The 57,671-nt window shown below is 67.7% G+C and carries 52 protein-coding genes and 1 tRNA gene; 18 read left to right on the forward strand and 35 right to left on the reverse strand.

Features of this window, described 5'->3' with window-relative positions; translation table 11 throughout:
* The 6 genes from A5744_RS00015 to A5744_RS00040 form a co-directional block, all read right to left on the reverse strand.
* Positions 1-491, reverse strand: a 491-nt coding sequence (locus tag A5744_RS00015; protein WP_139329645.1) for a glycosyltransferase, incomplete at its 3' end; no start/stop codon positions are given.
* 57 nt (positions 492-548) lie between these two features.
* The gene (locus tag A5744_RS00020; RefSeq protein ID WP_076057560.1) at positions 549-2,045 is read right to left on the reverse strand and encodes an O-antigen ligase family protein; all 1,497 of its coding nucleotides are present in this window, start codon (positions 2,043-2,045) and stop codon (positions 549-551) included.
* Entirely contained in the window at positions 2,042-3,496 is a 1,455-nt protein-coding gene (locus A5744_RS00025; protein ID WP_076057561.1) for a polysaccharide biosynthesis tyrosine autokinase, read from the reverse strand. The genes A5744_RS00020 and A5744_RS00025 overlap by 4 nt, the downstream gene beginning before the upstream one ends.
* Before the next feature lie 144 nt (positions 3,497-3,640).
* A complete protein-coding gene (locus A5744_RS00030) occupies positions 3,641-5,314 on the reverse strand; it encodes a hypothetical protein (RefSeq protein WP_240562915.1) in 1,674 nt (557 codons plus the stop codon).
* A gap of 29 nt (positions 5,315-5,343) precedes the next feature.
* Positions 5,344-7,011 carry a hypothetical protein gene (locus A5744_RS00035; protein ID WP_076057562.1) on the reverse strand — a complete coding sequence of 556 codons (1,668 nt, stop codon included), beginning with the start codon at positions 7,009-7,011 and terminating at the stop codon, positions 5,344-5,346.
* Positions 7,012-7,018: 7 nt separating this feature from the next.
* On the reverse strand, positions 7,019-8,884 hold the full coding sequence (locus tag A5744_RS00040) for an EAL domain-containing protein (protein ID WP_076057563.1): 1,866 nt from the start codon (positions 8,882-8,884) through the stop codon (positions 7,019-7,021).
* A gap of 227 nt (positions 8,885-9,111) precedes the next feature.
* Here A5744_RS00040 and A5744_RS00045 point away from each other — a divergent pair, with 227 nt between their 5' ends.
* From A5744_RS00045 to A5744_RS00055, 3 genes are read left to right on the forward strand one after another with little or no spacing between them, the layout of a single operon-like run.
* Entirely contained in the window at positions 9,112-10,299 is a 1,188-nt protein-coding gene (locus A5744_RS00045) for an FAD-dependent oxidoreductase (RefSeq protein WP_076057564.1), read from the forward strand.
* A complete protein-coding gene (locus tag A5744_RS00050) occupies positions 10,296-11,201 on the forward strand; it encodes an RNA polymerase sigma-70 factor (RefSeq protein WP_076057565.1) in 906 nt (301 codons plus the stop codon). Before A5744_RS00045 ends, A5744_RS00050 begins: the two co-directional genes overlap by 4 nt.
* A 48-nt stretch (positions 11,202-11,249) precedes the next feature.
* Positions 11,250-12,512, forward strand: coding sequence for an aminodeoxychorismate synthase component I (locus A5744_RS00055; protein WP_076057566.1), 1,263 nt, complete (start codon positions 11,250-11,252; stop codon positions 12,510-12,512).
* Here A5744_RS00055 and rsmI read toward each other — a convergent pair.
* Positions 12,479-13,315: a 16S rRNA (cytidine(1402)-2'-O)-methyltransferase gene (rsmI, locus tag A5744_RS00060; protein ID WP_076057567.1), complete on the reverse strand. Its 837-nt coding sequence runs from the start codon at positions 13,313-13,315 to the stop codon at positions 12,479-12,481. The genes A5744_RS00055 and rsmI overlap by 34 nt on opposite strands.
* 25 nt (positions 13,316-13,340) lie before the next feature.
* Between rsmI and A5744_RS00065 the strand changes: the two genes are divergently transcribed.
* Both A5744_RS00065 and A5744_RS00070 read left to right on the forward strand, forming a co-directional pair.
* Complete coding sequence (locus A5744_RS00065) at positions 13,341-14,909, forward strand: dolichyl-phosphate-mannose--protein mannosyltransferase (RefSeq protein WP_076057568.1); 1,569 nt, start codon at positions 13,341-13,343, stop codon at positions 14,907-14,909.
* Between the two features lie 107 nt (positions 14,910-15,016).
* Entirely contained in the window at positions 15,017-15,874 is an 858-nt protein-coding gene (locus A5744_RS00070; protein ID WP_076057569.1) for a DUF559 domain-containing protein, read from the forward strand.
* A 45-nt stretch (positions 15,875-15,919) separates the two neighbouring features.
* Here A5744_RS00070 and arcA read toward each other — a convergent pair whose 3' ends face one another.
* Positions 15,920-17,128, reverse strand: coding sequence for an arginine deiminase (gene arcA, locus A5744_RS00075; RefSeq protein WP_076057570.1), 1,209 nt, complete (start codon positions 17,126-17,128; stop codon positions 15,920-15,922).
* Between the two features lie 70 nt (positions 17,129-17,198).
* Here arcA and A5744_RS00080 point away from each other — a divergent pair, with 70 nt between their 5' ends.
* Positions 17,199-17,795, forward strand: coding sequence for an alpha-ketoglutarate-dependent dioxygenase AlkB (locus A5744_RS00080; RefSeq protein WP_205866270.1), 597 nt, complete (start codon positions 17,199-17,201; stop codon positions 17,793-17,795).
* 7 nt (positions 17,796-17,802) lie between these two features.
* On the opposite strand, the gene A5744_RS00085 is transcribed toward A5744_RS00080, so the two are convergent.
* The 3 genes from A5744_RS00085 to A5744_RS00095 are packed head-to-tail and all read right to left on the reverse strand — an operon-like array spanning position 17,803 to position 20,114.
* Positions 17,803-18,459 carry a DUF5642 family protein gene (locus A5744_RS00085; protein WP_076057572.1) on the reverse strand — a complete coding sequence of 219 codons (657 nt, stop codon included), beginning with the start codon at positions 18,457-18,459 and terminating at the stop codon, positions 17,803-17,805.
* 27 nt (positions 18,460-18,486) lie between these two features.
* Positions 18,487-19,158 (reverse strand): DUF5642 family protein, encoded by a 672-nt coding sequence (locus A5744_RS00090; RefSeq protein ID WP_076057573.1) that lies wholly within the window; start codon positions 19,156-19,158, stop codon positions 18,487-18,489.
* A gap of 5 nt (positions 19,159-19,163) precedes the next feature.
* Positions 19,164-20,114 carry a GNAT family N-acetyltransferase gene (locus tag A5744_RS00095; RefSeq protein WP_139331177.1) on the reverse strand — a complete coding sequence of 317 codons (951 nt, stop codon included), beginning with the start codon at positions 20,112-20,114 and terminating at the stop codon, positions 19,164-19,166.
* Positions 20,115-20,278: 164 nt separating this feature from the next.
* Here A5744_RS00095 and A5744_RS00100 point away from each other — a divergent pair, with 164 nt between their 5' ends.
* The gene (locus A5744_RS00100) at positions 20,279-21,046 is read left to right on the forward strand and encodes a WecB/TagA/CpsF family glycosyltransferase (RefSeq protein ID WP_076057575.1); all 768 of its coding nucleotides are present in this window, start codon (positions 20,279-20,281) and stop codon (positions 21,044-21,046) included.
* On the opposite strand, the gene A5744_RS00105 is transcribed toward A5744_RS00100, so the two are convergent.
* The 5 genes from A5744_RS00105 to A5744_RS00125 all read right to left on the reverse strand — a co-directional run bounded on the left by A5744_RS00105 (position 21,033) and on the right by A5744_RS00125 (position 25,089).
* Positions 21,033-21,563: an HAD-IIIA family hydrolase gene (locus A5744_RS00105; RefSeq protein ID WP_240562916.1), complete on the reverse strand. Its 531-nt coding sequence runs from the start codon at positions 21,561-21,563 to the stop codon at positions 21,033-21,035. The two genes, A5744_RS00100 and A5744_RS00105, sit on opposite strands and share 14 nt — an antisense overlap.
* Before the next feature lie 13 nt (positions 21,564-21,576).
* A complete protein-coding gene (locus tag A5744_RS00110; RefSeq protein ID WP_139331171.1) occupies positions 21,577-22,194 on the reverse strand; it encodes an SIS domain-containing protein in 618 nt (205 codons plus the stop codon).
* Positions 22,182-23,198, reverse strand: coding sequence for a GHMP kinase (locus tag A5744_RS00115; protein ID WP_076057628.1), 1,017 nt, complete (start codon positions 23,196-23,198; stop codon positions 22,182-22,184). The genes A5744_RS00110 and A5744_RS00115 overlap by 13 nt, the downstream gene beginning before the upstream one ends.
* A gap of 188 nt (positions 23,199-23,386) precedes the next feature.
* Positions 23,387-24,103, reverse strand: coding sequence for a TIGR03943 family protein (locus tag A5744_RS00120; RefSeq protein WP_076057578.1), 717 nt, complete (start codon positions 24,101-24,103; stop codon positions 23,387-23,389).
* Positions 24,100-25,089, reverse strand: a complete 990-nt coding sequence (locus tag A5744_RS00125) for a permease (protein ID WP_076057629.1) — start codon at positions 25,087-25,089, stop codon at positions 24,100-24,102. Before A5744_RS00125 ends, A5744_RS00120 begins: the two co-directional genes overlap by 4 nt.
* Before the next feature lie 124 nt (positions 25,090-25,213).
* Here A5744_RS00125 and A5744_RS00130 point away from each other — a divergent pair, with 124 nt between their 5' ends.
* Positions 25,214-25,954 (forward strand): methyltransferase domain-containing protein, encoded by a 741-nt coding sequence (locus A5744_RS00130; protein ID WP_076057579.1) that lies wholly within the window; start codon positions 25,214-25,216, stop codon positions 25,952-25,954.
* A 62-nt stretch (positions 25,955-26,016) separates the two neighbouring features.
* Here the strand turns inward: A5744_RS00130 and A5744_RS00135 are convergent, their stop codons facing one another.
* From A5744_RS00135 to A5744_RS00165, 7 genes are all read right to left on the reverse strand, one after another.
* Positions 26,017-27,549 carry a reverse transcriptase domain-containing protein gene (locus A5744_RS00135; protein WP_076057580.1) on the reverse strand — a complete coding sequence of 511 codons (1,533 nt, stop codon included), beginning with the start codon at positions 27,547-27,549 and terminating at the stop codon, positions 26,017-26,019.
* A 296-nt stretch (positions 27,550-27,845) separates the two neighbouring features.
* Positions 27,846-28,505 carry a hypothetical protein gene (locus A5744_RS24760; protein ID WP_139331172.1) on the reverse strand — a complete coding sequence of 220 codons (660 nt, stop codon included), beginning with the start codon at positions 28,503-28,505 and terminating at the stop codon, positions 27,846-27,848.
* A 157-nt stretch (positions 28,506-28,662) separates the two neighbouring features.
* Positions 28,663-28,735, reverse strand: a tRNA-Ala gene (locus A5744_RS00145).
* Positions 28,736-28,785: 50 nt separating this feature from the next.
* Positions 28,786-29,781, reverse strand: a complete 996-nt coding sequence (gene glpR, locus A5744_RS00150) for a gephyrin-like molybdotransferase receptor GlpR (RefSeq protein ID WP_139331173.1) — start codon at positions 29,779-29,781, stop codon at positions 28,786-28,788.
* Between the two features lie 156 nt (positions 29,782-29,937).
* A complete protein-coding gene (locus A5744_RS00155) occupies positions 29,938-30,591 on the reverse strand; it encodes a GNAT family protein (protein WP_076057631.1) in 654 nt (217 codons plus the stop codon).
* Between the two features lie 21 nt (positions 30,592-30,612).
* Positions 30,613-31,899, reverse strand: coding sequence for a gephyrin-like molybdotransferase Glp (gene glp / locus A5744_RS00160; protein ID WP_076057582.1), 1,287 nt, complete (start codon positions 31,897-31,899; stop codon positions 30,613-30,615).
* Between the two features lie 52 nt (positions 31,900-31,951).
* Entirely contained in the window at positions 31,952-32,860 is a 909-nt protein-coding gene (locus A5744_RS00165; RefSeq protein WP_076057583.1) for a UTP--glucose-1-phosphate uridylyltransferase, read from the reverse strand.
* A gap of 76 nt (positions 32,861-32,936) precedes the next feature.
* On the opposite strand from A5744_RS00165, the gene A5744_RS00170 reads away from it, so the two are divergent.
* From A5744_RS00170 to A5744_RS00180, 3 genes are all read left to right on the forward strand, one after another.
* Positions 32,937-33,533 carry a 5-formyltetrahydrofolate cyclo-ligase gene (locus A5744_RS00170; protein WP_076057584.1) on the forward strand — a complete coding sequence of 199 codons (597 nt, stop codon included), beginning with the start codon at positions 32,937-32,939 and terminating at the stop codon, positions 33,531-33,533.
* Positions 33,534-33,606: 73 nt separating this feature from the next.
* Positions 33,607-33,954 (forward strand): FmdB family zinc ribbon protein, encoded by a 348-nt coding sequence (locus A5744_RS00175; RefSeq protein ID WP_076057585.1) that lies wholly within the window; start codon positions 33,607-33,609, stop codon positions 33,952-33,954.
* Positions 33,955-34,020: 66 nt separating this feature from the next.
* Positions 34,021-34,689: an SAF domain-containing protein gene (locus A5744_RS00180; protein WP_076057586.1), complete on the forward strand. Its 669-nt coding sequence runs from the start codon at positions 34,021-34,023 to the stop codon at positions 34,687-34,689.
* Between the two features lie 12 nt (positions 34,690-34,701).
* Here A5744_RS00180 and A5744_RS00185 read toward each other — a convergent pair whose 3' ends face one another.
* From A5744_RS00185 to rpmF, 6 genes are all read right to left on the reverse strand, one after another.
* Positions 34,702-35,127, reverse strand: coding sequence for an MscL family protein (locus A5744_RS00185; protein ID WP_076057632.1), 426 nt, complete (start codon positions 35,125-35,127; stop codon positions 34,702-34,704).
* Positions 35,128-35,456: 329 nt separating this feature from the next.
* Entirely contained in the window at positions 35,457-36,002 is a 546-nt protein-coding gene (locus tag A5744_RS00190; RefSeq protein ID WP_076057587.1) for a MogA/MoaB family molybdenum cofactor biosynthesis protein, read from the reverse strand.
* Positions 36,002-37,462 (reverse strand): trypsin-like peptidase domain-containing protein, encoded by a 1,461-nt coding sequence (locus tag A5744_RS00195; protein ID WP_076057588.1) that lies wholly within the window; start codon positions 37,460-37,462, stop codon positions 36,002-36,004. Before A5744_RS00195 ends, A5744_RS00190 begins: the two co-directional genes overlap by 1 nt.
* Before the next feature lie 73 nt (positions 37,463-37,535).
* Entirely contained in the window at positions 37,536-39,071 is a 1,536-nt protein-coding gene (locus A5744_RS00200) for a HAMP domain-containing sensor histidine kinase (RefSeq protein ID WP_076057589.1), read from the reverse strand.
* Positions 39,071-39,757: a two-component system response regulator MprA gene (gene mprA, locus A5744_RS00205; RefSeq protein ID WP_076057590.1), complete on the reverse strand. Its 687-nt coding sequence runs from the start codon at positions 39,755-39,757 to the stop codon at positions 39,071-39,073. Before mprA ends, A5744_RS00200 begins: the two co-directional genes overlap by 1 nt.
* A gap of 240 nt (positions 39,758-39,997) precedes the next feature.
* On the reverse strand, positions 39,998-40,171 hold the full coding sequence (rpmF, locus tag A5744_RS00210) for a 50S ribosomal protein L32 (protein WP_076057591.1): 174 nt from the start codon (positions 40,169-40,171) through the stop codon (positions 39,998-40,000).
* A 227-nt stretch (positions 40,172-40,398) separates the two neighbouring features.
* On the opposite strand from rpmF, the gene A5744_RS00215 reads away from it, so the two are divergent.
* The 7 genes from A5744_RS00215 to A5744_RS00245 all read left to right on the forward strand — a co-directional run bounded on the left by A5744_RS00215 (position 40,399) and on the right by A5744_RS00245 (position 49,478).
* The gene (locus A5744_RS00215; RefSeq protein ID WP_076057634.1) at positions 40,399-42,102 is read left to right on the forward strand and encodes an acyclic terpene utilization AtuA family protein; all 1,704 of its coding nucleotides are present in this window, start codon (positions 40,399-40,401) and stop codon (positions 42,100-42,102) included.
* A complete protein-coding gene (locus tag A5744_RS00220) occupies positions 42,099-43,247 on the forward strand; it encodes an acyl-CoA dehydrogenase family protein (RefSeq protein WP_076057592.1) in 1,149 nt (382 codons plus the stop codon). The genes A5744_RS00215 and A5744_RS00220 overlap by 4 nt, the downstream gene beginning before the upstream one ends.
* Positions 43,248-43,249: 2 nt before the next feature.
* Positions 43,250-44,839, forward strand: a complete 1,590-nt coding sequence (locus tag A5744_RS00225) for an acyl-CoA carboxylase subunit beta (protein ID WP_139331178.1) — start codon at positions 43,250-43,252, stop codon at positions 44,837-44,839.
* A gap of 5 nt (positions 44,840-44,844) precedes the next feature.
* Positions 44,845-46,830 (forward strand): biotin carboxylase N-terminal domain-containing protein, encoded by a 1,986-nt coding sequence (locus A5744_RS00230; RefSeq protein ID WP_076057633.1) that lies wholly within the window; start codon positions 44,845-44,847, stop codon positions 46,828-46,830.
* Positions 46,827-47,993: an acyl-CoA dehydrogenase family protein gene (locus tag A5744_RS00235; protein ID WP_076057594.1), complete on the forward strand. Its 1,167-nt coding sequence runs from the start codon at positions 46,827-46,829 to the stop codon at positions 47,991-47,993. Before A5744_RS00230 ends, A5744_RS00235 begins: the two co-directional genes overlap by 4 nt.
* Positions 47,993-48,763 (forward strand): enoyl-CoA hydratase family protein, encoded by a 771-nt coding sequence (locus tag A5744_RS00240; RefSeq protein WP_076057595.1) that lies wholly within the window; start codon positions 47,993-47,995, stop codon positions 48,761-48,763. The genes A5744_RS00235 and A5744_RS00240 overlap by 1 nt, the downstream gene beginning before the upstream one ends.
* 112 nt (positions 48,764-48,875) lie before the next feature.
* Positions 48,876-49,478, forward strand: a complete 603-nt coding sequence (locus A5744_RS00245) for a DUF1707 domain-containing protein (RefSeq protein WP_170874387.1) — start codon at positions 48,876-48,878, stop codon at positions 49,476-49,478.
* 12 nt (positions 49,479-49,490) lie between these two features.
* Here A5744_RS00245 and A5744_RS00250 read toward each other — a convergent pair whose 3' ends face one another.
* The 6 genes from A5744_RS00250 to A5744_RS00275 all read right to left on the reverse strand — a co-directional run bounded on the left by A5744_RS00250 (position 49,491) and on the right by A5744_RS00275 (position 57,469).
* The gene (locus tag A5744_RS00250) at positions 49,491-51,476 is read right to left on the reverse strand and encodes a VWA domain-containing protein (protein ID WP_076057596.1); all 1,986 of its coding nucleotides are present in this window, start codon (positions 51,474-51,476) and stop codon (positions 49,491-49,493) included.
* Positions 51,469-52,851 carry a sigma 54-interacting transcriptional regulator gene (locus A5744_RS00255; protein ID WP_076057597.1) on the reverse strand — a complete coding sequence of 461 codons (1,383 nt, stop codon included), beginning with the start codon at positions 52,849-52,851 and terminating at the stop codon, positions 51,469-51,471. Before A5744_RS00255 ends, A5744_RS00250 begins: the two co-directional genes overlap by 8 nt.
* Before the next feature lie 44 nt (positions 52,852-52,895).
* On the reverse strand, positions 52,896-54,476 hold the full coding sequence (purH, locus tag A5744_RS00260; protein WP_076057598.1) for a bifunctional phosphoribosylaminoimidazolecarboxamide formyltransferase/IMP cyclohydrolase: 1,581 nt from the start codon (positions 54,474-54,476) through the stop codon (positions 52,896-52,898).
* Entirely contained in the window at positions 54,473-55,102 is a 630-nt protein-coding gene (gene purN / locus A5744_RS00265; RefSeq protein ID WP_076057599.1) for a phosphoribosylglycinamide formyltransferase, read from the reverse strand. The genes purH and purN overlap by 4 nt, the downstream gene beginning before the upstream one ends.
* A 99-nt stretch (positions 55,103-55,201) precedes the next feature.
* Positions 55,202-56,551 (reverse strand): DUF6350 family protein, encoded by a 1,350-nt coding sequence (locus A5744_RS00270; protein WP_076057600.1) that lies wholly within the window; start codon positions 56,549-56,551, stop codon positions 55,202-55,204.
* 48 nt (positions 56,552-56,599) lie between these two features.
* On the reverse strand, positions 56,600-57,469 hold the full coding sequence (locus tag A5744_RS00275) for a DUF5336 domain-containing protein (protein ID WP_076057601.1): 870 nt from the start codon (positions 57,467-57,469) through the stop codon (positions 56,600-56,602).
* Positions 57,470-57,671 lie beyond the last annotated feature (202 nt).

A 57,671-nucleotide genomic window follows, 5' to 3' on the forward strand; every position in this document is an offset into this window, starting at 1 on the left:
GTCGTGCTGGCGCCGGGCGAATCCCGATCGATCACAATCGGATTCGCCACCACCGAGGTTGGCACCGTCGGCGCCACCTCCAGCGCCGCGGCACGCGCTTCTTCCGACAACAGGATCACGTGGTCCGCGCGGTTCAGCGTGGCGCCGACGAAGCGAGGGTGCGAGCGGGCGAACTCGGGAAAATCGGAGCCGTGGATGGTGATGATCACCCGGAAACCCCGGGCCCTCGCCAGCCGGATCAACGATCCTTCGCGCAACCACGCTCCGCCGTTCGAGATGTGGAAGTGCACGAGGGCCGCGCGGGGGGCCCGGGCCAGTGCCAACCCGGCACGCGCCGTGAGAACGAGGCTCTTCGAGTGGCGCCGCCCGTTCCACGTCGACAGGACGCGGATGTCGTCCGCGCCGATGTTGTTGTCGCGGATGACCCGGATGACCGACTGCGTCCCACCGAAGCTGTACATGTCCGGCCCCACGTGAATGACCGCGATCATCGTCGCCCGGCTAGGTCCCACAGCAAATCGACCACACGGTCAACATAGATCAGCTTGTCAGCCGCGGTCGGCCGAAACGGTGGCAAACTCACCGCTTTTAACCGGCCCGTGACCGAAATCGGGCTGGCCCTCGTCCTGGCCCCTGTCTCGCAGGCCGGCAAAGGCCATCGCCGCGCCCAGGGCGAGACCGAGGGCCAGGGCGTCCATCGGCATCTCCGGCAACGGCCACACCGCGGAGATCGCGAGCAGGCCGGCGCCGACCGCCGCGCTGATCTTGCCCGGCACCGACGCACAGCGGAACGCCCGGACGACCGGCGTGAGCGCGAACCACGCGAACACCGCCATGCCCACCGCCCCGGCTTTGGCCAGCCACCACTGGTAGAAGAGGTGCGAGTAGGTGGGGCCCAGCTTCCAGGCGAAGGCATTGGGGTCGTTCCCGGACGGCAATTGGTAGGCGTAGCCCAGACCGTGGCCGAACACCGGCGCCTGCGCGATGGCCTGGTTGAGCCGGGCGACTTCCCTCAGCCGGTCCAGCGTCGACTCGTCCACGGCGAGAGCACTTTTCGTAACCCCGCCAAGCACCCGCTGGTTGAACGCGGTGAACTGATCGCTGAGCCACGCGCCGGCCTCCGAATGCTGCAGCAGGAACAGCGATCCGGGCACCGTCACCGCGAAGATCGCCGCACTGACCGCGGCGACGGTCGCCGTCCGGCGCAGTGCCGCCCAGCCGAAGCTGGCGAGGAACGCGACGGCGGCGGCCACCGCGACGGCGATCAGCGTGTTGCGGGCGAAGGACAGCAGCGAAATCACCAACGCGGGCGGCCCCAGCGCGAAGAACATGGCGGGCCGCACCCGGCCGATGATCGCCGCGGCGATCAGGGCGCTCAGCACCGCGGTGGCCGGCGTCTGGGTGGACAGCACGATGCGCAGCGCCTGCCCGGCGCCCGTCGTCCCCTCCAGGCTTTCCGCCCGGCCGGCCAGCCGGATGGCATGCAACGAACTCACGATGGCCATGCCGGCCGAAAACCAGAGGATCACGATTATGACGCGGATCGTCCATTTGAGGTAGCCGCCGTAGACGATCAACAACGCCAGCACGAACCCGACGACCATTTCGAGCAGGGTCGTCGATTCGCGCACCACCATTTCGGCGTCATGTCTCATCTCGAATCCGACGGCGGTGAAGATGAGCACGGCCGTGGTGAATATCAGCGGCAGCCGAAAATCGGCGAACCGCAGCCGCACGATCGGGAGCAGGTAGCAGATCGCGAGCACCGCGGTCACCTGGTACGCGTAGATCGCCACCGGCCCGATCACCTTGCCGACGTGCAACCCTTCGGGCAGCGCCGCGAACGCCCCGAAGAGCGTGACCCCCACCATCCCTTCCGGCTTCACCCAGTACACGACCAGACAGAACAACGCGGCGATCAGCAGCACGCCCTCGGTGGTTCGGCGCACCGAGAGTACGCCGAAGACAAAGCAGCCAAACACGAACAGCGCCAGCAGAATTCCGTCGATCACCAGGCGAGGCCGGCCCGGCAGGTAGGGGATCACGCCGGCCTGCTGACCTTTGCCCGGTAGCTGCGGGCGGCGGCCCTGCTGTGCACGGATGGCCGGGCGTCGGTCAGCACGGTGCCGACGATCTGGGCGCCGGCCGCGCGCAAGGCGGTTAACGCGTCTTTGAGTTCGTCGAAGGTGGTTCGCTTTGCCCGGACGACCAAGACCGTGGCCTGAACGGCGCCGGCCAGTAGAGCGGTGTCGGCCGTCGCCAGCACGGGCGGCCCGTCGACCACCGTCAGGTCGAAACGTGACGACAGGTTCTTCAGCACGTTGTCGATCACTTCCGGCGGGTAGGCGCTGCAGGGCGAGGTCTCGCGGCGCTGCGACCGCGATCCGAGCAGGAATAGCCTCGAAATCGGGGTCGGCTTCACGGCTTCCGCGGCGATTTCCGGGCTGGCCAGGGCGTGGCTCAGGCCCTCGCCCGATTCGACTTTCAGCAACCCGGCAATCACGGGGCGGCGGGTGTCGCCTTCGACGATGAGTATGTCCTGCCCGAGTTCGGCCAGTGCCCGCGACAGGTTGAGCACCGTGGTCGTGGTTCCCTCGCCGCCGAACGGCGCGGCCACCAGCACGCGGCGGGCCTCGGGTCCCATCGCCCTGCGCAGCCTTGCGATGAAGCCGCGCACGGCGTCGTCGAATGCGATGTCGGTGCCGAACCGCGGTGCGCTGCCACGCTTTCCGGGCAGTTCGGCCAGGGTCGGCAGGCCCGAAAGTTCTTCGAGCTTTTCGCGGGTGCGCACGGTGCGATCGCTGGCCTCGCGGGTCAGCGCTACCGCGATGGCCAGGAGCAGCCCGGCGGTGAACCCCATCACCGTGTTGCGCACCGGCGACGGCGTGATCGGACCGTCGGGCACCCGTGGCGCCTCCACCACCCTCGCCCTTGCCACCGGCGTTCCTTTGGCCATCGGCTGTTGCGGCGCAGGCACTTCCGTCGGCTGGCCCGGAGCCGGGGTGGGCTCGCCCGCCTCGGGTCGCGTGCCGACGGCTACCGGCCCGCTCGGGCCCGGATTCACGCCGAGCGTCCCGACGATCGCGGCGAATTGATCGGCCATCGCGCCCGCCAGCGCCGCGGAACGCGTCGCATCGGTGTCTTTGACGCTGATCGTGAACAGCATCGATTTCGCGGTGTATTTCACCTGGGTTTGGTTCACCAGTGCATCGGGGCTGATGGGGACCTGGAGCTGAGCCACCGCGCGCTCCGCCACCGTTCGTCCGCCCGCGATCTGGGCGTACGACGACAGCCGTTCCTGAGCCGTCAGCGTGCCGTTGTACAACTCGGTCAGGTCGGTAGCGCCGGAAAACGAGATGAGGACCGTGGCCGACGACTGATAGTGCTTGGTCTGAAACGCCGTCAGGGCCGCAGCGCCGATCGTGCACGCCAGCAGCGCGCCCACGAACAGTTTCCAGTGCGCGAACATGACCCGGATAAAGGTGCGGAAATCCATCCACTAAACCTCTCTGAGCCGACGCCACGCGAATAGCATCGATTCCGTTTACTGCTCACCCGCCGCGCAAAGTTTCGCACATTATGCAGCATCGTCATGCGGCATCGTCAGAATCGCTATTAGCGGTGTCCAGCCTCCTTTGTTTCAGCGTTCGGGCGTGACCGCATCGCGCGGTATGTCGAGCGTCGCGATCGGATACCAGCCCGATTCGTCCCGGTCGTCGCGGGCCATCCGCATCGGCGCGTAGTTCACCACGTGCGACGCGAGCGGCTTGTGCTGCTGCCATTCCGCGGCGGCACGCAGCGTGTAGCGCCCCGGCGCCAGGCCGGACATGTCGATGCGAACGGCCTCGGTTGACGACGCCGGCACCGGTTCCTTGCCGGGGTTGTCGCCGGTCTGCCCCTGGCCAAGAGCCTTGAGGTTCACCGTTGCCGGCAGGGTCCGAACGACCGCCCCCGAGAAATCCACCAGCCGGTAGCCGGGCACCCAGTTCTCGGTCGCGGCCGCCGAGCCATAGTTGGTCCACACCGCCGAGACGGTCGCCACCTTGCCCTGCGTCGATTGCGAGCCTGGCCGCGCCTCGACCGAATACCGGTAGCCGGCGGCCACGTTCGCCTGGGCCCACAGCAGGTACAGCGCCGGGTTCATCGAGGTGCTGGAGTCCCGATCCGGGAAGTTGAAACTCGACGTCATCGACACGCGATAGCGGACGACGTCGTGCAGGCCCTTCTCGTAGTAGGACCGCGGATCGGTGCCGGCCGGCAGCTGGCACCACTCGGTGATTACCAGCGCCGAGGCCAGCCGGTCCTTGATTGCGCCGACGAGCGGATCCTTCGACTCCACGTAATGCGACTTGTCCGACTCGGCCCACACCGGCAACGGCGCGAACACGCCCAGGCAATCCGAGCGGATGCCCACCGGCGCCGACAGTTTCTTGGTGACGTCGTCGGCGAGTAACTGGCGCACGATTTCCGGGTTGAGCGCGGTCGTGACCAGTTGCGTGCGGGGGAACGCGGCGACGTTCGCCGCGACGAGCTGTCCGATGGCCGCTTTCGTAATGCTCTGGTCGCGAAACTGGCTGTAATAGCCCAGCCGCGCCTCGCTGTCTTCGGGGGACGCACCGGGTGCGCCCAGCTTGTCTCGCAGATACGCGATGTGGTTCTCGCTGAAATCCCCGTAGCCGGAGAACTCGAAAACGCTGAGCCGCTCGTCGCCGTCGTAGCGCCGGCCCAGCGCGGCCAGCAGCTGGCCGAACGCCTCCAGGTAGTTCGGGTCGTTCCAGTTGGGCACGACCTGTGTCACCCCGGGCGTCCACCAATAACGTTCGGGCCCCGTATAGCTGGTGGTCGCCGATCGCATCCAGTCGGGCACCGCGATGTTGGTGTTGTTCGGATAGGTGGCGTCGCAACAGGAGTTGTAGGCGTACACGCGCAGCGTCAGCCGCATGTTGCGGCCGGCCAGCTTCGCCAGCGCGTCGTCGATCGCGCTGAAATCGAACTTGCGATCGTCCGGCGCGTCGGGGGGCAGCGTGCGCGGATCGGTGGGTTGCAACTGCCGCCACGACACCCGCTGACTCGCGTCATACGACGCGGGCCACGCCGGATAGTGCTGCGCCGTATTGCTTTGCGGGAAAAGCGGCATCAAGAGGTCCTCGTACTGACCGCGCAGCGGGTTGGGGATCTCCTGCTCGGTCAACGGGATGGCCGGACTGGCGATCGGGATCAGCGGCTCGGGGTTACTGCGGCTGCTACACCCGCTGAGGGCCAGTGCCGCGCACACGGCGATGGCCGCCGTGCGCTTCCCCAGTATTCGGATCATCGTTGCGATGCTAGATCGCGCCCGGCGAATCATTGGCCATTCGTTGAAGAGTCGCGCGGAATATCTAGTGTCGCAATCGGATACATGCCCGATCCGTCGCGGCCGTCGCGGGCCAGCGCCATGGGGGCGTAGTTCACCACGTGTGAGGCGCCCGGCTTGTGCTGTTGCCAGTCAACGGATGCGCGCAGCGTGTAATGTCCCGGCGCCAAGCCCGTCAGGTCGACGTGAACCGACTCGGTCGCCGGGGCGGGGACCGGCTCCTCGCGCGATTGGCTGGAGTCGTCGTGAGCCAGCGTCTTGAGGTTCACCGTCGCCGGCACGGTCCGGACCACAGCTCCCGAGAAATCGACCAGCTTGTAGCCGGGCGTCCACTGTTCGGTCGCGGCCGCTGAGCCGTAGTTGGTCCAGACGACGGAAATGCTCGCCACCTTGCCCTGGATCGACTGCGAGCCCGGGCGCGCCTCGACCGAATACTGATAGCCGGCCGACGCATTGGCCTTGGCCCAGAGCACATACAAGTTCGCGTCCATCGCCGAAGTCGCGTCCCGGTCCGGGAATTTGGCGCTCGACGTCATCGACACGTGGTAGCGGATGACGTCGTGCAGTCCCTTCTCGTAGTAGGCCCGCGGGTCGGCGCCGCTCGGTAGCTGGCACCATTCGCTGATCACCAGCGCCGAGGTCAGCCGCTGCTTGATCGCGTTGACCACCGCATCGTTGGTGCGCACATAGTGAGAGTCGTTGGACTCGGCCCAGGCCGGCAGCGGGTCCTGGACGCCGAGGCAATCCGAACGGATGCCCACCGGCGCGGACAGTTTCTTGGTGACGTCGTAGGCGAGCAGCTCGCGAACGATCTCCGGGTTCTGCGGGGTGACGACCAACTGCGTGTGGGGGAACGCGTCGACGTTCGCCGCCACGAGCCGCCGAATCGATGCGTTGGTGATGCTCTGATCACGAAACTGGCTGTAGTACCCCAGCATCGCCACGCTGTCGTCGGGCGACGGGCCTGGAGCTCCCAGCGCGTCGCGCAGATAGGCGACGTCGTTGCCGCTGGAATCCCCGTAGCCGGAAAACTCGAAAACGCTGAGCCTTTCGTCGCCGTCGTAGCGCCGGCCCAGCGCGGCCAGCAGTTGGGAGAAGCCGTCGAGGTAATCGGGGTTGTTCCAGTTCGGCACCACCTGCGTCACCCCCGCCGCGGAACCGTTCGGCGGCCCGGAATAGGCGGTGGCCGCCGGGCGCATCCAGTCGGGAATCGCGATGTTGGGGTTGCCCGAGTCGTTGCAGCACGAGTTGTACGCGTACACGCGCAGAGTCATCCGCATGTTTCGGCTGGCCAGCTTCGTCAGCGCGTCGTCGATCGCGCTGAAATCGAACTTGCGATCGTCGGGCGCGTCGGGGGGCAGGGTGTGCGGATCGGTGGGCTGCAATTGCCGCCACGACACCCGCAGGCTCGCGTCATACGACGCGGGCCACGCCGGATAGCGCTGCTGGGCCGGATTACCCTGCGGGAAAAGGGGATTCAGGAGATCCTCGTACTGCCCGCGCAGCGGGTTGGAGATCTCTTGGACGGTCGGCGGTATGGCCGGGCTGACCATCGCGGAAAGCGGTCCGGGGTCGTTGTGCCCGCCGCATCCGTCCAGCACCAGTGCGATTGTGCAGACGACAGCGGCCAGCACGCTTTTCTTCGATGGACGAAACATCGGAATGTCAGATCACGCCCAACGACAACGAATCGCGGTCGGCGAGGAACGGCATCGGCAACCAGCGCGCGGACAGCAACGCTTCCATCGCGTCACCCGGCACGGGCCGCGACAACAAGAATCCCTGGGCGCGGTGGCATCCGTGCTGCATCAATGTCAGTGCGGCGGCGGGTGTCTCGACTCCCTCGGCGACGACCTGCAGGCCGAAGGCCTCGGCCAGCCCGATGATCGCCCGAACGATGGCGAGGTCACCGGCGTTGGTGCCCAACTCGCGGACGAACGCGGTATCGATCTTGAGGATGTCGACCGGTAGCGACTTCAGGTGCGAGAGAACGGCATAGCCGGTCCCGAAGTCGTCGATGGCGATCTGGACCCCGACCTCCTTGAGCTGCGTCAGCGTCTTGCGAGTGGTCTCGATGTCGTGCACCACGGCCCGCTCGGTGATCTCCAGGCAGAGCGATCCGCCGTCGATGCCGAACTCCTCGATGGTGTCGGCGACGCTGCGGACGAAACCGCGGGTGATCAGTTGAACGGGTGACACGTTGATGCGCAGCACGGCGCTCTGCCCGACACCGTTGGCGCGCCAGCGGCTGAATTCCGCGCAGGCGCTTCGCATTACCCACTGGCCCAGCTCGGCCGCGAGATTCGTCGTCTCCGCCACCCCGATGAACGAGTCCGGCAGCAGCAACCCCCAGATCGGGTGGCGCCAGCGGACCAGCGCCTCGGCGGCCACGATGGCCCCCGTCCACAGGTCGACCTCGGGCAGGTAGTGCAGCAGCAGCGCCTCGCTGTCGATGTCCCCGCGCAGGTGTAGCTCGATGTCGTTGCGGAAGGCGCTTTTCAGCGACATGTCATCCGTCGACACCGCGACCTGGTTACCGCCCGCGCGCTTGGCGGTCAGCACGGCCTCGTCGGCGCGGCGCAGCAGGTCGGCGCTGTTATCGCGGCCCGGCATGCCCACCGCCAGCCCGATGCTGACCGTGCGGGTGATCATGTATCCCCCCACGGCCATGCGTTCGTGCAGCATCGCGCCGATGCGACGCGCGAACGACTCCGCGGTCCCGGTCGACATCGGCTGGTCGGGGATGACGACGAACTCGTCGCCGCCCAACCGGGCGATCAGGCTCTGACTTCCCGCGCATACCCGGATGCGTTGCGCGAAGACCTTGATGAACCAGTCGCCCGCGGCGTGGCCCAGGTAGTCGTTGATCGGCTTCAACCGGTCGAGGTCGAAATACAAGACGGCCACGGGCCCCGGACTGCCCGCGGCCAGCCTCTCCGACAGATGCGCCACCAGCGCCCGGCGGTTGTACAGGCCGGTCAGGTCGTCGTGCTCCGCGAGGTAGCGCAGCTTTTCTTCGGCCGCGATGCGGGCCTGAAGCTGCGCAAAGAGCGCGGCGACGGCCTCGAGCGTGTTGAGCTCCTCCGGCCTCCACTTCCGGCTGCCGTATTTGACGAAGCCGAGCACGCCGGTGACCGCATCGCCCGAGACGAGCGGGGCCGCCGCCACCGAGGGCGAGGGGCGTCCCTTGGCTCCGCCGAGCCAGCGGTGCAGGGAATGGCCGCTCTGATCGTCCGGTATCACCACCGGTTTCCTGCTGCGCTCGCATTCCGCGAGCACCGGGTCGGCGCTGGTGAAGTGGACAACGGCCATCGGATCCGGGTGCGGAACGTCGGTGCGCGGCGGCCATTCCGCCACCAGGACCGAGGCCCGGACGTCCTGGTCGTGGTGGCGCAGGAAACTGCTGTCCATGTCGAACTGCTCGACGAGCTGCGCAAGTATCTGTTCGCTGATTTGAGTCGCGGTGGAACTCGTGGCCTGCATCAGCTGGGTGGCTACGGAAGTGACGACGAGATCGAGACTGCGCGGCACGGGCTCCTCCGACGTCGGGCAAATGTCCCGTCTGGGCGGCTGGCCCAATCAGTATCGCGAAGCGTAACACGGGCCGCACCGACCGAGCGGGGCTTGCGATGGGCCTGTACCTGGAGTTTTCGGTTCGATCCGGCGAGTGAAACAGCTCACAGTCCGGCCCGATCTGTCACACCCGGACCGGCCGCGGTGTCTCAAGGGCACGCGTCCCGTGAGAATAGGAGACAGAAATGAGCGAGGTCGCCGCCCCAAGAACCCATGTCGTCGTCGTCGGCGGCGGGTACGCCGGAACCGTGGCCGCCAACCGCCTGCGGCAGCGTCCGGACATCGATATCACCCTGGTCAACTCCCGTCCCGTCTTCGTCGAGCGGATTCGCTTGCACCAGTTGGTCGCCGACACCGGCGCCGCGACGGCAGAGTACGGCGAGCTGCTGGGCGACTCCATCCGCCTGGTCGTCGACACCGTCGACCGCATCGCGTTCGCCGACCGGCGGGTGCTGCTCGCCTCGGGCGCCGAGCTGACCTACGACTACCTGATCTATGCCGTCGGCAGTACCGGCACTGTGCCATCGACGGTGCCCGGCGCCGCCGAATTCGCCTACGCCATCGCCGACCTGGAAAGCGCGCAGCGGCTGCGCTACGCCCTCGCCGACCTGCCGCCGGACGCCCCGGTCACCGTGATCGGCGCCGGATTGACCGGCATCGAGACGGCCTCCGAGCTGGGCGCGCGGGGGCGCCCGGTGACCCTGGTCTGCGGTGGGGCGCTCGGACCGTCGCTGAGCGAGCGGGGTCGGCGTTCGGTGGCCAAGCGACTGCGCAAGCTCGGCGTAAACGTCCTGGAATTCGTCGCCGCGACCCAGGTCCGTTGGGACGCGGTGGTGCTGAGCGACGGCGCCGTGCTGCCCAGCGCCGCGACGGTGTGGACGGCCGGGTTCGCCGTGCCGGATCTGGCCGCGCGGAGCGGCTTGAGCACCGACGCGACCGGCCGGCTGCTCACCGACGAGACGCTGACCAGCGTCGACGACGATCGCATCGTCGCCGCCGGTGACGCCGCCGCGCCGTCGGGTCAGCCGCTGCGGATGAGCTGCCAGGCCGCCGGGCCGTTGGGCGCCCAGGCCGCCGACACCGTGCTCAGCCGCATCGCCGGGCGGACGCCCGCGGCGCTCAACCAGGCGTTCGTCGGCCAGTGCGTCAGCCTCGGCCGCGCCCACGCCACCTTCCAGCTCGCACGCACCGACGACACCCCGGTGAACGCGGTGCTGGCCGGCCGGACCGCCGCGTCCCTCAAGGAGGCGATCTGCAAGGGCACGCTGTGGGCCATCCGCCACGAGGCCGCCAAGCCCGGCTCGTACTACTGGCTCAAGGGCGGCAACCGCGCAGCGCGGCTGCAGGCCGACGAGCGGGTCCCGCTGCCATGATCGCCCCCGGTGAGCACGCCGAACGGTTCACGCTGCTGCGGCCGTTGTTGTTCACCATCGCCTACGAAATCCTGGGCTCGGCGACCGAGGCCGACGACGTGTTGCAGGACAGCTATCTGCGGTGGGCCGACGTCGACCTCGCGACCGTGCGCGACACCAAGTCCTACCTGGCCCAGCTGGTCACCCGTCAGGCGCTCAACGCGCTGCGGGCGGGCGCGCGTCGCCGCGAGGAGTACGTGGGGCCGTGGCTGCCCGAGCCGCTGCTCACCGACGACCAGGACCCGTCGGCCGATGTCGTTCTGGCGGAATCGGTTTCGATGGCGATGCTGGTGCTACTGGAAACGCTGAGCCCCGACGAACGGGCCGTGTTCGTGCTGCGTGAGGTGTTCGGGTTCGACTACGCCGACATCGCCGAGGCGGTCGGCAAGCCCGCGCCGACCGTGCGGCAGGTGGCCCACCGGGCCCGCGAGCACGTGCGGGCGCGGCGCAAGCGCTTCGACACGGTGGACGCGCACCGCAACGCGGAGATCACCGCGCAATTCCTGGCGACCGCGGCCAACGGCGACGTGGACGCGCTGATCGCAATGCTCGCCCCGGATGCGACCTGGATGGCCGACAGCGGGGGCAAGGTGTCCGCCGCGCGGCGGCCGGTGGTCGGTGCCGAACGGGTGGCCAGGGCCATCGCCGGGCTGATGCGCAAGATGAGCAAATTGTGGGCCGCGGTGCGCATCGAGATGGTGACCTGCAACAGCGCCCCGGCGGTCCTGGTCTACCAGGACGAACACCTCGAGATGGTGATCACGCTGGAGATCGCCGGCGACAAGATCACCAACTTCTACGTGATGCGCAACCCCGACAAGCTGGCCGCGCTGGCGACGGCCCGCGACATCAGCCGCGCCTGAACCCCCGCTGCGGGGTGCGGCTGTCCGTCGTTCTGTCAAGCTAGATCGGTGCGAATCGACCACCTCGGCGACCTTGGCGACGCGCCCCGCGTGCTGCGCGCCGTCGGCGACGCCACCGGACGGCTCGGTTTGCCGCCGCCGGCCGCGCTGACCGGCGACTGGTTCGGCGCGCAGGCCGTCATCGCACCGAGCGTGTCGGCGCAACAAGTCGACGCCCACGACGCGTTCGCGGTCGGGTTGGGCGCGCGGACGCCGGATTCCGCGGCCGTGGGCGGCGGCTGGGTCGGCTACCTGTCCTATCCCGACGCCGGCGCCGATGGGCGTCCGAACCGGATCCCCGAGGCCGCCGGGGGGTGGACCGACTGCGTGCTGCGCCGCGACCGGGACGGGCAGTGGTGGTACGAAAGTCTTTCCGGGGCGCCGATGCCGGAGTGGCTGGCGGCGGCACTGGCCGCGACACCGGCGCCCGGACGCGAATGCCGGATCGACTGGGATGCGGCCGACCGGGCGGAGCACCGCGGCGGCGTGCTCGCCTGCCTGGAGGCGATCCGCGCCGGCGAGGTCTACCAGGCGTGCGTGTGCACGCAGTTCACCGGACGCGTCACCGGGGCGCCGCTGGATTTCTTCGTCGACGGCGTCGCGCGTACCGCTCCAGCGAGGGCGGCCTACGTCGCCGGACCGTGGGGCGCGGTGGCGTCGCTGTCTCCGGAGCTGTTCCTGCGGCGCCGCGGTTGCGTCGTGACATCCAGCCCGATCAAGGGCACCCTGCCGCTGGATGCCTGGCCATCGGAGTTACGGGCCTCGGCCAAAGAGGTCGCCGAGAACATCATGATCGTGGACCTGGTCCGCAACGACCTTGGCCGGGTGGCGATCACCGGCACGGTGACCGTGCCCGAGCTGCTGGTGGTGCGCCGTGCGCCCGGCGTGTGGCACCTGGTGTCCACGGTGGCGGCGCGGGTACCGACGGAACTGCCGACCACCGCGCTGCTGGACGCGGCCTTCCCGCCCGCCTCGGTCACGGGCACCCCCAAACACCGTGCCCGCCAATTGATTTCACAATGGGAGCAGCGCCGCCGCGGAATATATTGCGGCACAGTCGGTTTGGCATCGCCGATCGCCGGGTGTGAGCTCAACGTCGCGATCCGCACCGTCGAGTTCGACGCGGTGGGCGGCGCGGTGCTCGGCGTGGGCGGCGGGATCACCGCCGACTCGGACCCCGACGCCGAATGGGAAGAATGTCTGCACAAGGCGGCCGGTGTCGGGCTCACATCCCCGACTCACTCGCGGCGTGACCGCAAGACCGCGTCGTAGAGCTGGCGCGAACGCACTCCCGGATGCGCGGCGGCCACCTCGCCGCACGCGTCCTTGACGCGGGCACCCCCCGCGACGAGCTGCTCCACGTCCGCCACCAGCGACGGCAGGTCGGCGCGCGAGACTCCGCCGGCAAGGACGACGGTGATCTCGCCGAGCACGCCGTCGGCCGCCCACGTCGCCAGCTCGGCGAGCGATCCGCGCACCACTTCCTCGTGCACCTTGGTCAGCTCCCGGCAGACCGCCGCCGCGCGTTCACCGCCGAGCTCCTCGACCGCGTCGCGCAGGCACGCCGCCAGCCGGCGCGGCGATTCGAAGAACACGATGGTGCGCCGCTCGTCGGCCAATCCGCCCAGCCACGTTTTGCGGGCCGCGCTCTTGCGCGGGGCGAAGCCCTCGAAGCAGAACTTCTCCGACGGCAAACCGGATACGGCCAGCGCCGTGGTCACCGCGGACGGTCCGGGCAGACACGTCACCGGCACCCCCGCGTCGACGCACGCGGCGACCAGCCGATAGCCGGGATCGCTGATCACCGGCATTCCGGCGTCGCTGACCACCAGCACCGTCGCCCCGGCCTTGACCGCGTCGACCAACGCGGGCACCCGCGCGGCCTCGACCTGGTCGAACAGGCTGACCACCCGGCCGGTGATGGCGACGCCGAGGTTTTTGGCCAGGGTGCGCACCCGCCGCGTGTCCTCGGCCGCCACCACGTCGGCGCTCGCGAATGCGTCGATCAGCCGCGGCGAGGCGTCCGACGGCTGGCCCAACGGGGTCGCACCGAGCAACAGGCGACCGTAGGTCATGACGGACAGCCTACGATCGACACCGATGTCCGCTCCGGCCCGCGAAACCTCCGTCACAGTGGAGGATGCCGTCGGGGAGCGCGTCGTGCCGGTCGTCAGCCCGGGCCCGCTAATTCCGGTCGCCGATTTCGGGCCCACCGATCACATCCGCGGCTGGGTGGTCACCGGCGTGATCACGCTGCTGGCAACGGTGACCCGATTCCTCAACCTGGGCTCACCGACCGATTCGGGCACTCCGATCTTCGACGAGAAGCACTACGCGCCGCAGGCCTGGCAGGTGTTGCACAACCACGGGGTGGAAGACAATCCCGGCTTCGGGCTGGTGGTGCATCCGCCGGTCGGCAAGCAACTGATCGCGTTCGGCGAGGCGATCTTCGGCTACAACGGGTTGGGCTGGCGGTTCACCGGCGCGCTGCTCGGCGTGGTGATGGTGACGCTGGTGCTGCGGATCGTGCGGCGGATCAGCCGATCGACGTTGGTGGGCGCCATCGCCGGCGTGCTGCTCATCTGCGACGGCGTCAGCTTCGTCGCCTCGCGGACCGCGCTGCTCGACGGCTTGCTCACGTTCTTCGTGGTTGCCGCGTTCGGCGCGCTGATCGTCGACCGTGATCAGGTGCGGCAACGAATGCACGTGGCCCTGCTGGAGGGCCGCGCGAGCGAAACGGTGTGGGGCCCGCGGCTGGGTGTGCGCTGGTGGCGCTTCCTCGCGGGGATTCTTCTCGGATTGGCTTGCGGGACAAAGTGGTCCGGCCTTTACTTCGTGCTGTTCTTCGGCGCGATGTCGTTGGCGTTCGACGTGGCGGCGCGCCGGCAATATCAGGTGACCCGGCCCTGGCTGGGGGTTTTCCGGCGTGACCTCATCCCCACCGCGTATGCGCTGGCGTTCATCCCGTTCGCGGTCTACCTGGCCAGCTATGCACCGTGGTTCGCCTCGGAGACCGCGATCGACCGGCACGAGGTCGGCCAGACGATAGGTCCCCACTCCGTCGTTCCGCTGCCCGACGCCATCCGCTCCCTGTGGCACTACACCGCCAAGGCCTTCCAATTCCATGCGGGCCTGACGAATTCGGCCGGCAACTACCACCCGTGGGAATCCAAACCGTGGAGCTGGCCGATGTCGTTGCGGCCGGTGCTCTATGCCATCGACCAGCAGAACGTGGCTGGTTGCGGGGCGCAATCGTGTGTGAAGGCCGAGATGCTGGTCGGCACTCCCGCGATGTGGTGGCTGGCGGTGCCGGTGCTGATCTATGCCCTTTGGCGATCGGTGATCCGGCGGGACTGGCGCTACGCCGTGGTCCTGGTGGGCTATTGCGCGGGATGGCTGCCCTGGTTCGCCGACATCGACCGGCAGATGTACTTCTTCTACGCGGCGACCATGGCGCCGTTCCTGGTGATGGGGATCGCCCTGATATGTGGGGACATCCTCTATGCGCGTGGTCAAAGCTCCGAGCGCCGAACGCTGGGCCTGATCGCGGTGTGCTGCTACGTCGCGTTAGTGGTGACCAACTTCGCCTGGCTGTTCCCGGTGCTTACCGGTCTGCCCATCTCACAACAGACCTGGGACATGGAGATCTGGCTGCCCAGCTGGCGGTAGTTCGGGTTTCTGCGCCGAGGTTGCCGTGAGGGCTGTGCTCGCGGGGCCGATCGCGACCATGACGGCAATCTCGGCGGGTTGTCGGTCACCGCAAGCATCATGAGCGCGTGGCGGGGGTATTTCGCGGGACGGAGGCAGTCGCGTGCGGCGCGCTGACCCGCGGCCAACTGCGCTGGAACTACCGGCGAATCCATCGCAACGTGTACCTGCCGAAAAATGGGGTCAGGTCGTTGCGGGACAACGCCCAAGCGGCGTGGCTGTGGTCGGGACGGCGCGGCATCATCGCCGGACGTGCCGCCGCTGCGCTCCACGGAGCCAAGTGGATCGACGATTTCACCCCGATAGAGATTGTCGGACCGTTCAACCATCCACCTCCCGGCACGATTATTCGCCGCGAACGCATCGGCGGTGAGGACGTCGTCGAACTGCACGGCCTCCCTGTGACCGGTCTTGCGCGCACGGCGTTCGATCTGGCCAGGCATCTGCCGCCCGCCGTCGCGGTCGCCCACCTCGACGCGCTGTCGGCGGCGACCGGCGTCACCGCGGCAGACGTGGCCCCTTTAATAGTTCGTCATAAGGGGGCACGCGGTGTGCGCCGATGCCAGGTACCTCTCGCGTTAATGGACGGCGGGGCACAGTCCCCGAAGGAAAGCTGGTTGCGAATGGTCCTCATCGACGCCGGCCTACCCCAGCCCGTCACGCAGATTCGCGTCACCGATGGACAGCTCGTCGCGTACCTCGACATGGGATGGGAGGGGCCGATGGTCGCAATCGAATACGACGGGGACCAACACCGAACCGATCGAAGGCAATACGTGAAGGACATCCGGCGAGCTGAGATGGTCAGTCGCCTCGGCTGGCACGTGATCAGGGTGATCAACGAGGACCGGCCCAACGTCGTCGTGCAGCGGGCGCGCGACGCGCTGGCGCGCCGTTCTGCGCCGAGATTGCCGGGAGGGCTGTGATTCGCACGCCGATCGCGACCATGACGGCAATCTCGGCGCGAAAGGCTACACCGGGTCGCGGGCGACCGGGCAGCACATGCAGCGGGGGCCGCCGCGGCCGGTACCCAATTCCGAGCCCGCGATGGTCAGCACTTCAATGCCGGCGTCCTGCAGGCGGCTATTGGTCTGCATGTTGCGTTCGTAGGCGACGACGACCCCGGGCGTCAGAGCCAACGTGTTGTTGCCGTCGTCCCACTGCTCGCGTTCGGCGACGACGGGATCGAGACCGGTATCGATAACGCGCAGCTTGTCGATCTCCATCGCCTTGGCGGCCGCCTCGAGGAACGGCGTTTCGTCGCTGATCGTGACGCCGTCGGGCGTGCGCTGGATGGTGAAGGCCGAGAGCGTGTCGACGACGTTGGCATACATCACCACGGTGTCGGTGTCGACCATCGTGCACACCGTGTCCAGGTGCATCTGCGCGCGTTTCTGAGCGATCGGCACGGCCAGCACGGTGTTGGCGAGGTCGTCGTCAAATAGGCTGCGCGCCAACGCTTCCGCACCGGCGGGCGTGGTCCGCTCGCCCACGCCGACGGCGAGCACACCCGGAGCGAGCAACAGCACGTCGCCGCCCTCGACCGGAGCGGTGCGCGACTCGTAGGCGCGCCGCACACCGGTGAACCGCGGGTGATGCGCGTAGATGAGGTCGGTCAGCGACGCCTCGCGAACGCGGGCCCGCAGCGCAAGCGTCGGGATCACGACCCGCGGTCCGATCCAGATCGACGAGTCCCGGGTGAACACCAGGTTCGGCAAGGGCTCGATAACGAAGTCCGCGCCGTGGTGCATGCGAAGCACCAACGACACGTCGGTGCGGGTGTCGGCCGGGAGTTCGTTGAACGTCATGCCCGCCATGAGGACATTCGCGAGGCGGACCGGGTCGAGCCCGCGCAGATAGGCCGAAAGTTCTTGCGCCAGAGGCGCACCGAGCCGGCGCGCATCGACCGCGGCGGCAACACCCTGCATCCGGGCGGCCCCGCTGTGGTTGAGCGCCTCGGTCAGCAGGTCGGACAGCAGCAACACTTCCACCCCGCGCGACCGCAGCAGCTCGGCGAACTGATCGTGCTCCTCCTGCGCGCGAGCGACCCACGGCAACCCGTCGAACAGCAGCTGGTCGCTGTTGCGCGGATTGAGTCGCCCCAACTCGGCGCCGGGGCGGTGCAGGATGGCGACGCGTAGCGTGCCCACTTCGGACTCGGTGCTCAGCTCAACACCCACGGTTAAAACGGTAGTCGGTCGCCGGGCCGCTCTCCTCTCGATCGAACGGATGTGCGATAGACTGGCGCCCGTGAGCGTCACGGTCCAGGGCTCGCTGTTCCAACACACCGAGCGCAGACAACTCGGCGACGGCGCGTTCATCGAGCTGCGCGCCGGCTGGCTGACCGACGCCGACGACCTGCTCACCGCGTTGCTGTCCACCGTGCCGTGGCGGGCCGAACGCCGCCACATGTACGACCGCGTGGTCGACGTCCCGCGGCTGGTGAGCTTTCACGACCTCGCGGTCGAAGACCCACCGCACCCTCGCCTGGCGCGGCTGCGCCGACGGCTCAACGACATCTACGCCGGCGAGCTCGGCGAGCCCTTCACCACGGTGGGGTTGTGCTGCTATCGCGACGGCTCCGACAGCGTTGCCTGGCACGGCGACACCATCGGCCGAAGCAGCTCGGAAGACACCATGGTGGCCATCGTCAGCCTCGGCGCCACACGCACTTTCGCGATGCGCCGCCGCGGCGGCGGCCCGTCGCTGCGACTGCCGCAGGCGCACGGCGACCTGCTGGTGATGGGCGGATCATGCCAACGCACCTGGGAACACTCGGTGCCGAAGACGGCGACGCCAACCGGTCCGCGCGTCAGCATCCAGTTCCGCCCCCGCGACGTCCGCTAGGGCCGAGTCAGCTGCGAACCGCGGCCACCGCCTTGACGAGCAGGTCGCGGGCACGCTGTGTGTCCACTTTCGCGACCGGCTGATCGGGCACCACAAGCGGATTGGCGATGACGATCACCTGGTAGGTGCCGAACTGGGCGGAGTAGTCGTACAACTCGCCGGTGTGGGCCGTGTTTCCGACGAGCGCCTGCAACACGCGGTGCACCCCGAACGTGTGCGTCCCGTCGATGTGCGGGGCGTCGATCACCTCGAGTCCGCCGCGCACCTGGCCCCCGGAAAACGCCACCTTGCTGCAGTCCTTCGCCGGATCCTCGACCGGCACCGGCTTGGAGGTTTCCACCGCGATGACGACGTAGCGGTCGCCGTTGCCCTCGGCGGACACCGCGGCCATATTGCCCTGCAAGTCCGGGGGCATGGCCGGGCCAAGCGCGGTTTTCGCGCAGTTGGGGGGATCGAAACTCAGGCCGTCGGGCAGCTTGCGGGCGGACAGGAACTTGGGATCGATTGCCCTTTCGCTGATATCGGCGACCTTGAACTCCGGCCCGAAGCTCGACTTCACCCCGGAGACTTTGGCGATGTCGGCCCTCGTCGAGGCGGCGTCCGAACCCGATGAGCAGCCGGCGAGCACGCAGACGGATGCGATCGCCGACACCACCTTGAACATCGTGGCCAATCTACCCAACCCCGTTGCTCAGCTGCGTAACGTGGACACCGTTTTGACGAGAAGATCGGCGGCGAATTGGGGTGGCAGCGCCGGCAACGCCGACCCGGGGTCGGTGATCAGCGTGGTGAACGCGTAGTAGCCGCCCAGGTACGCGGTGAATGTGTATGCACGCGAATCGATTTCGGTGCCCGCCTCGACGGAAGCCTTGATATCGGCCACCATGCCGACCGTCTCGGCGCCGTAGATGTGCGGGGCGTCGGTGAGGTGAACAGCGACCGTGGTTTGTCCGGACGTCATGGTCCACTGCCCGCACGCCGCGACCAGGTTGTGGTCGAGGTCCACCGGGCCGGGCAATGCAACGACGACCGTGTCGACGATCCCGCCCGCCCCCGACGCGGACAACCCTTGCGCGGATCCGCCGTGCCCGTTGCCCGGGTCGGCGAGTGCCGCGCACCGCGCCGGCTTGGCCGCCGCGTCGGCTCCGAGGCCCCAGATCACTGTCGGCGAGGCCGCACCGGGGATGTTGGTGGTGACCTCGTAGTTGGGCGGCAGCTCGCGTACCACCCGCTTGATGTTGGCGGGGTTGACGGCGACGCCGTGCGCCGACGACGAGGGTGACGCCGGCGGTTTGGGTGAGTGTGAATGGGCGCACGCGCTAACCAGCAGGGTGAGCGCCACGCCAATCCACAACGGCCGCATGCGCTTTAGCCGACCGCCTCGATCACCTGGCGGGCAACGCGCTCGATCTGGTCGGCCATCTCACGCTTGAGGTGCAGGTCGCGCCGGCGCGGCACATCGATGACGGTGGTGATGACGCCGACGTCTTCGCGCTGCCAGACCGCGCCGTAGCGGTCCATGATGGTGCGCATCGGCAGGTTGTCGGAAAGCATTCGCGCGGAGAACCTTTCGACGCCGTCGACGCGGGCGGCGATGGACAGCGCACCGATCAGGAAGCTACCGATCCCCCGGCCCTGGTAGGCGTCGGCGACGGTGAACGCGATCTCTGCGATCGTGGGGTCGGTCTCGTCGCGAACGAATCGCGCGTCGGCCACCGGGTCGCTGCCGTCGGTCATCACCCAGACGAAGTGGTCGACGTAGTCGACCTCGGCCAGGTAGTGCATCAACGCCGGACTGGGCAGCCGGGCCGTCATGAACCGGCGATACAGCGTCTCGCTGGAGAATTGGATGTGACCGTGCACCGTACGCTCGTCGTCGCCGGGCAGCACCGGGCGCAACAGTAGGTCGCTGCCGTCGCGGACGCGCACCGGGATCGGGGTGATGAACGCCGCGAGCCGCTGGCGGACGGTGCGCAGCAGCCGCGGCATCACCCCGGGGATGTGCAGCATCCGGGTGAACGCGTCGTTGTCACCGATCCAGCCGGTCAGCGGGTCGGCCGTGGTGACCGTCGCGATCCGCGGGATGTCGCGCAGCAGGGCGATTTCCCCGATGATCGTGCCCGCGGATGCCTCCCCGACGGCCACCGTGCCGTCGTAACCGACATGCTTGATTTCGGCAGCGCCCGACGAGATCAGCAGGAACGAAACCGCCTGCTCCCCTTGCCGCATCAGCACCTGGCCCGCCGCGGCGCGCAGCGGCTGAAGGGTCGCGGCCAGCGGCGCTAAGTCCTCGGCGGGGCATCCCTCGAAGACGTCCATCGTCGCGAGTTCTTCGACTCGCGCACCGGTCAATCCGGCCACTGCAACATCCCGCCGATCAACGAATTGCGGCCCGCTACAGGTTAGGGCGTTTGCCGCTGACGCAGCAACAATGTGCCCAGTTCCGCGAAATTTCGGCGGGCTTGCGGTGAGAATCTGAAGACATGCGGCCAACCAGGATCCAGGTGGGCGATCTCTGGTTCGATGCGCTGACCGAACACGAGGTCGTCGACGTCGTGCGCAAGTCCTGGGCCGCGGACCAAGGCGGCTCGATCGTCCCGGTGAACGTCGACGTGGCCCGGGCGGCCAGCCGCGACGGCGCGCTCGGCGACCTCATCGCGAGGGCATCGCTTGTCGTCGCCGACGGGATGCCGCTGGTGTGGGCGGCGCGGATGAAGGGTGAGCGGCTCCCGGAGCGAGTCGCGGGGTCGTCACTGATATCCACGCTCTGCGGGGCGGCGGCCGCCGACGGAAAGTCGGTCTACCTGTTCGGCGGCGCCGACGGGGTGCCGCAGAAGGCCGCCGAGGCGCTCGCCGCCCGGTTCGCCGGCTTGCGCATCGCGGGCACTCAGTCACCGGAGTTCGGCTTCGACCGGACCGAGAGCGGAGCGCGGGAGGCGATCTCCGCCGTCGCGGCGGCCGAACCCGATCTGGTGTTTGTCGGCTTGGGCTTTCCCAGGCAGGAGCACCTCATCGAACAACTACGGCAGGAACTGCCCAATGCGTGGTGCCTGGCCTGCGGCGGGGGCATCTCAATGGCCGCGGGAGTGGTTCGTCGCGCGTCGCCGGTGATGCAACGACTGGGCTTCGAGTGGTTACACAGGTTGCTGCAGGAGCCGCGGCGGCTGGCTGGCAGGTATCTCCGCGACGATCTGCCGTTCGCCCTCGCGCTGGTGACTCGGTCTGCGGCCCAACGGCTTAGGCGAGGATGAGCCGTACGGCCGCGGCGAGGTCGTCGACCACGGCGTCGGCGTTCGCCACTTCTCCGCCGCCGGGGCGCAGCAGGACGGTCGCCGCGCCGGCGGCCCGGCCCGCCAGCACGTCGGCCTCACTGTCGCCGATCATCACCGATTCGGCCAGATCGAAGCCGTGTTCCCGTGCCGCGCGGAACAACATGCCGCCCAGCGGCTTTCGGCAGTCGCAGCTATCCGCCGCGTGCGGGCAATGGTAGGCGGCGTCGAGGTGGGCGCCTTCGGCCGCTAGGAGTTCTTGCAGACGACTCTGGATGGCGTCGAAATGTGCTGGGTCAGCGGACGGTTCGGAGAGCCAACGCTGGTTGGTCACCAAGACGGTGCGTATACCTGCCGCGTTGAGTGCGGCCAGCGCCTCGGCCGCCCCGGGCAGCAGCACCAGCTCTTCCGGCGATTTGACGTACTCGCCCTCGGCGGCCTTGACGTTGATGGTCCCGTCCCGGTCGAGGAAGACGGTGCGCACGCGCCGCAGGTCCATCGTCAGGACGGCCTCAGGCGGGTCGCGAAAACAGTGCCGCCTCAACCATTTCGCAAATCGTGTGACCCAAGTGCAGGCATGCCTCCTGGATCCGCCCGGTGTCGTCACTTGGCACCCGGATACAGATGTCGGCCAGGCCGGCCACCTTCCCGCCCCGCGCGCCGGTGAGGACCACGGTCGTCATCCCGGCCTGGCCGGCCGCCTCGAGCGCGCGAACGACGTTCGGTGAATTGCCGGACGTGCTGAGCCCGACCACCACATCTCCCGGGCGACCGGCGGCGAGCACCTGGCGGGTGAACACCTCGTCGTAGGAGTAGTCGTTGCCGATCGCCGTCATCGCCGCCGTCGCGTCGGCGAGGCTGAGCGCGGCAAGGCCGGGGCGGTCAAAAGCGAAGCGGCCCATGAGTTCTGCGGCCAGATGGCCGGCGTCTTGCGCCGACCCGCCGTTGCCGAAGAAGATCACCTTGCCGCCGGAGCGCAGGGAGTCGATCATGGCCCGCGCCACCTCGACGGTCTGCGCGGCGAAATCCCCGTCCAGCATCTGGCGCTTGACCGCGATCGTGTCGGCCAATCTCTCCTGCACTGTCGCGGCGCTGGGTGGGACGACGTCCGACATGCTCATGCCAGCCATGTGGTCAATCCCTTGCTCTCGAAGGCGAATTCGGTGATGGTGGCCCCGGCGGACTCGAGGGTTTCGATCAGCCGATGCTTTTTGGCGAAGTCGCAGAACAGCAGGATGTAGCCGCCCCCGCCCGCGCCGGTGATCTTGCCGCCGAGCGCGCCGTTTTTCAGGGCGAGGTCGTAGAGCTCGTCGATGCGCTCGTTGGTGATGTAGGGCGACATGCGTTTCTTCTGGGTCCACGCTTCGCCGAGCAGCGCACCGAAATCGGTGAGCTTACCCGTCAGCAGGGCGGCCTTCATGGCGACGGCGAGTTCCTTCTGGGCGCGCAGTCCGGCGAGCGTGTCATCGGCACCCGTTGTGGCGCGGCGTGTTTGGTCGTCGATCACTCGTGCGGAGTCGCGCGTGATGCCGGTGAAGCACAGCAGCAGGCTCATCTCGAGCTCGTAGGCGATCTCGTCGCGAATGCGCAACGGATTGACGATCACCCGATCGGTGAACTCGATGAAGTTGAATCCGCCGAACGTCGCGGCGTACATGTCCTGCATGCCGCCGGTAATGCCCAGGTCTTCGCGTTCGATGGCGCAGGCTAGCTGGGCGGTTTCGTATTCGCCCATCGGGACGCCGTAGTGCTCGGCGAGCATGCCGGTGAGCGCCACCATCATCGTCGACGAGGAGCCCAGCCCCGAGCCCGGCGGAGCGCTCGACCGCAGCACCATGTCGTAGCCGTCCGTGCCGTCGCGGCCGAACCGCCGCACCGCCGCCTTGATCAGATCGAGGCTGCCGTCGTAGAGGATCTCGCTGTCGAGGCTCATCTCGGTGGTGGTCTTGAAGTCCACCGACTCGACGGTGACGACACGATCGGTGCGCGGGGTCAGGGAGCCCTGCGCGTAGCGGTCGATCGTCGCCGACAGGACGCAGCCGCCTTCGGTCGCCGGGAACGGTGGCACATCGGTGCCGCCTCCCGCGAACGAGATCCGCAACGGCGCCCGGGCGCGGATTCGAGGAGCTGCCATGGACATCCTCTTTCGACGCGGTTCGCTCAGCGGTTGCTGCGAATCACTGTCCATGAGGTACGCGTTCATCACAACCACCTCACGAACAGTTCATGCCGGCGTGCCAAAACACCGGTTTGCCACGAAGGAACCGGCACAGAGTATCAACGAACCCGCAGGTGCGTTGCGCTTTTGCCGGACTCGGGCCTTCAGGCGTACTGGTTTGCCGGAGGGTTCACCGGCGTGATCGTGACGGCCCGCAACGTCGGGATCGGCGGCGTGTGCGGCTGCCGAACCGCGGGGATCACCTCGCCCTCGACCCGCAACCAGGTGTTGTCGGGGAACTTTGTGGCGGCGCCGCCGTCGTGGTCGCGCAGATGGATCCGCGCGAGTTGGGCGTCGGCGGCGCAGCAGATGATGACGATGCGGGCAAGGTCGACGCCGCCCGGTTCGTTGAGGACAAACCCGGTCACCGTGATCAGCCGGTTGGTCAGCGACCCCGAGCTGTCGTTGGCCGCGCGCATCACGACGTCGGGCAGCGAGACGTCGGGGGCTCGACCGGGTGGCAGTGGCGGAAATGCCCGGCGCAGAACGTCATTGGACACATTCGTCACCCGGGTGGCGGCTTGTGGCCGCAACGGCGGAGGCGTGACAAAGATCAGGACGACGATGGGCACGACGAGCAGCCATACAACGCCGGTGCGGTGGGAATGGCCGTCCGCGTCGTGGCCGTCGTGTCCCGGCCCGCCGCGGCGGATGTCGCCGATGATGGCCGCCAGCGCGAACCCGACGGTGAGGACGGCGGTGAGCGCCAACCAGGGCAACAGCGACGGCTTGACGTAGCGGGTGAACGCGCCGGTGAGCGTGATCATGCCGATGCTCAGCCCCACCAGCAGCAGGATGGTGTTCTCGGTTTCGCGCCTCATGCCGCTGAGCCGAGCAACAGCATGCCGACAAGGGTCGCCGCGGCGACGGCGACCACCAACGTGGCGGGGGCGAACCGGGCGGCGAACGCCCGACCGAACATGCCGGACTGCATCGCGAGCAGCTTGACATCAACGGCCGGACCCACCACCAGGAACACCAGCCGAGGCACCAGGGGAACCATCGTCAGGCTGGAGGCCACGAACGCGTCGGCCTCCGAGCACACCGCGAGCGCCACCGCCAGCGCGGCCATCACGATGACGCCGAGGATCAAGTGCGCGCCGACGTGCTCGAAGATCCGCGCAGGCACCGCAACGTGTAGTGCCGCGGCGGCGGCGGCTCCGATGACGAGGTAGGCCGCGCCCTGGAGGAAGTCCTGCCGGGCGACTTCGCTGAATTGCTGCCACCTGGATCCCGATGTGTGCGTGGCGTTCGGTGGCAGCCGGCGGGTGATCCACTCGGTGCGACCGCAGCGTGACCACACCAACCCCATCACGAGGGCGGTCAGCAGTGACGCGCCCACCCGCGCGATCACCATTTTCGGCTGACCGGGAAAGGCGACGGCCGTCGCGACCACCACAACCGGATTGATGGCCGGTGCGGCGAGCATGAACGTCAGCGCCGCCGCTCCCGCCGCTCCGCCGTCGCCGAACAGGCGCCGCGCCACCGGGACCGACCCGCACTCGCATCCGGGCAGCGCGGCCCCGGCCAGGCCAGCCGCGACGACCGCCGATGCGGGGCGGCGGGGTAGCCATCGCACCAGCTGTTCGGGTGGCAGGAACACCGCGATCAATCCGCTGACCAGAACCCCCAATCCCAGGAAGGGCAGCGCCTGGACGAAGACCCCGCAGAAGACGGTGCCCGCGGTGGCCAACGTGTCGCTGCGCGCGACGCTGGCACGCAGCCATGTTCCGGCGATTGTGAACGCCACCAAACCGGCGACAAGGACTTCCATCGAGCCGACGCGCAGGACGCGCGCGGCGCTCATCGGGTCCACCCGGGCACGAACATCACGGAGCGATTCATGGAATGAAAACGATTATCACTTGCGGGGCCGCTTCGCCGCACCCGGGGCGGGGACAAGGCGACGACGCCCACTAGCGTCGGAACAAATGAGCCAGGATCCGGTCGAGTTGACGCGTGGCCTCCTCGACGAGACTGCGGTGCTGCGGCACGGCTTTCTCGATGTGTTAGGGGAATCGACGAGTTCTCCGGTTCCGACGGTTGCTCAACGCGCAATGAACAGTCCGTTCGTCGCGACCGTGTACGAGCGGCTGTGGCGGCCGACGGCTTTCTACCTCGCCAGTGGCGTCACCCACGGCGCCGAGCAACAGCGCGCGGCATCAGCCCTGCGCCTGTCTACCGCTCAGCGATTACTCGACGTCGCTTGCGGCCCAGGCAATTTCACGGCGCCGCTCGCCGAGCAACTACCCGATGACGGCCTTGCCGTGGGATTCGATATTTCGGAGCCGATGCTGACTCGGGCCGTGCTCGACAACAGCGGACCGCAGACGTGTTATGTCCGCGGCGATGCGCGCAAATTGCCGTTCGGCGATGAAACGTTCGACGCTGTCTGCTGTTTCGGCGCGCTGTATCTGATGCCCGAGCCGTTCGGGGTCGCTCGCGAGATGATGCGGGTGCTCAAACCCGGGGGCCGCATCGCGATCCTTACCAGTTACTCCCGCGAGGTGGCGCCGCTCCGCCGCGCCCTGACGGTCGGCGCACGCGCAATCGGGCTCACGATGTTCGACCGGGCTGCCTTTGTCGACTTGTTTTCGTTGGCCGGCCTGGTCGACATCGAACAGCAGACACAGCGCGCCCTGCAGTTCGTCGCCGCCCGAAAGTCGGGTTGAAGGGCCTTACTGAATTGCTAATCTTTAAACGCCAGCGAACCAAGTTTTGGTACTGGTTACCGCTAGTCGTAGAGATATAGCGAGTTGCCGCCTGGTACCACTCCGAATCCGTACGTCTGAGTCGCACGTTTAACGACTTTTGCGACGCGAATAAAGCTCGGCAGGCGTAAGTCTACCGTCCGGCGGGTAGTTGACGACACAGTTGTAAATCCGATCAACTCTTGCTTAGACAAGCCCATCGGTTTCGGCGTAGGTAGCCCTTGTTGGATTAAAAGCTGTTGGCGACGACCCAAGGCAAGCCAAATCTGATTCGACAGCCAGCCGTCGAGATGTGACAACTGCTCGATGTCGTTGACTAAAGGGAAGAAAGCCATCACGCCTTCGAATGACATAAAGGGTATCGAACCTTGTATAAACCGACGAACTTCAGCTTCGCCAAGAGGTCCATACATATACCTTCTAATTTGCAATATACAAGTGATATAGTCGCGGTCATTGCCGGTAAGCTGGCGCGCCGACTGTCTACGCGCCATCGGTTCACGTAATAAATTGTTGTAGATCAGGCCGCCAATCTTTGTCTTGATCCTAGTAACGGCGGACTCGCGCATTCGCACCTGGCCGAGACCGAGCGAATGCCCTAAGTAGTCGACTGCAATTGTATTTTTAAGTTCAGTTTGCGCTTCTGGATGCCGGACCAATAGACGTATGCCCGGACTCTTGGCCACATTTATCGGGGTACCTATTTGCTCGGCCGCTTCGTGCAGCACTTCTGCCGCCATGCAAATGCGGCTATAGTCAGGGCTCCATATCAATGTATCGTCCGCATACCGCACGAATCCAACCCCCAGCCGTTCAAGTGCTCGATCTAACTTGGTAGCGGCGATATTCGCCAAAAACAAACTCACCGAGGTCCCTTGAGCCAAGCCGGCCTTGCCCGATGGTCGGAGTTGCCCGGATTCTGTTTTTACCAAATGCGGGATCGGTGTATCTAGAAAAGCATGTATTAACCTGTCTTCGAGTGACGTTCGGATAATGCCCAGATCATCTAACGACTCATAGAGGAATTTATGATCGATTCGATCGAAATATTTGGTAAAATCATATTCAGCAATGAACAGTCGATGCTTGCCTTCAAGCTCTTGCCTCGCGTAAGCGAGCGCGTCGTGCGGCGATAGCCCAGCTCGATATGCGAATGCTCGGGCGCTCATCCGCGACAGATTTTTGCGCGAAAGCGATTGCAATAGTCTGTACGATATGACTTCGTCGGCAATCTGAAATGCAGTTACAGTCCGCGTTCCCCCGCCAGGTTTATCGAGTTCGAACTGAGCAGGCTCGAAAGGGGCATAGTTCGCGCGCTTCAAACGACTCGTCATAGAATGTGCGATTGAAGAAGCGTGAGCGCGAACCCGATAGGGATCAAAACCCGGCGAAATATCCCAAAGCGGCGGACGCTGCACACGTAAGCGCGTGGGATCGCCGACACAGCGCCGCGCTCTGCGTACATTTTCGTCGAATACCCATTTCGCATATCGCTCATGGTTCTGAATCCGCCGATTGGCCGCCGATTCGATTGCCTGTTGCAACTTCCACCACACGCCAACTCCCCTAAAACGAGTTTAGGGGCCAGGCGGAACGCCCGACCCCTAACCGGCTACTCGCGCCAAGGAAATTATGCAATTACGCTGCCCCGGGCTCTCGTCCGAAGCGTCGAGCAGGTAGGCGGCGATCAACCGGTACCCCACCTACTATTGACGCGAAGCCTAGCCCCTCTTGGAGCCTGCCCGAATCCTATCAATGGGCTGCATCCATGAACACTCGCCCGATGCGGCTGTTAGCCCGCACGGTTTCTAGCCGGGCGTGGCGAGCGCGTTCGCCTCTGATCCGTCGGTGCCTAGTGCGACAATCTCGGAAGCATCGTCCCGAGGAAAGCATGTCTCCCATGCACGACCACCCGCTCCACCGTCCTGTAACCACGCGATGCGAATGCTGCCGTCTTGAGCAGGAGTTCGTGTTCAAAGCAAAGAGTGACCATGTCGTCTGTCGGGGTTGTGCGCGTCACGTGGGCAGCAATCAGCGCCAAAAGGAGCTGCGGCAAAAAGACCATGCCAGTCTGTACTGGTCTGAGCTTGAAATATGCCGGGAGGACCGGGCAGCCGATGCTCAGCGTAGCGAAGCCGCGCAACAGGAGCTCCGGAACGAAATCGTGATGCGAGACCGAACAATCGCAGAGCGGGAAGTGGTGATTGCAGATTTGCGCGACGCGATCAGACGGAGCGAACTTAACCCCGCAGTCGAAGAATGGCTGGCGGATGAGAAGGTCCGCGAGGCGTGCTCTAAGCGCGATAGTGCATACCGTGCACGAGACTACGCGCTGGCGGCATTGTGGCGGGCGGCAAGGATTCATGACTGTGATCCTCACCGCGACGATGACTGCATTTGTGGCCGCAAAGCCGATCAGTGCAGAGAACTCGGCGCAATTTCTGACGAGCTTGTCGCCATGCGGGAGTGGGAGGAACGCCAGATTCAGCGTCTGCGGGACGGTCTCGAGCATGGACTGCCTCGCGAGCATCCCGAGGTGCAAAAGCTCGGGTGGCCTTACTCCACTCGGCGTGCACGCGGGCTGTCGTAGAAGCGCTGCGGGCTCTGAGCCTCCCGGGGAACACTGATTCGAGATTCCAACGAACGTGCCCTGACCTGCCAAATCTCTGTGGAGCTAAGGGGATTCGAACCCCTGACCTACTCGATGCGAACGAGTCGCGCTACCAACTGCGCCATAGCCCCTGACCGCTAGCAGGCTACCAGTTCCGGAGCAGCACCAGCATCGCCAGGGACTACTCGCCGACGGCTCGCGGCAAGTCCCGGGGCCACCCGTAGTTCCGCATGGGCATCGCGTAGTCGAGATGCTCGAAGATCGGATCCTCGTCGTCGATCTCCAGCACCACCGCGCCCGGGCGCCGCAACCGCGAGGGGACCACGTCGTACTCGCGCTCGTATGCGTTCTCCACGCCGAGCCGCGCGCGGGCCATCCGCTGCATCCGGCGCCGGCGCACCTTCTCCTCGATGCGGGTTTGCCGGCGCAGATAGCCGAGGTAAAGCACCGTCACCGCGGTGGCGCTGCCGCACACCCACCACGCCGTCGGCGACACCTTGAACGCGGCCGTCGCCGAGCCGACCAACACGACGGCCATCACCATCAGCACGCGCTTGCGGAAAGCGTATTTGCGGGCGCTGACCGCTGCGGCGGTCTTGGAGTCGTATCGACGCTGCCGCCGTAAGCCCGGGGATGCGACGGCCGCCCGCGCTTCCGCGTCGTCTTCGGGATCCTCTTCCGGCTCCAATCCAGAAGAGTCGTCGACGTATTCGTAGCGGTCGTCCTGCTCGCCGTCGTCGGCCTCTTCATCCTCGGCGTCGGTCTCGTCGACGGGATCGGCCTCGTCGGCAGCGCTGGCGCCGGCCGGAAGGGCACCCGAATCCTCGATGACGTCGACATCCAGGTAGTCAGGCTCGGCCTCCTCGGTGAGCTCGACCTTCATGACAACCGGGCGTGCATCCGGGAACTCTTCGGTCTCCGCGTCCTCGTCGTCGTCGGCGAAGTCCTCGTCAGCGACGTCTTCCTCCGGCTTCCAATCGGGGTCGCTGCGATGACCCGCAGCCGGACCAGCGCGCTTAAGCAGACGGGATCCGGCGCCGTTGAGCACCCGCGTCGCCAACGCGACGTCGCTGGTGCGGCGCACAGCGTCGCGTTTGCTGATGAGCATCGGCACCAAAACGAACAGCCACAGCACCACGAGCGAGATCCACAACAACGATTGCGGGATGCTTGGCATGATGACCTGCTCCTTCTGGCCTGGATCCCCCGCGAGGCTCATCGGCGGCCTGCGCGGCCGGGTCACAGCGACCAGCACAATTACACACCTGTAATTTGCCCCCTACAAGCACCAAACGTCACTCGTGTCGCGCTAGCCACAGCTACGGGCGCCCAGTTACGTCCAACTCGCGTGCCCCGAGCGGACCAGGGTCGAGGCCACCGACCCGTACACCTCTTCGATGGTGATCGCCATCAGCAAGTGGTCGCGCCACGCGCGATCCACCTCGAGGTAGCGGCGCAGCAAACCCTCTTCCCGGAAGCCGACCTTGGCCAGCACGGCCCGGCTCGCGGCGTTCTCCGGACGCACGGTGGCCTCCACGCGATGCAACATGACCGGCCCGAAGCAGTGGTCGAGACCCAGCGCCAACGCCGCGGTGGCCACCCCGCCGCCGGTCGCCGACCGCGGCACCCAGTAGCCGATCCACGCCGAGCGCAGCGCGCCGTGCGTGACGTTGCCGATGGTCAGCTGTCCGCAGAACCGCCCGTCGAGCTCGATCACGTACGGCAGCATGCGCCCCTTCCGGGCCTCCGAGCGCAGGCCGGAACACAGCGCGGGCCACGCCGACACAGCATGCCGGGTCGCCCAATCGCCGTCCGCGCTGGGCTCCCACGGCTCCAGGTGCGCGCGGTCGGCCAACCGGATGCGGCTCCACTGCACGCCGTCGCGCATCCGCACCGCCCGCAAGCGGACCACGCCCGCGGCTACCCGCAGCGGCCCAACGTCCAAGGGCCAACCGGGATGCCGGGCATTGGTGCGCAACAGGTTCACGGGCGGGCGCAGACGTTGCACTCAGCCACGCTGAGCCAGGAAGGCGACGTCGACGATCTCACCCGTACGAATCTGCTCGGCGCCACTGGGAACCACAACCAGGCAGTTGGCTTCGGCGAGCGTCGCCAACAAATGCGACGTTCCCGGGGCCCCGCCCAGCGCCTGCACGAGGTACTCACCGGTGTCCTGATCCCGCATCAGCTGACCGCGAAGATAACCCTTGCGCCCGGCCACCGACGTGATCGGCGACAGCGTGCGCGCCTGCACGATCCGGCGCATCGGCTGCCGCTTGCCCAGCGACAGCCGGATCAACGGCCGGACCATCACCTCGAAGACCACCAGCGCACTGACCGGATTGGCCGGCAGCAGAAACGTCGGCACGCCCTCTCGCCCCAGCTGCCCGAAGCCCTGGACGGATCCCGGATGCATGCCGACGCGGACCACCTCCATCTCGCCGAGCTCGGCCAGCACCGAGCGCACCGCCTCCGCGGCCGCGCCGCCGACCCCGCCGGCGATCACGACGATCTCGGCGCGATTGATCTGACCCTCGACGACCTCCCCCAGCTCTTTGGGGTCGTTGCTGACGATCCCGACGCGGTTGACCTCCGCGCCGGCATCCCGGCCCGCTGCCGCCAGTGCGTAGGAGTTGACGTCGTAGACCTGCCCGTTGCCCGGTGTCCGTGTGATGTCGACCAGCTCCCCGCCCACGGCCATCACCGACAACCGCGGGCGCGGGTGCACCAACACCCGGTCCCGGCCGACCGCCGCCAGCAGCCCCACCTGGGCCGCCCCGATGATCGTTCCGCCGCGCACGGCAACGTCGCCGGGCTGCACGTCGTCCCCGGCGCGGCGCACATAGGCGCCCGACGGCGCGCCGCGCAGAATCCGCACCCGCGAAGTTCCCCCGTCGGTCCACCGCAGCGGCAGGACCGTGTCGGCCAGCGTGGGCAGCGGGGCGCCAGTGTGCACCCGGACGGCCTGGCGCGGCTGCAGCCGGCTGGGGGTACGGGCGCCGGCTTCGATGGTTCCCATCACCGGCAGGACCAGCCCGTCGCGGACATCCTCGTCGGCGAGCGGCTCACCGGCATCGTCGACGCCCTCGGTACCCAGCTCGCCCACGCCCAGCACGTCGACGCTGCGCACCGCGTAGCCGTCGATCGCGGCCTGGTCGAACCCGGGCAGCGGCCGTTCGGTGACCACTTCTTCGGCGCACATCAATCCCTGCGCCTCGGCGATGGCGACCCGTATCGGACGCGGGGCCACCGCGGCGGCCGTTATCCGGGCCAGCTGCTCCTCCACAGAACGCACAAGCGCGCCTCTCTGCCCTCAAGCCTGACGGGACCGTGCGTCGCCGGGCCCGCTACTGCTCGGTCAGGCCCAATCGCGCCACCAACCACCGCCGCAATTCCGGGCCGTAGTCGTCACGATCCAATGCAAAGTCAACCGCAGCCTTGAGGTAGCCGCCGGGATTTCCCAAGTCGTGTCGAGATCCGCGATGCACGACGACATGGACGGGGTGGCCCTCTTTGATCAACAGCGCGATCGCGTCGGTCAGCTGCACCTCACCGCCGGCCCCGCGGTCGATGCGGTGCAGCGCATCGAAGACGGCACGGTCGAGCACATAGCGGCCGGCCGCGGCATACATCGACGGCGCGTCTTCGGGTTTGGGCTTCTCGACCATCCCGTTGACCTTCAACACGTCTGGGTTGTCCCCGGGGCCCGGCTCGACATCGAAAACGCCGTAGGCACTGATCTCTTCGGGCGTCACCTCGATGGCGCACAACACCGTACCGCCGTAGTCGGCGCGCACCTTCGACATCGTCTCCAGCACGCCGGTCGGCAGCACCAAGTCGTCGGGCAGCAACACCATGACGGCGTCCTCGTCGGCCGTCAGCGTGGGCTCCACGCAGCTGACGGCGTGTCCCAATCCGAGCGGCTCGGCCTGCACCACGGACTCGACCTTGATCAGCTGCGGCGCCCGACGCACCTTGTCCAGCATGGCTTTCTTGCCGCGCGCCTCGAGTGTGCCCTCCAGCACCAGGTCTTCGACGAAATGCGCGACGACGCCGTCCTTGCCCTCGGAGGTGATGATCACCAGGCGCTCGGCGCCGGCGCCGGCAGCCTCGGCCGCGACCAGCTCGATGCCGGGCGTGTCGACGACGGGCAGCAGCTCCTTGGGCACCGTTTTCGTCGCCGGCAGGAAGCGCGTGCCCAGGCCGGCCGCGGGGACGATCGCCGTGAACGGCACCGGGACTTCTGGGCGTGACATCGTTCAAACGATAGCCCCCACGGAGTCTGCGGCCTTGTTGTGGCGGCGCGACAGGCCGGGCTGTCATCGTTGAGCCATGGCGACCCCGGGCAAGGCCGCGTTGCGGCAACAGCTGCTGGCGGCCAGGGAGCAGGTTGCCGACGACGTTCGGGCCGCCGAGGCCCGGCTGCTCACCGAGCGGCTGGAGCCCGTGGTCAGCAATGGCAGCACCGTCTGCGCGTACGCGCCCGTGGGCACCGAGCCCGGGTCGATCGACATGCTGGACATGTTGGTGCGCCGGGGAGCGCGGGTGCTGCTGCCGATCGCGCGCACCACCGCCGACGGCACCCCGATGCGGCTGCGGTGGGGCGAATACCGGCCGGGCGCACTGGTTTCCGGCCGCTGGGGGCTACTCGAGCCGCGCGAGCCCTGGCTGCCGGAGTCGGCGCTGGCCGAGGCCGCCCTGGTTATCGTCCCGGCGCTGGCGGTCGACCGTCGGGGCGCGCGGCTGGGCCGCGGCCGCGGCTTCTATGACCGCTCGCTGGACGGCCGGAACCGGCAAGCGCAGCTGATCGCGATGGTGCGCGACACGGAGTTCGTCGACGAGTTGCCCGCCGAGCCGCACGACGTGCCGATGACCCACGTGATCACGCCTAACGGCGGTCTCGTCGCGCTGCCTCCCAGCAGGGAATGAGACACTTCACAGGGTGGTTCTAGCACTTGAGCATGTAGAGTGCTAACCAGGCTTACATTCACGGAGGTTACAAGTGCCGACCTACAGCTATGAATGCACCGAGTGCGGCAACCGCTTCGACATCGTGCAGGCCTTCACCGACGACGCGCTGACGACATGCGAGCAGTGCTCCGGACGGCTGCGCAAGCTGTTCAACTCCGTCGGCATCGTGTTCAAGGGCAGCGGCTTCTATCGCACCGACAGCCGCGAGGCCGGCCAGAAGGCGAAGGCTTCGACCAACGGCTCGTCCACCAGCGACTCCGGGTCGAGTTCGGCCTCGGGCGACAAGAACGGGTCGAGTTCGGCGTCGAGCGAGAAGAACGGCTCCAGCGTGAAGTCCAGCGCGAGCTCCACTGCGTCCACCGCGGCCGCCTCGACCTAACGGGTTATCCACAGCCGGGTTTCGCCGGCGCCATCGCGCTCGCGGCGCTGCGCCTAGCGTTGCCGCGTGGGCGAATCATCGCTGAATCCGACGCTATGGCGTCGCTTGTCGGCGTCGCTACGACCGGACTGGACCCGGACGGTGCTCGCGCGCCGCGTCGCCGCGGGCGGGCTCGTGGTACTGGCCGGCGTCGCGGCGCTACGTTCGAATCCAGACGGTGATCGCGTCGACGTCGTCGTGGCCTCCCGCGACCTCACCCCCGGCGCGGCACTAACCGCCGATGATCTCCGGCTCGAAAAGCGTTTGGCCACAACGGTTCCCGACGGATCCCAAGCCAACCTCGGAACCGTTGTTGGCGCGACGCTGGCCAGCCCGACACGACGGGGCGAGGTACTCACGGACGTTCGGGTGTTGGGCAGCCGGCTAGCGGAGTCGACGGCCGGTCCCGGCGCCCGCATCGTGCCGCTGCACCTGGCGGACGGTGCCCTGATCGACCTGCTGCGGGTCGGCGATGTCGTCGACGTGCTGACCGCCCCGGCGACCGACACATCGGCGGGGACTCCGGCCGTCACCAAAGTGGTAGCAACCGACGCCGTGGTCGTGCTCGTTTCTGCGAAGCAGAAGGTCCAGGCGGCGGACAGCGACCGCGTCGTGTTGGTTGCGCTGCCGGCTCGCGTAGCGAACGCGGTGGCAGGCTCGGCGCTGGGTCAAGCGGTAACCCTCACCCTGCACTGAGTGGCGTCTGGATCAGGCGGCTGAGTCCTGGGGGCTGGCACAGTACTTGCACTTGTGCGCGGCCTCGGGGATGTCGGACATGCACTCCTGGCATGCCTTGGTCGAGGGTTCCTCCCCGAACACCGTGACCCCACGGCGGGCCTGGATGTGCCTGTAGGGCACCACGATCATGAAATACACGGCCGTCATGAAGACGACGAAGTAGATGATCGCCGAGATGAACGATCCGATATCGAGGAAGGTCGCCTTGTTGCCTTCCTCGCCGAGCTGCCAACCCAATCCGAACTTCGTACCTGGCTGCACGGCCGCGACCAGCGGATTGATCACGCTGTCGGTGAAGGCCTTGACCAAATTCGAGAAGGCCAGGGCCACAACCAGACCGATGGCCACGGTGATCACGTCACCGCGCATCACAAAACTCTTGAACCCCTTGAACACGTGCACACCTCCCGTACTGCCCATTGCGGGGCAACATGACGCCGCCCGAAAAGACGGTACGTTCATTTGTGCGCTATCACACAGTGCCCCGACGATTGGTCATCAAAGGTTGACCGCGCCGTGACGCCGGCAAACGTAAACCCTCGGTCGAATCTTCTGCTCAACCGTGGTGTGGGGGCACGTTCTCACGCAACCACTGCTCATGCTCGTCGATGTCCGAGTCAGGCCGGTCCGTTGACCTCTCAGCCGATTCGGCGCCGAACATCGAGCCGTCCCCGTGCCGGTCGTGACCGGAGGGCCTGCTCGCCGCGGAACCTCGAGGCAACCGGTTAGATCTCCAGGCTCGACAGCTGCCCGATGATCTGCGCGGCAAGCGGATTCAGCGTCGCCATCCCGTCGCGCACCGCGTAACGGGAACCGGCGAGATTGACCACCAGCGTGCTTCCGGACACGCCGGCGAGCCCGCGTGACAACCCGGCGTCGATGATTCCCGCGGCGAGCCCCGAGGCGCGGATGGCCTCGGCGATGCCCAGGATCTCGCGGTCCAGGATGTCGCGGGTGGCCTCCGGCGCGACGTCGCGCGGCGTGACACCCGTGCCGCCGACCGAGACCACCAGGTCCACCCCGCCGATCACCGCCGTGTTCAGCGCGTTGCGGATCTCGACCTCGTCGGCCGCGACCGCCACCACACCGTCGACGACGAATCCCGCCTCGGTCAGCAGCTCGGTGACCAGCGGTCCGCTGTGATCCTCGTCCCCGTGGGCGGTGCGATCGTCGACCACCACGACCAGCGCCCGGCCGACTACCAACTCCGCACCCGTTTCCATGGGTGCCACCGTATATCCGAGCTCCGACAGCGGTTCATCGACTCTCATCACTGATCCGCCTTGCCGAGCGTGACCGGTACGGTGCGGCTGCCACCGCCGGGATCCTGGAAGGTCAGCGACACTTTGTCGCCCGGTGCCTTGGACCGCACGGCGGCGACTAAGGCGTCGGCGTTGTTGATCGGGCGGTCGTCGACCTTGGTCACGGTCACGCCCTTGGGCACTCCGGCGGTTGCGGCGGCGCCGCCCTGCACGACGTCGACGACCTTGGCGCCCGGGGTGGCCTTGTCACTGGTCACCTGGACGCCGAGCGAGGCATGGGTGGCCTTGCCGGTGCTGATCAACTCGTCGGCGATGCGCTTGGCCTGGTCGACCGGAATCGCGAAGCCAAGGCCGATCGATCCGCTCTGGGCGTCGGGTGAATCGGCGCCCAGGGTGGCGATCGCCGAGTTGACGCCGACCAGTTGACCCTGCATGTTGACCAGCGCGCCGCCGGAGTTACCCGGGTTGATCGCGGCGTCGGTCTGAATCGCGTCCAGCACCGTGTTCTGGTTGCCCGACTCGCCGGTCGTCGATACCGGCCGGTTCATCGCGCTGATGATTCCGGTGGTCACCGTGCCCGATAGGCCCAGCGGTGACCCGATCGCCACCACCGGCTGGCCTACCCTCAGGTCCGACGAGGAGCCCATCGAGATCGGTGTGAGCCCCGACGTGCCCTGCACCCGGATCACGGCGATGTCGCTGGTGGGATCGGCGCCGAGCACTGTGAACGGTGCGGTGCGGCCGTCCGAGAAGGTCACCGTCGTCTTGGGCGGCGGACCGGCCGGTCCCCCGGGCCCGCCGGGGGCGTTCGGCGGCTTGGCCGCCGCGGCGACGACGTGGTTGTTCGTCAGGATCAGCCCATCGGCCGACAGGACGATGCCGGAGCCCTCTTCGGAGGCGCGGCCCATGTCCGTCTCCAACATGACGACGCTGGGCACCACCTTGGCGGCGACCTGTTCGACGGTGCCGGGCGGCATGTTCGCGGCCGGGATGCTGGGCGCGGCCCCCGGGATCAGCCCGGTGCCGCCGCCGCTCGCGGTGTGCGTGCCCAGCTCGACGACCGTGGCGGCGGCGCCGCCGATACCCGCCGACACCACCGCGATCGCGACCGCCCCGACCGTCAATAGGCCCGCGCGCGAACGCTTCTGGGGTGGGGGTGGCATCGGGGGCAGCATCCCGATCGGGCCGGTAGCGCCGGGAATCGGACCCGCACCCGTCCCGCCGGGTATCCGACCCGGCCCGGTGCCGCCGGGTATGGGGCCCGGCCCGGTTCCGCCGAACGGTTCGTAGGGCTGACGGAACTGCGTGGTCTGCGTCGGCTGCGAAGGCTGCGAGGGCTGATAGCGCCAATCCAACTGCTGGTTGTACGGCGGCTGCTGCCCCTGGGCATAAGCGGGGGGCACAGGCTGATTAGGCGCGCGGTATCCCGGCTGCTGCGGCGGTGGCGAATACCTCGGGTCATTCGTCATGTCGCTAAGTCGCTCTTCCTCTAATTGGGCGTGTGTCGGCTCGACTTGGCTCGATTTCCAACAGTAACTGCAACTACCTTGCCTGCGCCGACTGAGAGTCCACTGAGATAACGTTCGCCGAACCCCGAGAGTTCGCGCCGTTGCCGGGGACCGTCACGGCGGAGTCGGTCGTGGCGTCGGAAGCGGGCGTGGGTTCCGTCGAAACCGGCATCGGCCGGCCAGGCAGCAGCACGTAAATCGATGTTCCCGGCGGCTGTCCTCCCGAAACCGTGTCTTCGACGCGCAGTAACCCGCCGTGGTTGAGAACCACCTTCTTGACGATCGCCAGTCCCAACCCCGAACCGGGCATCGCCCTTGCCGTCGTCGACCGGTAGAACCGCTCGAAGACCAGGCGACGCTCGTGCGGCGGGATCCCCGGCCCATGATCGGAGACCACGAGCTCGGCGTGCGACGGGTCCAGTTGGCGCATCGTGACACCGACATGACCGCCGGGCGGGCTCCACTTGGCCGCGTTGTCCATGAGGTTCAACGCCGCCCGTGACAGCCCGGCGGCATCGCCGTACACCTGCCACCCGATCACGTCGACGTCGAAGTGAATGTCGTTGCGCCGCCGCCTGACTCGCTCAAGGCTGCGATCGATGACCTCGGACATGTCGACGGTCTCGTGCACCACCTGGCCGGCGTCGTCCCGGGTCAGGTCCACCAAATCGCCCACCAGCGTGGACAATTCCTCGATCTGCGCGAGCACATCGGCCCGCAGATCGACCATCTCCTGCTCCGGCAGCCGCGGCGCCCCCGGTTCCATCGAGGCCATCAGCAGCTCGACGTTGGTGCGCAGCGAGGTCAGCGGGGTGCGCAATTCGTGGCCGGCGTCGGTGACCAACCGCGCCTGGCGTTCCCGCGACTCGGCCAACGCCCGCAGCATCAAGTTGAATGCCTCAGTGAGCCTTGCCAATTCGTCGCTGCCGAACACCGGGATGGGACGCAGGTCGTCGGTGCGTGCCACCCGCTCGGCCGCCTCGGTCAGCCGGGCCACCGGGCGCAGACCGGCGCGGGTGACCATTCCCCCGGCCACCGCGGCGACGGCGACACCGATCCCCCCGACGATCAGCAGCACCCACCGCAATTTGGTCATGACCGCTTCGGTCGGCTTGAGGCTCTTGGAGATCAGCAGCGAGCTGCCGTTGGGCAGGTGGATGGCCAGGATCCGTTGGTCGGAGGCGGTGCGCCGCGACATGAACAAATCACCGCGGATGACGGCCTTCTCGGCCGTGCCGACCGGTAGCGTCTGGCCGGGCTGGTTGGCGGTGTAGATCGAGTGGCCCGGGTTCACCAGCATCGCGTTGACATCGGAATAGGCGGTGCCCTCGATGGCCTTGCCGGGGTCGGCGGCCAGCGATCCGCTGGTGATCAGCAGCTGCGCGCGGCTCTCCAATTGGTTGTCGATGTCGCTGTAGAGCGCCGCCGAGATCACCGCGTACACGGCGCATGCCATCAGCACGACGACCATCGCTACCATCGCCATCGCCAGCAGCATCACCCGCCAACGCAAGGACAACGAGCTGGTCGCTCGTAGCGGTGCGCCCCGGCGGTGGTGGAACCGGACCATCAGGGCGGCGTCTCCCGCAGGACGTAGCCAACCCCGCGCACCGTGTGGATCAGACGCGGCTCACCGTCGGCTTCGGTTTTGCGCCGCAGATAGCCCACGTAGACCTCCAGCGCGTTGCCCGAGGTGGGGAAGTCGAATCCCCACACCTCCTCGAGGATGCGGCTGCGGGTGAGCACCCGGCGCGGATTGGCGATCAGCATTTCCAGCAAGGCGAATTCGGTGCGGGTCAGGCTGATTCGGCGTTGTCCGCGGGTGACCTCGCGGGTCAGCGGGTCCAGGGTCAGATCGGAGAACGTCATGGCAACCGACTCGGCGGCGTCGTCAGGCTTGGTCCGACGCAACAGCGCCCGCATGCGCGCCAACAGCTCTTCGAGAGCGAACGGCTTGGGCAGATAGTCATCGGCGCCGGCGTCCAGGCCGGCCACCCGCTCGGAGACCGAATCGCGCGCGGTGAGCACGAGGATGGGCAGGTCGTCACCGGTGCTGCGGAGTTGACGGCAGACCTCGAGACCGTCCAGCCGCGGCATCATCACATCCAGAACGAGCGCGTCGGGCCGGTCGCTGGCAATCATGTGCAGGGCTTCGACCCCGTCATGGGCCAACTCGACCGAGTATCCGTTGAACGACAGTGACCTGCGCAGCGACTCACGCACCGCGCGATCGTCGTCTACGACAAGAATCCGCACGGCAACTAGTTTCGTCCTAGCGTCTGAGAGCGGCCTGAGAGGCGCGCCGGTTTAGCCCGATCTCGTCACAGAGGTCACACCGGCATCTGCCCGGGAGGGGATGCCCTTTTTGCCCGCCTCAGCGCGACAACTGCGCTAGCCGCAGGAATTGTCGCTGTGAGGCGGGCGAATCGTGTGGCTGCCGGGCCAGATACGCATGTGGCAGCTGTGACGGCGCGACATTGGCGGTCGCGAAAACCCCTAGCGCCGGTCGAGGTCGATCAGACCCAGGCGGGCCGCCTTGAGCAGCCGACGGGGCAATTTGTGCTGCTGACCTGCCACCGTCACGCTCACGAGCTCGGTCTTGGTGGCCTTCCACTGCGCGCGGCGGCTTCGGGTGTTCGCGCGCGACATCCTGCGCTTGGGTGTGGCCATGGTCGGGCCTTACTCCTTGATCGGGGTTCGGGTCGGTCGGCCGAATGGCGACGATTGCCCATCAGAATAGTCGCTGGCCTGCTGGGCGCCAAAACGGCGGCCGCCGGAGCTTCCTGTCTTTCGGGAGCCGAGGCGGCCGGAGCATGCTGGTATTCACGCTGCTGTCGGCGTCCGGCTATGCTGACCTACCGGTTGGTTGGCTCGATCCCATCGAAGGGAGTGTGTGCATGGTCTCTCGCGCCGGCCCCGTCCGGATCGCGAACTGCTCGGGCTTCTACGGCGACCGGCTTTCGGCGATGCGCGAAATGCTCACCGGCGGCGACGTCGACTACCTGACCGGCGATTATCTGGCCGAGCTCACCATGCTCATCCTGGGCCGCGACCGGATGAAACACCCCGAACGCGGCTATGCGAAGACCTTCCTGACCCAACTCGAGGACTGCCTCGGCGAGGCCTGCGACCGCGGAGTGCGCATCGTCGCCAACGCCGGCGGCCTCAACCCCGCCGGGCTCGCCGACGCCGTCCGCGCGCTGGCCGAGCGCCTCGGCATCGCGGCCCGGGTCGCCCACGTCGAGGGCGACGACCTGCAGCCGCGCGCGGCCGAGCTGGGGCTGGGCACGCCGCTGACCGCCAACGCCTACCTGGGCGCGTGGGGCATCGCCGACTGCCTCGCCGACGGGGCCGACGTCGTGGTCACCGGGCGGGTCACCGACGCCTCGGTGATCGTCGGGGCCGCCGCCGCGCATTTCGGCTGGGGCCGCACCGACTACAACGAACTCGCCGGCGCCGTGGTGGCGGGCCACGTCATCGAGTGCGGCATCCAGGCCACCGGCGGCAACTACGCGTTCTTCACCGAAGTACCCGACCTGACCTACGCGGGCTTCCCCCTCGCCGAGGTCAACGCCGACGGGTCGTCGGTGATCACCAAACACCCGGGAACCGGGGGCCTGGTGAGCGTCGACACCGTCACCGCCCAGCTGCTCTACGAGATCACCGGCGCCCGCTACGCCAACCCCGACGTGACAGCCCGGATGGACAGCGTCGAACTGTCCGCCGACGGTCCCGACCGGGTGCGGATCAGCGGCGTGCTCGGCGAGCCACCGCCGCCCACGCTGAAGGTATCGCTGAACAGCATCGGCGGGTTCCGCAACACCATGACGTTCGTGCTGACCGGACTGGACATCGAGGCCAAGGCCGACTTGGTGCGTCGCCAGCTCGAGGCCGCGCTCACAGTCAAACCCGCCGAACTGGAATGGACCCTGGCCCGCACCGACCACGCCGATGCCGACACCGAGGAAGCCGCCAGCGCGTTGCTGCGCTGCGTCGTCCGCGACCCCGATCCCGCCAACGTCGGACGTCAGTTCTCTTCGGCCGCAGTGGAATTGGCGCTCGCCAGCTATCCGGGATTCACCGTGACCGCACCGCCGGGAGACGGCCAGGTCTACGGCGTCTTCACGCCCGGCTATGTCGACGCGGCCCAGGTGCCGCACATCGCGGTGCACGCCGACGGCAGTCGCACCGACATCGCCTGCGCCACTGAGACTTTGGAGCTGGCACCCGCGGATACCCCCCAGCTGCCCGACCGGTTGCCGGCCGGCCCGACGCGACGGGTGCCGCTGGGCCGCATCGCGGGGGCGCGCAGCGGCGACAAGGGCGGCTCGGCGAACGTCGGCGTCTGGGTGCGCACCGACGAACAGTGGCGCTGGCTGGCCAACACCCTGACCGTCGAACTGTTCAAGGACCTGCTGCCCGAGGCGGCCGACTTCGACGTCACCCGCCATGTGCTGCCCAACCTGCGCGCGGTCAACTTCGTCGTCGACGGCATCCTGGGCCAGGGGGTCGCCTACCAAGCGCGCTTCGATCCTCAGGCCAAAGGACTGGGCGAATGGCTGCGCAGCCGCTACGTCGACATCCCCGAAAGGCTGTTGTGAATATCTGGACCACGCCGGAGCGCGAACAATTGCGAAAGACGGTGCGCTCCTTCGCAGAACGCGAGATCCTGCCCAACGTCGACGAGTGGGAGCGCACTGGCGACCTGCCGCGCGAGCTACACCGTCGCGCCGGTGCGGCCGGCCTGCTGGGCGCCGGCTTTCCCGAGACGGTCGGGGGCGGAGGCGGGGACGGCGCCGACGCGGTGGTCATCTGCGAAGAAATGCATCAGGCCGGCACGCCCGGCGGCGTCTATGCGTCGCTGTTCACGTGCGGAATCGCGGTGCCGCACATGATCGCATCCGGCGACGAGCGGCTGATCGACGAGTTTGTCCGGCCTACCCTGGCCGGCGAGAAGATCGGATCGCTGGCCATCACCGAGCCCGGCGGCGGTTCGGATGTGGGGCACCTGCGAACCAGCGCCGTGTTGGACGGCGACCACTACGTGGTCAACGGGGCCAAGACCTACATCACCTCCGGAGTGCGCGCCGACTACGTCGTCACCGCGGTGCGCACCGGCGGTCCGGGCGCGGCCGGGGTCTCGCTGCTCCTGGTCGAGAAGGGCACACCCGGTTTCGAGGTAACCCGCAAGCTGGACAAGATGGGCTGGCGGTCCTCCGACACCGCCGAGCTGTCCTACACCGACGTGCGGGTGCCCCGGGCCAACCTGGTCGGCGCCGAGCACAGCGGATTCGCACAGATCGCCCAAGCGTTCGTCGCCGAGCGGATCGGCCTTGCCGCGCAGGCATATTCGAGCGCGCAGCGGTGTCTTGACCTGACCGTGCAGTGGTGCCGCGATCGGGAGACGTTCGGTCGCCCGCTGATATCGCGCCAGTCGGTGCAGAACACGCTGGCCGAGATGGCCCGGCGCATCGACGTCGCCCGCGTCTACTCACGCCACGTGGTCGAGCGCCAGTTGGCCGGCGAGACCAACCTGATTGCATCCGTGTGCTTCGCCAAGAACACGGCCGTCGAAGCCGGGGAATGGGTTGCCAACCAAGCCGTTCAGCTGTTCGGAGGCATGGGCTACATGGCCGAATCCGAAGTCGAACGCCAATACCGGGACATGAGGATCCTGGGCATCGGCGGCGGAACCACCGAAATCCTCACCGCACTGGCCGCCAAGACCCTGGGATTCCAATCATGACGGTGTTGAAGTCCACCCTCGATCCGAAGGCCGACACCTACGCCGAGGCGGCGGCGGCGGCGAACACAAAGCTCGTCGAAATCGAGGCCGAGCTCGCCAAAGCGCTTGGGGGCGGCGGGCCCAAGTACGTCGAGCGTCATCACGCCCGCGGCAAGCTGACCGCCCGGGAACGCATCGAGCTGCTCGTCGACCCGGACTCCCCGTTCCTGGAACTGAGCCCACTGGCCGCCTACGGCAGCGCCTTTCAGATCGGCGCCAGCACGGTCACCGGCATCGGCGCGGTGTCCGGCGTGGAGTGCATGATCGTCGCCAACGACCCGACGGTCAAAGGCGGCACCAGCAATCCGTGGACGCTGAAGAAGATCCTGCGGGCCAACCAGATTGCCTTCGAGAACCGCCTTCCCGTCATCTCGCTCGTCGAATCCGGCGGCGCGGACCTGCCCACGCAGAAGGAAATCTTCATCCCCGGCGGGCGGATGTTCCGGGATCTCACCCGGCTTTCGGCGGCCGGCATCCCCACCATCGCGCTGGTGTTCGGCAACTCCACCGCGGGCGGCGCCTACGTCCCCGGCATGTCCGACCACGTGGTCATGATCAAGGAGCGTTCGAAGGTCTTCCTGGCCGGTCCGCCGCTGGTGAAGATGGCCACCGGCGAGGAGTCCGACGACGAATCCCTGGGCGGTGCCGAAATGCATGCCCGCACATCGGGTTTGGCGGACTACTTCGCCGTCGACGAGCTGGACGCGCTGCGGATCGGGCGCCGCATCGTTGCCAGGCTCAATTGGGTCAAGCAGGGCCCGGCGCCCAGTCCCGTGACGGAGCCGCTGTTCGACGCCGAGGAGCTGATCGGCATCGTGCCGCCGGATCTGCGCATCCCCTTCGATCCGCGCGAGGTGATCGCCCGCATCGTCGACGGCTCCGAATTCGACGAATTCAAGGCCATGTACGGCTCGTCGCTGGTGACCGGCTGGGCGAGGCTGCACGGCTATCCGCTGGGCATCCTGGCCAACGCGCGCGGCGTGTTGTTCAGCGAGGAGTCGCAGAAGGCCACCCAGTTCATCCAGCTCGCCAACCGCTCGGACACGCCACTGTTGTTCCTGCACAACACCACCGGCTACATGGTGGGCAAGGACTACGAAGAAGGCGGCATGATCAAACACGGATCGATGATGATCAACGCCGTGTCGAATTCGACCGTCCCGCACATCTCGCTGCTGATCGGCGCGTCCTACGGCGCCGGGCACTACGGCATGTGCGGGCGGGCCTACGATCCCCGGTTCCTGTTCGCCTGGCCGAGCGCCAAGGCCGCGGTGATGGGCGGCGCCCAGCTCTCGGGTGTGCTGTCGATCGTGGCGCGCGCGGCCGCCCAGGCCCGCGGGGATCAGGTCGACGAGGAAGCCGATGCGGCCATGCGGGCCGCCGTCGAGGGGCAGATCGAGGCCGAGTCGCTGCCGTTAGTGCTGTCCGGGATGCTCTACGACGACGGCGTTATCGACCCGCGGGACACCCGCACGGTACTGGGAATGTGTTTGTCCGCCATCGCCAATGGCCCGATCAAAGGGACGTCGAACTTCGGCGTCTTCCGGATGTGAGCCTGATGGGAATCACTCGAGTGCTGGTCGCCAACCGCGGCGAGATCGCCCGGCGGGTCTTCGCCACCTGCCGGCGCCTCGGCCTGGGCACCGTCGCGGTCTACACCGATCCCGACGGCGCCGCCCCGCACGTCGCCGAGGCCGACGCGCGGGTACGGCTGTCCAAGACCAATGACTACCTCAACGCCGAAGCGATCATCGCCGCGGCCCGCGCCGCCGGCGCCGACGCCGTACACCCGGGGTACGGATTCCTTTCCGAGAACGCCGAATTCGCGGCCGCGGTGCAAGAGGCCGGCCTGACGTGGGTCGGGCCACCGGTGGACGCGGTGCGCGCGATGGGCTCCAAGATCGAGGCCAAGAAGCTGATGGCCGCCGCCGGCGTCCCGGTGCTCGACGAACTCGATCCCGACACCGTCACCGAGGACCAGCTGCCGGTGCTGGTCAAGGCGTCCGCCGGCGGCGGCGGCCGCGGCATGCGGGTGGTTCGCGAATTATCGTCGCTGCCAGGCGAAGTCGCCGCGGCGCAGCGTGAGGCGCAATCCGCGTTCGGCGACCCCACCGTCTTCTGCGAGCGCTACCTGCCCACCGGACACCACGTGGAGGTACAAGTCATCGCCGACACCCACGGCACCGTGTGGGCCGTCGGGGAACGGGAGTGCTCGATCCAGCGCCGCCACCAAAAGATCATCGAGGAGGCGCCGTCGCCGTTGGTCGAGCGCACACCGGGCATGCGCGCCAAGCTGTTCGACGCGGCGCGGCTGGCGGCCGGCGCCATCGGTTACACGGGCGCCGGGACGGTGGAGTTCCTCGCCGACGACGAGGGCGAGTTCTACTTCCTGGAGATGAACACCCGGCTGCAGGTCGAGCACCCGGTCACCGAAGAGACCACCGGGCTCGATCTGGTCGAGCTGCAGCTCGCGGTGGCCGACGGCGACCGCCTCGATGCCGAACCCCCGGCCGGCAAAGGGTATTCGATCGAGGCCCGGCTCTACGCCGAGGATCCCGCGCACGGCTGGCAGCCGCAGGCCGGGCTGGTGCACACCATCGACGTGCCCTCGGTCGCAGCCGAGTTCGGCTCGCTGCGACGGCGGACCGGGATCCGGCTGGACTCCGGCATCGTCGCCGGCTCGACGGTGTCGATCTACTACGACCCGATGCTGGCCAAAGTCATCTCCTATGCGCCGACGCGCCGGCAGTCCGCGTTGGTGCTCGCCGATGCGCTGGCCCGCGCCCGCCTGCACGGCCTGCGCACCAATCGCGAGCTGCTGGTGAACGTGCTTCGCCACCCGGCTTTTCTCGACGGCGCCACCGATACGGCGTTTTTCGACACGCACGGCCTGGCCGGGCTGTCCGCCCCGCTGGCCGACGACGCGACGGTCCGGTTGTCCGCGATCGCCGCCGCGCTCGCCGACGCCGCACACAATCGCGCGACGGCCGACGTGTTCGCCGCGGTCCCGAGCGGCTGGCGCAATCTGGCCTCCGGCTTCCAGGTCAAGAGCTACCGCGACGACGCTGACACCGAGCACCGGGTCGAATACCGGTTCACCAGAACCGGATTGGTGCTCGCCGGAGACGAGTCCGTGGCATTGGTGTCGGCGACGCAAAATGAAGTCGTGCTATCCGACGCCGCGGGTGTCGCCTGCAGTTTCGCGGTTGCGCGCTACGGCCACGACATCCACGTCGATTCCGCGCGCGGGCCCGTTCACTTAATCGCGCTGCCACGGTTCCCCGAACCCGGTTCGGCCGTCGAGCAGGGATCCCTCGTGGCGCCCATGCCCGGCAACGTCATCCGCCTCGGTGCCGCGGTCGGCGAGGCCGTCACCGCGGGTCAGCCGCTGATCTGGCTGGAGGCGATGAAGATGGAGCACACCATCACCGCACCGACCGACGGCGTGCTCACCCAGCTCGACGTCACGGCCGGTCAGCAAGTCGAAGTCGGCGCAGTCCTCGCGCGAGTCGAGGCGCCGTTCCAAGAAGGAGATCCAAAATGACCGATACCAGCTTCATCGAGAGCGAGGAGCGCCAGGCGCTGCGCAAGTCGGTGGCCGCGTGGGCGTCTGGCTACGGCGCCGAGTACTACCTGAAGAAGGCGCGCGCACACGAGCACACCGACGAGTTATGGTCCGAGGCAGGCAAACTCGGATTTCTCGGGGTGAACCTGCCCGAGGAGTACGGCGGTGGCGGCGCCGGTATGTACGAGCTGTCGCTAGTGATGGAGGAGATGGCCGCCGCAGGGAGCGCACTGCTGCTGATGGTGGTGTCGCCCGCCATCAACGGCACGATCATCAGCAAGTTCGGTACCGAGGAGCAAAAGAAGCGCTGGATTCCCGCCATCGCGGACGGCTCGTTGACGATGGCCTTCGCCATCACCGAACCGGATGCCGGATCCAACTCGCACAAGATCATCACCACCGCCCGTCGCGACGGTAGCGACTGGATTCTCAAGGGCCAGAAGGTCTTCATCTCCGGCATCGACCAGGCGCAGGCGGTGCTGGTGGTGGCTCGCACCGAGGAGGCCAAGACCGGCAAGCTGCGCCCGGCGCTGTTCGTGGTGCCCACCGATGCTCCCGGCTTCACCTATACCCCCATCGACATGGAGCTGATCAGCCCCGAACGGCAGTTCCAGGTCTTCCTCGACGATGTCCGGCTGCCGTCGGATGCGCTCGTCGGGGCCGAGGACGCCGCCATCGCACAGCTTTTCGCGGGCCTGAACCCCGAGCGGATCATGGGCGCGGCCAGCTCGGTGGGCATGGGGCGGTTCGCGCTGGAGAGGGCCGTGGACTACGTCAAGACCCGGCAGGTCTGGTCCACCCCGATCGGCGCGCACCAGGGGCTGTCACATCCGTTGGCGCAGTGCCACATTGAGGTCCAGCTCGCCAAGCTGATGATGCAGAAGGCGGCGACGCTCTACGACAGCGGCGACGACATGGGCGCGGCCGAGGCCGCCAATATGGCCAAATACGCTGCGGCCGAGGCGGCTACGCGCTCGGTCGACCAGGCCGTGCAATCGATGGGCGGCAACGGGCTGACGCAGGAATACGGCGTCGCCGCGATGCTGACATCCGCCCGGCTGGGCCGAATCGCCCCGATCAGTCGCGAGATGGTGTTGAACTTCGTCGCACAGACATCGCTGGGCCTGCCTCGGTCGTACTGATGGATGCCGTCGTCGAATACTCGGTCGACGGGCACGTCGCCCGGCTGACGCTGAACTCCCCGCACAACCGCAACGCGCTGTCGACGGCTCTGGTCGATCAACTGCATCGGGGACTCCGCGACGCTGCCGCGGACCCGCAAGTGCGGGTGGTCGTGCTGGGCCACACCGGTGGCACCTTCTGCGCCGGGGCAGACCTGAGCGAGGCCGGCGACGGGGATCCGTTCGAGTTGGCCGTGGGCCGGGCCCGCGAAATGACCGCGCTGATGCGCGCCATCGTCGAATCGCCGCTGCCGGTGATCGCCGCGATCAACGGGCACGTCCGGGCCGGCGGGTTCGGGCTCGTCGGCGCGTGCGACATCGCGGTCGCGGGTCCGCGCAGTACCTTCGCGCTGACCGAGGCGCGCATCGGGGTGGCGCCGGCGATCATCTCGCTGACGCTGCTGCCGAAGATGTCTTCGAGAGCCGCCGCCCGCTACTACCTCACCGGCGAGACGTTCGACGCCGCCGCGGCCGCGGAGATCGGGTTGATCACGATGGCGGCCGAGGACGTGGACGCCGCGGTAGCGAACTTGGTCGCCGACGTGAGCCGCGGCTCTCCACAGGGCCTCGCGGCGTCAAAGGCGTTGACGACGGCCGCCGTGCTGGAAGGGTTCGATCGCGACGCTGAGCGGCTCTGCGAGGAGTCGGCGCGGCTGTTCGTCTCCGACGAAGCGCGGGAAGGCATGCTCGCGTTCCTGCAGAAACGTCCGCCTCGTTGGGCAAACGTCTAACTACCAGCGGGGATGGGGGAACGGGCCTGACGATCGAGCGTGGCCTGGGAGGAAGGTTGCAGTTTAGCCAACCCACTTGCAGCAAAACTTCTACGTCGTACGCTCGTGGATGATGAGCAACCCAGCGCAGCCCGAAGCAAACGACACACGCGACCAATCGTCGCGGGCGGGCGACACCGATCGCATCCAGATCGCGCAGTTGCTCGCTTACGCCGCCGAACAGGGCCGCCTGCAGCTCAAGGACTACGAAGACCGCCTGACCAAGGCATACGCCGCGACCACGTACGAGGAGCTGGACCAGCTGCGGGCCGACCTGCCGGGTTCGACGATGATCCCGCGCCGGGGCAGCAAGCTCAATCCGGCGCCCTCCACCCTGCTGCTGGCGTTGATGAGCGGATTCGAGCGTCGCGGCCGATGGAATGTCCCGAAGAAGCTGACCACCTTCACCCTCTGGGGCAGCGGGGTCGTGGACTTGCGTTACGCCGACTTCACCTCAACCGAGGTCGACATTCACGCGATCTCGATCATGGGCGTGCAGAACTTCCTGCTGCCCCCCGAAGTCAACGTCGAAATCCACGGACGCGGCGTGATGGGTGGCTTCGACCGCGCCGTCCTGGGCCAGGGCACGCCGGGAGCGCCGAAGGTCAAGATTCGCGGCTGGTCGTTCTGGGGCGGCGTCGGCATCAGGCGTAAGGCCCGCCGGTCCCGCGGGTAGTCACGAAAGCCGTCAGCGACGGCGTCGGGATCGCAGGTAGTCGCCCACCACCGCGGCGCCCAGCCCGTCGAGATCGGGCACCACGACACGTCCCTCCACGCGCCGCGCGACCTGGTCGATAAACCGGGCCAGGCCGGGGTCGCTGCCCAGCCGGAAGATTGTGACTTGCGCGCCGAGCCGGGCCATCTCGTCGAACCCGCGCACGGTGTGCGCAATGGTCCGCGGATGCGGCGGATAGTCGAAAAACACCGCGGAAGACCCCTCACCGTCGAAGTCCTCCAGATGCGCGGTCGGCTCGCCGTCGGTCACCACCAGCACGACGGGCTGCGCGTTGGGGTGCCGGCGCAGGTGACGCCCGGCCAGCGCGAGTGCGTGATGCAGGTTGGTGCCCTGCTCGTAGACGCCTTCCAGGCCGGTCAGCTCCGCCGCGGTCACCGTCCGGGCGTACCGGCCAAACGCGATGATCTGCAACGCATCCGACCGAAACCGCGTGCATACCAGATGATTGAGCGCGAGCGCCGTCTGCTTCATCGGCAGCCAGCGGTTCTCCATCACCATCGAAAACGAAGTGTCCACCAACAGCGCCACCGCCGCCTGGGTGCGCGTTTCGGTCTCGGAGACTTCCACGTCGTCGACGGTTATCCGGATCGGTCCGGCCCCGTCCTCCAGCGTCGCGGTTCCCGCCTGCCGCAGCACCGCATTGGTCAGCGTGCGCGAGATGTTCCACGGCTCGGTGTCACCGAATTGCCAGGGCCGGGTGGCGCCGGTCAGCTCGCCGGCGGCCCCCGCCCGACGATGATCACGCTCACCATGCCGACCGGAAAGCTGTTGCGCCACATCGCGTAACGCCGTCTCGCCGAGCCTGCGCATGGCCTTCGGGGAAAGCCGCCACTGGCCATCGGAACCACGATCCAGGAAACCCTGGTTCACCAGCGCGCGTTCCAGTTCGGCGAGCGTTCGGGCGTCGACGGCGGCGTCGTCGCCAAGCTGACGGGCCAGCGCGTCGAGATCGACGTCGTCCATCGTGGCGCCCGGATAGCTCTGCGAAAGCTGCTCGGCCAGCTGCTCCAGCTCGGCGATGTCGGACAGCGCCTGAGTCCCCTCACCCATGCCGAACGGGTTGTCACCGGAGAACTGCTCGGAGCCGGTCCAGTCCTCCCCCGGCCGAGCGGCCTGCAGGTGCGCATCGAGCCGATTCAGCGCGTTCATCAACGACGGTGAACCAAATGCCTGCTGCGCCAAGGCATCCAGCTCGGCCCGCTGCTCGGGGCTCAGGCTGTTGCGGAAACGCTGCGCGGCGGCGGCGCGCTTGGCCAGCGAGTCCAGCAGCTCCTCGACATTGCGCGGGTTCTCCGGGAAGAATTCGCCGTGCTTGTCCATGAAGTCTTGGAAGTCCTGTTGCGTGTCCTCACCGCGGGCGTGCTTGTCCAGCAGCTCGTTGAGGTCATCCAGCATCTCGCTGACGCGCTGGCGATCCTCTTCGGTGGCGCCCTCCAGCGCCTGTTTCATACCCGCGAAGCGCTGGTCCAGCATCTCGCGGCCGAGCAAATCCTTGATCTGCTCGTACTTTTCGCGCGCCTCGGCGCTGCGCCAGTTGTAGTCGGAAAGCTCCTGAACAGCTTTGGCCGGCGAGGCCGGCAGCGAGTCCAGCTGCAGTTCGCCGAAGCGGGCGTCGTCGTCGAGCGCGCGGGCCAGCTCCTTGCGTTCGGCTAGCACGGCCTCGTCGAGCAGCTTTTTGATCTCCTGCAGCGTGCCGTCCAAGTTGTTGCGGCGCAACAGGTCCCGTCGTCTGCGGTTGGCCTCGGCCGCGAGCCGGTCGGCGCCGGGCATGTTCTTGGTGCCGCGGCGAAGCAGCTCGGACAGCGCGCGGCGCGGCGACGTGCCGGCCATGACATCCTGCCCGATCTGCTCGAGCGCCTCGCGCAGATCCACCGGCGGGGCCAGCGGGTCGGGCCCGCCGGTGTACGCCGAGTAGCGCGACGAGTGCCCTTTAGCCATAAACGGTTTGGCCCTCCCCGGACACCTTGTCGATCCGCTTGGCCAAGTACAGCGCCTCCAGCGCGAGTTCCAGTGCCGCGGCACGCTCGCCTTCGGATTCGGCGCCCAGCTTTTTCGCGATCTTGTCGACCACCGGCAGCCCCGGCACCGCCGCCAGCACGTCCTTGGCCGACACCCGCTCACCCGTCGTCACCGCCGAACCGGCCTCGACCGCGGCCACCAGCGAGCCGACGTCGATGCCGCCGAGGACCCGCGACGCGGTATCGGCGGTCGCGCGGCGCAACAGGTGTTCGAGCACCGCCTGTTCGCGGCCTTCCTCGCCGGACTCGAATTCCAGCTTGCCGCGCAGCACGTCGATCACCGTGCCGAGGTCGACCACGCGGGCCACGGGATCGGTCTCCCCCAGCACCGCGCCGCGATGCCGCGCGGCGGCCGCGACGGTCTCGGCCGCGGCGATCGCGAACCGCGCCGACACCCCCGAGCGCTGGTCGACCGAACTGGACTCGCGCAGGTAGCGGGCGAACCGGGCCATCACCTGGACCAGGTAGTCCGGGACCTGCGCGCTCAGGTGTGCCTCCTGGGTGATCACGCCCACCTCGGCCTCGAGCTCCAGCGGGTAATGCGTCCGGATCTCCGCGCCGAAGCGGTCCTTGAGCGGCGTGATGATGCGGCCTCGGTTGGTGTAGTCCTCGGGGTTCGCGCTGGCCACCACCAACACATCCAGCGGCAGGCGCAGCGTGTAGCCGCGGACCTGGATGTCGCGCTCCTCCATGACGTTGAGCATCGACACCTGGATGCGCTCGGCGAGATCGGGCAGTTCGTTGACCGCCACGATGCCGCGGTGGGCCCGCGGGATCAGCCCGTAGGCGATGGTCTCCGGGTCGCCGAGGCTGCGGCCCTCGGCCACCTTGATCGGGTCGATGTCACCGACCAGGTCGGCCACGCTGGTGTCGGGCGTGGCGAGCTTCTCGGTATAGCGTTCGCTGCGGTGCTTCCAGGCCACCGGCAGGTCGTCGCCGAGCGTGGCGGCCCGCCGGATCGACTCGGGTGTGATCGGCGTGTAGGGATGCTCACCCAATTCGGCACCGCCGATCACCGGTGTCCACTCGTCGAGCAGCCCGGCCAGCGCCCGCAACAACCGGGTTTTGCCCTGGCCGCGTTCGCCCAGCAGGACGAAGTCGTGGCCGGCGATCAGCGCCCGCTCCACCTGCGGCAAGACGGTGTCGTCGAAACCCAGGATGCCCGGCCAGACCTCATCGCCCTCGGCCAACGCGGTCAGCAGGTTCTCTCGGATTTCCTGCTTGACTCCGCGTTCACGATGGCCGCTTGCGCGCAGTTCGCCGACCGTGCGGGGCAGGTTATTCGGTGATGCCACCTCTCCAAGCTACGCGTTGGCCACCCGCATCACAGTGCGGGCGTTCAGTGAGCGAAGTGGCGCGCGCCGGTGAGGTACACGGTGACGCCGGCCTTGGCGGCGGCCTCGGTCACCTCGTCGTCGCGCACCGATCCCCCCGGATGCACTATCGCCTTGACCCCGGCGGCGGCCAGCGTCTCGAGCCCGTCGGGGAACGGAAAGAAGGCGTCGGACGCCGCGACCGCGCCCCGGACCCGGTCGCCGCCGCGGGCAACAGCCAGCCGCGCGGCGTCGACCCGGTTTACCTGACCCATCCCGACGCCGATGGTGGCGCCGTCCGCCGCGATCACGATCGCGTTTGACTTGACCGCGCGGCAGGTGCGCCACGCAAAGACCAAGTCGGTCAACGTCTCCGGGCCGGCCGGTGAGCCGGTCGCCAAAGTCCAGTTCGCGGGATTGTCACCGTGTGCATCCAGCTCGTCGCGCTGCTGCATCAGCAGCCCCCCGCTGACGGGCCGCAGCTCGGTCCCGCCGGTCAGCGGCTCGGAGGCCACCAGCACCCGGATGTTCTTCTTTCGTGTCAGCACGTCCAGGGCGCCCGGCGCATACGCGGGCGCGACGATCACCTCGGTGAAGATGGTGCTCACGTATTCCGCCATCTCGACGGTGACTTCGGAGTTCGACGCGATGACTCCCCCGAAGGCGCTCAGCGGATCGCACTCGTGCGCCTTGCGATGCGCATCCGCGACCGACACCGACGAGATGGCGATCCCACATGGGTTGGCGTGCTTGATGATTGCCACACACGTCTGTTCGTGGTCGAAGGCCGCCCGCCACGCCGCGTCGGCGTCGGTGAAGTTGTTGTAGGACATCTCTTTTCCGTGCAGCTGCTCCGCCTGCGCCAGGCCCGGCCAGGCGCCGGGGTCGCTGTAGAGCGCGGCCTGTTGGTGGGGGTTCTCGCCGTAGCGCAGCATCGCCGAACGGCGCCAGCCGCGAGCGAACCATTCGGGAAACGCCGTCGGTGGATGTTCGGGCGCCAGCGTCGACTCCATCCAGCTCGCGACGGCGATGTCGTACTCCGCGGTGTGCTGAAACGCCAGCGACGCCAGCTTTTTGCGCTCGGCGAGGCTGAATCCGCCATTGCGCACCGCGGCGAGCACCCCGTCGTATCCGAGTGGGTCGGTGACAACGGCCACGCTGGGATGGTTTTTCGCGGCCGCCCGGACCATCGACGGCCCGCCGATGTCGATCTGCTCGACGCATTCATCGATGCCGGCACCGGAGTCGACGGTCTGGCTGAACGGATAGAGGTTGACGACCACCAGTTCGAAGGCCGCGATCCCCAGCTGCTCGAGCGCCGCGGCGTGTTCGGGTTTGCGCAAGTCGGCCAGCAGGCCGGCGTGCACCCGTGGGTGCAGCGTCTTGACCCGGCCGTCGAGCACCTCCGGGAAGCCAGTCAGTTCCTCGACGGGTGTCACCGGAATGCCTTCGCCGGCAATGGTTTTGGCCGTTGATCCGGTCGAGACGATTTCGACGCCGGCCGCACTCAGCCCCCGGGCCAGGTCGGCCAACCCGGTCTTGTCGTAGACGCTGATCAGCGCGCGGCGAATCGGCCTTCTTGACTCATCGGTGCTTGCTGTGCTCATCCCAGGGTCGCCTTTCGTCCGATCCAGGTCACGCCGCGCGTCGCGATCGCGGCCACCACATCCACCAGCAGCTGCCGTTCGGTGACCTTGATGCGTTCGTGCAGTGTCTCTTCGGTGTCGCCGTCCAGCACCGGAACTGATTGCTGCGCCAATATCGGCCCGGTGTCGGTGCCGGCGTCCACCAGGTGCACCGTACAGCCTGTGACCCGTACGCCATAGGCCAGCGCTTCGGGTACCGCGTGCGCCCCGGGAAACGCCGGCAGCAGCGCCGGATGGGTATTGAGTATGCGACCGAGGTACCGCGAAAGAAACTGTGGTCCAAGTAGTTTCATGAATCCGGCGGACACGATCAGATCCGGCGCGTGCGCCGCGGCGGCCTCGGTGATGGCGGCGTCCCAGGCGTCGCGGTCTGAGTGATCGCCGAGCCGGACGGTGAACGTCGGCACGGACGCCGCCTGAGCGATCTCCAGCGCCAGGCAGTCGCGATCGGCACCGACGGCGACCACCCGAGCCGGATAGTCGCCGACCGCGGCGGCGAGTAGCGAGTTCAGAAGCGAACCGGTCCCCGATGCGAGCACCACGAGCCGAGCCGGTGCGCTCGGGGGCACGTGGAGCGGTTGCTGCACACCGGCGAGCCTACTGTCTTCGACCCCGCCGCCGAGCGTGACGCCACCGTCACGTTCGACGCCGAGCGTGACGCCACCGTCACATTCGAGGAGCGGCGCCTACTCTTCGCGGTCGCCCTGGGCGGGCGGCGGGAGCTGCTCATCGGCGTCCGGCTGCGCGGCGTCCGGCTGCGCGGCTTCCGGCTCGTCGACGTCCGGCTCCGCGACATCCGCCTCCTCGTCGTCCGCCTCGTCGACTTCCGACTCGGCGAAAACGCCGGCGAAGTCCGCGGGTTCATCGGCCGCGCGGACGGGTTCGGGTCGCCTGGGCCGCCTGGGCCGACGCCGGATCCCCCCTGCCATCACCACGGTGACCCCGCCGACGACCGCGAACCAGAAAAACACACCGATGACCAGGGCGCCCTGGTCGACGCCGACATCGCCGAAGTTGCCCAGCCGTCCGCTCCCGCCGTACGCGACCAAGGACATGGCCAGCGCCCCGGCGACGGACGCGACCAGCAGCTTGGCCATCGCCGGAACCGGTGGGAGCGGACGCCGCGCGCATTGTTGCCCGACCGCTACCCCCGACGCCGCGCCGATGATGAGCAGCGCGACCCAGACCGGCCCGAGGGGCGGCGTGGGTGCGGCGGCCAGCACCGGCAGCGCGGGGATGTCGCCGCCGAACACCGTGAACGAACTGAACGTCGCGAAGCCAAGATGCGCGCTGGAACCGACCGCGACCGCCGCGGTGCCGACGATGACGTTGGGTGCATACAACACCGACAACACGGTGAGATTGAACTGACCCCAGATCGAATCGGTGATCCCGTAGAGCTCTTGCATCGTCGCCCAATGCACGACCAGCGACCCGGCCGTCACCATGCCGGACAGCCCGACCAACGCCAACACGCCCGCCGCCGCGGCACGCGCCGAATCCGCCAACCAGTTGGGCAGCGGAGAAGCGCTCAGCGCCCGTCGGCCCACCCGGGACGACACACCGATCGCGGCACCGATGGTGTGCACCACCAGCACGCTGGCGAAAGCGCGCAGGGCGCTTGGTGTCTGCAACTCCGTGATCACCGACGACGCGTCGTGAATCACCGCCAGCGCGATCGCCGCCATCAGCAACGGCCCGCCCAGCGCCGACGCGACAACCCAGCGGACGACGAGCCACGACGAGGACGGGGCGGTGGCCCGCGCGGTGCTGCGCGCTGTGGCCCACACCATCAATATGACCGGCAGCAGCGGCATGACGCCCAGTTCGCGGCCGCCGATGGAGATAGGCACCTGGTGCACACCGAGCCACATGCTGGCGATGGCGCCCAGCGCTCCGGTCATGTCGCTGTTGGCGATCAGGAGCTGCAGCAGCACGACCGCGGCGATGATGACCAACGCCACCACGGCCGGGCCGAACGCGACCCTGACGAGGTCACGCGCTTGACGAGCGCCCGCCGCCCGGTTGTCCTCCACTCCTGTCACTCTTGGCGAACGTGCCCGACTAGGCGCGTAGGCGCGCGGTTAGCTCGGCGCCGGTCCAGCCGGTGATGAGGGCGACTGCTCCTGGCCCTGGCCGGAAGGCTGCTGGTCGCCTGCCTGGTTCGGCGCGCCGGGTGGCGGGCTGAAGCTCGGGAAGCCGGTGGGCGGCGTGGACGACCCCTGCGGCTGGGCGCCGAATCCGCCGCTCGGCGGGTTCGTCGGGACCGCGCTCTGGGTCGGAGCCTGGCTCGGCTGATAACCGCCGTACTGCGATCCATAGGGGGAAGCCTGCGGGTTGTGCGACTGCGGCGCAACGTGCTGCTGGGCGCCCTGCTGACCGTAGTACCCGCCGGGCTGCTGAGCGCCGTACCCGTATTGCCCGTACTGGCCGTACTGCGCGTAGGGGTCGTATTTGGGCCGCGGGGCCGGCGGGGTGATGACACCCGCATCCAAAAGGATGACCACGACGGCCGCGATCGCCTGGAACACGCTGCATGCCACCAGGGGCCACATCGCCCAGCCGATCGCGAAACCGGCCGGCGTGTTGATCGTCTCCGAGATCGCGAGTAGTGCGCCCAGTGAAGCGATTACAGCGACGACGCCCGCGTAGCTCTTTGCCTTGGGCAGCAGGCTCAGCCCGGCGAGCAACGCGGCCAGCACGGCGACGAGGACCGCGGTGCCCGCGTCACCGGCGCGTCCGCCGGCGCCCGGCCCGAGGTCGGCGCCGAGCGTGAAGGTCGGCCCGAAGTTCAGCAGGTACACCCCCAGGCCGAGCACCACCACCGCGATGTTCAGGTAAAGCGGAAGGTTGCTTTCACCGGTTTCGTCCTTGGCGAACGACGGTGTGGCGCCTGGGTAGGAGCCCCCGGGTTGCGTAGGTGGGTATCCGGGACTACCGGGCGAGTAGGTCATGGCTCCTCCTGTTGCTTGCAGTGCCTTTGCTTCAGCGGCGCCACGCCACCGTTGCAGTGCGACGCTGTGCTCGCGCGCGCGGATCCATAGTCGCCGGGACTTGCTGCGCTTGCGGTGCGACGCGATCGATCAACCACGCTAGCGCACATTCCGGTGCCGGTGCCGATGCCACCGGCCGTCGGCGCGAGCAGCGCCGATTCAC

The sequence above is a fragment of the Mycobacterium sp. IS-1264 genome (assembly GCF_001954195.1).
Lineage (GTDB): Bacteria > Actinomycetota > Actinomycetes > Mycobacteriales > Mycobacteriaceae > Mycobacterium.

Coding starts and splice junctions, on each gene's coding strand:
- A5744_RS00250 (WP_076057596.1), bottom strand. CDS start 51,476: ATGGCTAAAGGGCACTCGTCGCGCTACTCGGCGTACACCGGCGGGCCC.
- A5744_RS00085 (WP_076057572.1), bottom strand. CDS start 18,459: ATGTTCAAGGTGGTGTCGGCGATCGCATCCGTCTGCGTGCTCGCCGGC.
- A5744_RS00245 (WP_170874387.1), top strand. CDS start 48,876: ATGAGCAACCCAGCGCAGCCCGAAGCAAACGACACACGCGACCAATCG.
- glpR (WP_139331173.1), bottom strand. CDS start 29,781: ATGCCAAGCATCCCGCAATCGTTGTTGTGGATCTCGCTCGTGGTGCTG.
- A5744_RS00200 (WP_076057589.1), bottom strand. CDS start 39,071: ATGGTCCGGTTCCACCACCGCCGGGGCGCACCGCTACGAGCGACCAGC.
- A5744_RS00100 (WP_076057575.1), top strand. CDS start 20,279: ATGCGGCCAACCAGGATCCAGGTGGGCGATCTCTGGTTCGATGCGCTG.
- A5744_RS00230 (WP_076057633.1), top strand. CDS start 44,845: ATGGGAATCACTCGAGTGCTGGTCGCCAACCGCGGCGAGATCGCCCGG.
- rsmI (WP_076057567.1), bottom strand. CDS start 13,315: ATGACCTACGGTCGCCTGTTGCTCGGTGCGACCCCGTTGGGCCAGCCG.
- A5744_RS00095 (WP_139331177.1), bottom strand. CDS start 20,114: ATGGACGTCTTCGAGGGATGCCCCGCCGAGGACTTAGCGCCGCTGGCC.
- A5744_RS00035 (WP_076057562.1), bottom strand. CDS start 7,011: ATGTTTCGTCCATCGAAGAAAAGCGTGCTGGCCGCTGTCGTCTGCACA.
- A5744_RS00125 (WP_076057629.1), bottom strand. CDS start 25,089: ATGAGCGCCGCGCGCGTCCTGCGCGTCGGCTCGATGGAAGTCCTTGTC.
- A5744_RS00195 (WP_076057588.1), bottom strand. CDS start 37,462: ATGACGAATGACCCGAGGTATTCGCCACCGCCGCAGCAGCCGGGATAC.
- purH (WP_076057598.1), bottom strand. CDS start 54,476: ATGAGCACAGCAAGCACCGATGAGTCAAGAAGGCCGATTCGCCGCGCG.
- A5744_RS00030 (WP_240562915.1), bottom strand. CDS start 5,314: ATGATCCGAATACTGGGGAAGCGCACGGCGGCCATCGCCGTGTGCGCG.
- rpmF (WP_076057591.1), bottom strand. CDS start 40,171: ATGGCCACACCCAAGCGCAGGATGTCGCGCGCGAACACCCGAAGCCGC.
- A5744_RS00235 (WP_076057594.1), top strand. CDS start 46,827: ATGACCGATACCAGCTTCATCGAGAGCGAGGAGCGCCAGGCGCTGCGC.
- A5744_RS00110 (WP_139331171.1), bottom strand. CDS start 22,194: ATGGCTGGCATGAGCATGTCGGACGTCGTCCCACCCAGCGCCGCGACA.
- A5744_RS24760 (WP_139331172.1), bottom strand. CDS start 28,505: ATGCTCGAGACCGTCCCGCAGACGCTGAATCTGGCGTTCCTCCCACTC.
- A5744_RS00065 (WP_076057568.1), top strand. CDS start 13,341: ATGTCCGCTCCGGCCCGCGAAACCTCCGTCACAGTGGAGGATGCCGTC.
- A5744_RS00105 (WP_240562916.1), bottom strand. CDS start 21,563: ATGGACCTGCGGCGCGTGCGCACCGTCTTCCTCGACCGGGACGGGACC.
- A5744_RS00090 (WP_076057573.1), bottom strand. CDS start 19,158: ATGCGGCCGTTGTGGATTGGCGTGGCGCTCACCCTGCTGGTTAGCGCG.
- A5744_RS00050 (WP_076057565.1), top strand. CDS start 10,296: ATGATCGCCCCCGGTGAGCACGCCGAACGGTTCACGCTGCTGCGGCCG.
- A5744_RS00190 (WP_076057587.1), bottom strand. CDS start 36,002: ATGAGAGTCGATGAACCGCTGTCGGAGCTCGGATATACGGTGGCACCC.
- A5744_RS00115 (WP_076057628.1), bottom strand. CDS start 23,198: ATGGCAGCTCCTCGAATCCGCGCCCGGGCGCCGTTGCGGATCTCGTTC.
- A5744_RS00165 (WP_076057583.1), bottom strand. CDS start 32,860: ATGTCACGCCCAGAAGTCCCGGTGCCGTTCACGGCGATCGTCCCCGCG.
- A5744_RS00170 (WP_076057584.1), top strand. CDS start 32,937: ATGGCGACCCCGGGCAAGGCCGCGTTGCGGCAACAGCTGCTGGCGGCC.
- A5744_RS00240 (WP_076057595.1), top strand. CDS start 47,993: ATGGATGCCGTCGTCGAATACTCGGTCGACGGGCACGTCGCCCGGCTG.
- A5744_RS00025 (WP_076057561.1), bottom strand. CDS start 3,496: ATGGATTTCCGCACCTTTATCCGGGTCATGTTCGCGCACTGGAAACTG.
- A5744_RS00130 (WP_076057579.1), top strand. CDS start 25,214: ATGAGCCAGGATCCGGTCGAGTTGACGCGTGGCCTCCTCGACGAGACT.
- A5744_RS00275 (WP_076057601.1), bottom strand. CDS start 57,469: ATGACCTACTCGCCCGGTAGTCCCGGATACCCACCTACGCAACCCGGG.
- A5744_RS00120 (WP_076057578.1), bottom strand. CDS start 24,103: ATGAGGCGCGAAACCGAGAACACCATCCTGCTGCTGGTGGGGCTGAGC.
- A5744_RS00215 (WP_076057634.1), top strand. CDS start 40,399: ATGGTCTCTCGCGCCGGCCCCGTCCGGATCGCGAACTGCTCGGGCTTC.
- A5744_RS00045 (WP_076057564.1), top strand. CDS start 9,112: ATGAGCGAGGTCGCCGCCCCAAGAACCCATGTCGTCGTCGTCGGCGGC.